The sequence below is a fragment of the Albimonas pacifica genome (assembly GCF_900113695.1).
GTDB classification, from domain to species: Bacteria; Pseudomonadota; Alphaproteobacteria; order Rhodobacterales; family Rhodobacteraceae; genus Albimonas; species Albimonas pacifica.
Genome location: NZ_FOQH01000001.1, coordinates 172,051 through 228,085 on the forward strand (window position 1 = coordinate 172,051; position 56,035 = coordinate 228,085).

General features: G+C 73.5%; 47 protein-coding genes (2 of these 47 running past the window's edge). 30 read left to right on the forward strand and 17 right to left on the reverse strand.

Going from position 1 to position 56,035, the window contains the following annotated elements; all coding sequences use genetic code 11:
- The 3 genes from BM064_RS00660 to BM064_RS26710 all read right to left on the reverse strand — a co-directional run.
- A protein-coding gene (locus BM064_RS00660; RefSeq protein ID WP_092856789.1) for an autotransporter outer membrane beta-barrel domain-containing protein crosses the window boundary here: on the reverse strand, positions 1–2,229 show its 5' end (the start). 7,641 nt of this gene lie to the left of the window's left edge; the window shows 2,229 of its 9,870 coding nt (coding positions 1–2,229); the start codon lies at positions 2,227–2,229; the stop codon falls past the left edge of the window.
- Between the two features lie 208 nt (positions 2,230–2,437).
- Positions 2,438–3,379 carry a DUF1989 domain-containing protein gene (locus tag BM064_RS00665; RefSeq protein WP_092856792.1) on the reverse strand — a complete coding sequence of 314 codons (942 nt, stop codon included), beginning with the start codon at positions 3,377–3,379 and terminating at the stop codon, positions 2,438–2,440.
- A complete protein-coding gene (locus BM064_RS26710) occupies positions 3,376–3,531 on the reverse strand; it encodes a ribbon-helix-helix protein, CopG family (protein ID WP_143103229.1) in 156 nt (51 codons plus the stop codon). Before BM064_RS26710 ends, BM064_RS00665 begins: the two co-directional genes overlap by 4 nt.
- A gap of 292 nt (positions 3,532–3,823) precedes the next feature.
- On the opposite strand from BM064_RS26710, the gene BM064_RS00670 reads away from it, so the two are divergent.
- From BM064_RS00670 to BM064_RS00680, 3 genes are all read left to right on the forward strand, one after another.
- Positions 3,824–4,546 carry a GntR family transcriptional regulator gene (locus BM064_RS00670; protein WP_092856795.1) on the forward strand — a complete coding sequence of 241 codons (723 nt, stop codon included), beginning with the start codon at positions 3,824–3,826 and terminating at the stop codon, positions 4,544–4,546.
- A gap of 103 nt (positions 4,547–4,649) precedes the next feature.
- Complete coding sequence (locus BM064_RS00675; RefSeq protein WP_092856798.1) at positions 4,650–5,756, forward strand: BMP family ABC transporter substrate-binding protein; 1,107 nt, start codon at positions 4,650–4,652, stop codon at positions 5,754–5,756.
- Between the two features lie 152 nt (positions 5,757–5,908).
- Positions 5,909–7,465, forward strand: a complete 1,557-nt coding sequence (locus BM064_RS00680) for an amidohydrolase family protein (RefSeq protein WP_092856801.1) — start codon at positions 5,909–5,911, stop codon at positions 7,463–7,465.
- A 147-nt stretch (positions 7,466–7,612) separates the two neighbouring features.
- On the opposite strand, the gene BM064_RS00685 is transcribed toward BM064_RS00680, so the two are convergent.
- A complete protein-coding gene (locus BM064_RS00685; RefSeq protein ID WP_177236099.1) occupies positions 7,613–8,098 on the reverse strand; it encodes a YHS domain-containing (seleno)protein in 486 nt (161 codons plus the stop codon).
- Positions 8,099–8,189: 91 nt separating this feature from the next.
- Positions 8,190–9,032, reverse strand: coding sequence for an isochorismatase family protein (locus BM064_RS00690; protein ID WP_245779011.1), 843 nt, complete (start codon positions 9,030–9,032; stop codon positions 8,190–8,192).
- A 194-nt stretch (positions 9,033–9,226) separates the two neighbouring features.
- Here BM064_RS00690 and BM064_RS00695 point away from each other — a divergent pair, with 194 nt between their 5' ends.
- Complete coding sequence (locus BM064_RS00695; protein WP_092856807.1) at positions 9,227–10,249, forward strand: AraC family transcriptional regulator; 1,023 nt, start codon at positions 9,227–9,229, stop codon at positions 10,247–10,249.
- 81 nt (positions 10,250–10,330) lie between these two features.
- Here the strand turns inward: BM064_RS00695 and BM064_RS00700 are convergent, their stop codons facing one another.
- Positions 10,331–10,795, reverse strand: coding sequence for a nuclear transport factor 2 family protein (locus BM064_RS00700; RefSeq protein ID WP_092856809.1), 465 nt, complete (start codon positions 10,793–10,795; stop codon positions 10,331–10,333).
- A 56-nt stretch (positions 10,796–10,851) separates the two neighbouring features.
- A complete protein-coding gene (locus BM064_RS00705) occupies positions 10,852–11,403 on the reverse strand; it encodes a carboxymuconolactone decarboxylase family protein (protein WP_092856812.1) in 552 nt (183 codons plus the stop codon).
- Positions 11,404–11,502: 99 nt separating this feature from the next.
- Here BM064_RS00705 and BM064_RS00710 point away from each other — a divergent pair, with 99 nt between their 5' ends.
- From BM064_RS00710 to BM064_RS00720, 3 genes are all read left to right on the forward strand, one after another.
- Positions 11,503–12,396 (forward strand): LysR family transcriptional regulator, encoded by an 894-nt coding sequence (locus BM064_RS00710; RefSeq protein WP_092856815.1) that lies wholly within the window; start codon positions 11,503–11,505, stop codon positions 12,394–12,396.
- A gap of 110 nt (positions 12,397–12,506) precedes the next feature.
- Positions 12,507–13,475: an ABC transporter substrate-binding protein gene (locus tag BM064_RS00715; RefSeq protein ID WP_092856818.1), complete on the forward strand. Its 969-nt coding sequence runs from the start codon at positions 12,507–12,509 to the stop codon at positions 13,473–13,475.
- On the forward strand, positions 13,475–15,181 hold the full coding sequence (locus BM064_RS00720) for an ABC transporter permease (protein ID WP_092856821.1): 1,707 nt from the start codon (positions 13,475–13,477) through the stop codon (positions 15,179–15,181). The genes BM064_RS00715 and BM064_RS00720 overlap by 1 nt, the downstream gene beginning before the upstream one ends.
- A 94-nt stretch (positions 15,182–15,275) precedes the next feature.
- Here the strand turns inward: BM064_RS00720 and BM064_RS00725 are convergent, their stop codons facing one another.
- The gene (locus BM064_RS00725) at positions 15,276–16,367 is read right to left on the reverse strand and encodes an ABC transporter ATP-binding protein (protein WP_092856824.1); all 1,092 of its coding nucleotides are present in this window, start codon (positions 16,365–16,367) and stop codon (positions 15,276–15,278) included.
- 241 nt (positions 16,368–16,608) lie between these two features.
- Here BM064_RS00725 and BM064_RS00730 point away from each other — a divergent pair, with 241 nt between their 5' ends.
- From BM064_RS00730 to BM064_RS00780, 11 genes are all read left to right on the forward strand, one after another.
- Positions 16,609–17,778, forward strand: a complete 1,170-nt coding sequence (locus BM064_RS00730) for an ABC transporter substrate-binding protein (RefSeq protein ID WP_177236100.1) — start codon at positions 16,609–16,611, stop codon at positions 17,776–17,778.
- A gap of 188 nt (positions 17,779–17,966) precedes the next feature.
- Entirely contained in the window at positions 17,967–19,571 is a 1,605-nt protein-coding gene (locus BM064_RS00735; protein WP_092856830.1) for an amidohydrolase, read from the forward strand.
- 19 nt (positions 19,572–19,590) lie between these two features.
- Positions 19,591–20,685, forward strand: coding sequence for an ABC transporter ATP-binding protein (locus BM064_RS00740; protein WP_092856833.1), 1,095 nt, complete (start codon positions 19,591–19,593; stop codon positions 20,683–20,685).
- On the forward strand, positions 20,682–21,551 hold the full coding sequence (locus BM064_RS00745) for an ABC transporter permease (protein WP_092856836.1): 870 nt from the start codon (positions 20,682–20,684) through the stop codon (positions 21,549–21,551). The genes BM064_RS00740 and BM064_RS00745 overlap by 4 nt, the downstream gene beginning before the upstream one ends.
- Entirely contained in the window at positions 21,548–22,375 is an 828-nt protein-coding gene (locus tag BM064_RS00750; protein WP_092856839.1) for an ABC transporter permease, read from the forward strand. Before BM064_RS00745 ends, BM064_RS00750 begins: the two co-directional genes overlap by 4 nt.
- A complete protein-coding gene (locus BM064_RS00755; RefSeq protein ID WP_092856843.1) occupies positions 22,372–23,814 on the forward strand; it encodes an amidohydrolase family protein in 1,443 nt (480 codons plus the stop codon). The genes BM064_RS00750 and BM064_RS00755 overlap by 4 nt, the downstream gene beginning before the upstream one ends.
- The gene (locus BM064_RS00760; protein ID WP_092856846.1) at positions 23,811–24,557 is read left to right on the forward strand and encodes a GntR family transcriptional regulator; all 747 of its coding nucleotides are present in this window, start codon (positions 23,811–23,813) and stop codon (positions 24,555–24,557) included. The genes BM064_RS00755 and BM064_RS00760 overlap by 4 nt, the downstream gene beginning before the upstream one ends.
- Before the next feature lie 26 nt (positions 24,558–24,583).
- Entirely contained in the window at positions 24,584–26,068 is a 1,485-nt protein-coding gene (locus BM064_RS00765) for an amidohydrolase family protein (protein WP_092856849.1), read from the forward strand.
- A gap of 19 nt (positions 26,069–26,087) precedes the next feature.
- Complete coding sequence (locus BM064_RS00770) at positions 26,088–28,160, forward strand: hydantoinase/oxoprolinase family protein (protein WP_092856852.1); 2,073 nt, start codon at positions 26,088–26,090, stop codon at positions 28,158–28,160.
- 5 nt (positions 28,161–28,165) lie between these two features.
- Positions 28,166–29,929, forward strand: coding sequence for a hydantoinase B/oxoprolinase family protein (locus BM064_RS00775; protein ID WP_218160906.1), 1,764 nt, complete (start codon positions 28,166–28,168; stop codon positions 29,927–29,929).
- Entirely contained in the window at positions 29,929–30,891 is a 963-nt protein-coding gene (locus BM064_RS00780; RefSeq protein ID WP_092856858.1) for an N-carbamoyl-D-amino-acid hydrolase, read from the forward strand. The genes BM064_RS00775 and BM064_RS00780 overlap by 1 nt, the downstream gene beginning before the upstream one ends.
- Positions 30,892–31,036: 145 nt before the next feature.
- Here BM064_RS00780 and BM064_RS00785 read toward each other — a convergent pair whose 3' ends face one another.
- On the reverse strand, positions 31,037–31,672 hold the full coding sequence (locus BM064_RS00785; RefSeq protein WP_245779012.1) for a GntR family transcriptional regulator: 636 nt from the start codon (positions 31,670–31,672) through the stop codon (positions 31,037–31,039).
- Between the two features lie 468 nt (positions 31,673–32,140).
- On the opposite strand from BM064_RS00785, the gene araD reads away from it, so the two are divergent.
- Together araD and BM064_RS00795 are read left to right on the forward strand one after the other, a co-directional pair.
- Positions 32,141–33,874 carry an L-arabinonate dehydratase gene (gene araD / locus BM064_RS00790; RefSeq protein WP_092856864.1) on the forward strand — a complete coding sequence of 578 codons (1,734 nt, stop codon included), beginning with the start codon at positions 32,141–32,143 and terminating at the stop codon, positions 33,872–33,874.
- Between the two features lie 11 nt (positions 33,875–33,885).
- Complete coding sequence (locus BM064_RS00795; RefSeq protein WP_092856867.1) at positions 33,886–34,611, forward strand: ribonuclease activity regulator RraA; 726 nt, start codon at positions 33,886–33,888, stop codon at positions 34,609–34,611.
- Positions 34,612–34,702: 91 nt separating this feature from the next.
- On the opposite strand, the gene BM064_RS00800 is transcribed toward BM064_RS00795, so the two are convergent.
- From BM064_RS00800 to BM064_RS27305, 3 genes are all read right to left on the reverse strand, one after another.
- The gene (locus BM064_RS00800; protein WP_092856870.1) at positions 34,703–37,534 is read right to left on the reverse strand and encodes a calcium-binding protein; all 2,832 of its coding nucleotides are present in this window, start codon (positions 37,532–37,534) and stop codon (positions 34,703–34,705) included.
- 192 nt (positions 37,535–37,726) lie between these two features.
- Complete coding sequence (locus BM064_RS00805) at positions 37,727–38,548, reverse strand: M15 family metallopeptidase (protein WP_092856873.1); 822 nt, start codon at positions 38,546–38,548, stop codon at positions 37,727–37,729.
- Positions 38,545–38,685 (reverse strand): hypothetical protein, encoded by a 141-nt coding sequence (locus BM064_RS27305; protein ID WP_177236101.1) that lies wholly within the window; start codon positions 38,683–38,685, stop codon positions 38,545–38,547. The genes BM064_RS00805 and BM064_RS27305 overlap by 4 nt, the downstream gene beginning before the upstream one ends.
- 719 nt (positions 38,686–39,404) lie before the next feature.
- On the opposite strand from BM064_RS27305, the gene BM064_RS00810 reads away from it, so the two are divergent.
- The 5 genes from BM064_RS00810 to BM064_RS00830 all read left to right on the forward strand — a co-directional run bounded on the left by BM064_RS00810 (position 39,405) and on the right by BM064_RS00830 (position 45,583).
- Positions 39,405–39,962, forward strand: a complete 558-nt coding sequence (locus BM064_RS00810) for an RNA polymerase sigma factor (RefSeq protein ID WP_177236102.1) — start codon at positions 39,405–39,407, stop codon at positions 39,960–39,962.
- Entirely contained in the window at positions 39,955–40,614 is a 660-nt protein-coding gene (locus BM064_RS00815) for a hypothetical protein (RefSeq protein WP_092856879.1), read from the forward strand. The genes BM064_RS00810 and BM064_RS00815 overlap by 8 nt, the downstream gene beginning before the upstream one ends.
- A complete protein-coding gene (locus tag BM064_RS00820) occupies positions 40,611–41,816 on the forward strand; it encodes a S8 family peptidase (RefSeq protein ID WP_092856882.1) in 1,206 nt (401 codons plus the stop codon). Before BM064_RS00815 ends, BM064_RS00820 begins: the two co-directional genes overlap by 4 nt.
- Positions 41,817–42,438: 622 nt before the next feature.
- Entirely contained in the window at positions 42,439–43,581 is a 1,143-nt protein-coding gene (locus tag BM064_RS00825; RefSeq protein WP_092856885.1) for a TAXI family TRAP transporter solute-binding subunit, read from the forward strand.
- Positions 43,582–43,645: 64 nt separating this feature from the next.
- Positions 43,646–45,583: a TRAP transporter permease gene (locus BM064_RS00830; RefSeq protein WP_092856888.1), complete on the forward strand. Its 1,938-nt coding sequence runs from the start codon at positions 43,646–43,648 to the stop codon at positions 45,581–45,583.
- A 333-nt stretch (positions 45,584–45,916) separates the two neighbouring features.
- On the opposite strand, the gene BM064_RS00835 is transcribed toward BM064_RS00830, so the two are convergent.
- Complete coding sequence (locus BM064_RS00835) at positions 45,917–46,300, reverse strand: VOC family protein (protein WP_092856891.1); 384 nt, start codon at positions 46,298–46,300, stop codon at positions 45,917–45,919.
- A 10-nt stretch (positions 46,301–46,310) separates the two neighbouring features.
- Positions 46,311–47,222 carry an AraC family transcriptional regulator gene (locus BM064_RS00840; protein WP_092857630.1) on the reverse strand — a complete coding sequence of 304 codons (912 nt, stop codon included), beginning with the start codon at positions 47,220–47,222 and terminating at the stop codon, positions 46,311–46,313.
- Positions 47,223–47,414: 192 nt separating this feature from the next.
- On the opposite strand from BM064_RS00840, the gene BM064_RS00845 reads away from it, so the two are divergent.
- The 4 genes from BM064_RS00845 to BM064_RS00860 are packed head-to-tail and all read left to right on the forward strand — an operon-like array spanning position 47,415 to position 50,020.
- Positions 47,415–48,158, forward strand: coding sequence for an SDR family NAD(P)-dependent oxidoreductase (locus BM064_RS00845; RefSeq protein ID WP_092856894.1), 744 nt, complete (start codon positions 47,415–47,417; stop codon positions 48,156–48,158).
- A 10-nt stretch (positions 48,159–48,168) separates the two neighbouring features.
- Entirely contained in the window at positions 48,169–48,558 is a 390-nt protein-coding gene (locus tag BM064_RS00850) for a VOC family protein (protein ID WP_092856897.1), read from the forward strand.
- The gene (locus BM064_RS00855; protein WP_092856900.1) at positions 48,555–49,571 is read left to right on the forward strand and encodes a saccharopine dehydrogenase family protein; all 1,017 of its coding nucleotides are present in this window, start codon (positions 48,555–48,557) and stop codon (positions 49,569–49,571) included. Before BM064_RS00850 ends, BM064_RS00855 begins: the two co-directional genes overlap by 4 nt.
- A complete protein-coding gene (locus BM064_RS00860; protein WP_092856902.1) occupies positions 49,568–50,020 on the forward strand; it encodes a nuclear transport factor 2 family protein in 453 nt (150 codons plus the stop codon). Before BM064_RS00855 ends, BM064_RS00860 begins: the two co-directional genes overlap by 4 nt.
- A 684-nt stretch (positions 50,021–50,704) precedes the next feature.
- Here the strand turns inward: BM064_RS00860 and BM064_RS00865 are convergent.
- The gene (locus BM064_RS00865; protein WP_092856904.1) at positions 50,705–51,649 is read right to left on the reverse strand and encodes a 2-hydroxyacid dehydrogenase; all 945 of its coding nucleotides are present in this window, start codon (positions 51,647–51,649) and stop codon (positions 50,705–50,707) included.
- A 558-nt stretch (positions 51,650–52,207) separates the two neighbouring features.
- Here BM064_RS00865 and BM064_RS00870 point away from each other — a divergent pair.
- Positions 52,208–53,188, forward strand: a complete 981-nt coding sequence (locus tag BM064_RS00870; protein ID WP_177236103.1) for an NAD(P)-dependent oxidoreductase — start codon at positions 52,208–52,210, stop codon at positions 53,186–53,188.
- A gap of 105 nt (positions 53,189–53,293) precedes the next feature.
- Here BM064_RS00870 and BM064_RS00875 read toward each other — a convergent pair whose 3' ends face one another.
- Together BM064_RS00875 and kynU are read right to left on the reverse strand one after the other, a co-directional pair.
- Positions 53,294–55,615 (reverse strand): molybdopterin-dependent oxidoreductase, encoded by a 2,322-nt coding sequence (locus BM064_RS00875; RefSeq protein WP_092856908.1) that lies wholly within the window; start codon positions 55,613–55,615, stop codon positions 53,294–53,296.
- A gap of 282 nt (positions 55,616–55,897) precedes the next feature.
- Positions 55,898–56,035, reverse strand: partial view of a kynureninase gene (kynU, locus tag BM064_RS00880; RefSeq protein ID WP_092856910.1) — the 3' portion only. Its footprint extends 1,062 nt past the window's final position; 138 of the gene's 1,200 nt are visible here — the last part of the coding sequence; its start codon lies beyond the right edge, outside the window; its stop codon occupies positions 55,898–55,900.

The following is a 56,035-nucleotide window of genomic DNA, read 5'->3' on the forward strand; positions in this document are numbered from 1 at the left end:
GGAGAAGTCGCCCTCGGTGATCGTCGAGGAGGCGCTGTCGTAGGTCAGCGTCACCTCGCCGCCGTCGCCGCCGGGGCCGCCCTGGCCGCCGACGGTGATCACGCTCAGCGCGCCGCCGTCGCCCATCACGTCGCCGCCGCCGCCGCCGATGGACTGCGCCACGACGCCGGCCGAGACGTCGCCCCTGGTGTGGATGCGGCTGCCGTAGTTGAAGAACTGCACCAGGCCGCCGACGCCGCCCTCGCCGCCGCCGCCGCCGGCCACCGCGATGAAGTCGCCGTCCGAGGTCAGCGCCCCGCCGCCGCCGGAGATCGACTGCATCAGCATGCCGTGCGATCCGCGCCCGTCGGTGGAGATCGCCGCGCCGCCGACCACGTCGACCGCGCCCGCCACGCCGCCCTTGCCGCCTTTGGTCTCGCCGATGTCGATGAAGGTGTATTCCGCCAGCCCCGGCCCGCCGCCGCCGGCCAGCGACTGCAGCACCACGCCCACGGCGCGGTCGCCCTCGGTCGTGATCGTCGGCGCCGGCCCGTCGCTGACGTTGGGCAGGTGCAGGGTCACCCCGGCGGTCGAGCCGCCCTCGCCCGCGTCGTCGTCGTTGAAGTCGGCCAGCCCGCCGGGAGAGCGCACGCCGCCCCCGTCGCCGCCCTTGGCGTGCAGGATCAGGCCGACCGCGTTCTCGCCCGAGGTCGAGATGCGCGCGCCCGTCTTCAGGGTCGCGCTGAGCGCCCCGACCGAGCCGCCGTCCCCGCCCTGCGAGTCGGTGGAGTTGCCCAGGCCCCCCGCGCCGCCCTGCGCGAAGAGGCCCACGCCGATCACGTTGTCGCCCGCCACGTCGACCGAGGCGTTCTTGCGCAGCGAGATCGACGAAGACGCGAGCCCGGTGCTGTTGAAATTGGCGCTCGCGTCGCCGCCCTTGCCGCCGTTCTGATCCGAGGTCCCGTCGTGGGAGGCGCCGGCGGCCGAGCCGTAGCTCGCCGCCAGGATGCCCGCCGACTGGTGGGCGAAGTCGGGCACGTCGACGCTGGTGCAGGCGGGGTCGTCGGTCTCGAGACAGGCGCGCTGGACGGTGGTCCCCTCGGGCGCGTCGAAGTCGCCCGCGCGCAGGCGGATCGCGCCGGCATGGGTTATGGTGATCGCCTTCGCGTCGCCGCCATGGCCGCCGGGCTCGCCGATGGACTTGGAATCGAGCCCCGCATAGCCCGAGCCGCTGACCGCGTGGATGCCCCAGGCGCCGCCGGAGCGCTCGACCAGCGCCTCGACGGTGATCCGCGCCAGGTTCTTGATGCTGATCGAGCCGCCGTTCCCCCCCGAGGAGGTCGGCTGCGCCCCGTAGCCCCCCAGGCTTTCCAGGTAGAGGCCGGCCGCGGTCACGCTCAGCGCCTCGTCGCCCATGCCGCAGCCGTCCACCGTGCTGCCGCAGACGTCGATGCGCCGGTAGTTGGACAGGCCCACGTTCTTGGCGTCGCCGCCCGAGCCGGACTTCGGCTCGCCGTCGGTGGTGTCGCGCAGGCCGCCCGAGCCGCCGGTGGAGCTGAGCAGGATCCCCACCGCGCCGGCCCGCTCGGCGCCGCCGCCGTTCCCGGCGCCCACCAGGATCCGGCCCTCGTTGAGCAGGGTGGCCACGCCCCCCGCGCCGCCATGGCCGCCGTTTCCGCCGCCGATGTCCTGGGCGCGCGCGTCGCGGCCCTCGCCCCCGACCGAGGGGGCGTAGATGCCGTAGATGATGTTGCTGCGGTCCCACAGCCCGACCGCGGAATCGTCCCCGCCATGGGCCGAGAACACCAGGTCGGTCACCGTCACGTTCCCGTAGTTCTCGACCCGCAGGTCGCCGCCGGCGCCGCTGTCGCCCGCGTCGCCCTTGTCGTCCGCGCCGCGTCCGCCCTGCAGCCGCAGCGCGATGCCCGCGTACTGGTCGGAGGCCGCCGGCCCGTCGAGCGTCGCATGGTTGTAGACGGTGTAGCCGGTGCCGTCGGGCGCGTCCTGCTGGCCGCCGCCGGCGGCGTCGGGGTCGGAATAGAGGATCCGGACGCCCGAGACGTCCGCGCCCGCCTCGACGGTGCAGCTCTTGCCGGTCCCCACCACCGGCGTGGCGCAGGCGGCCAGGGTCTGGGCGGAGGCCGCGCCCGCGGCGAGCGCGAGGGCGCCGGTGCAGCAGGAGCCGAGCAGGGCTGCGCGCAGCCGCGACCGCGCGCCGGGGGCGCGGTTTTCGAACAGGATGACGGACACGTCGTTTCCCCCAAGGATCAGCCTGCCGGACGACCCTTCGCCCGGCGCCCGACGCCCGCGTCCCCCCGGACCCTGCGTAGCGTCAGTCAGCTTTTGTTCACCATCAATATTCGATTCTGCAAGGGGGCGCAGTGGGATGGCGTCTCACTAAGGAAGACTTCCTATCCGGTGAGCCGAAAAGACCACGCCCCGGGGAGGGCGCCCGGGATCACCCTGCGGCGTCGGTCTCCATCGAGGGCGCCCCGTTGGCGGCGGTCAGGAACCGCGTTTCCCACCACGAGAACAGGACGTCGCGCAGGGCCGCGCCGTCGTCGTCGCCGTAGAGCTCGCGGCGCGCCAGGCGGTCGAGCATCGCGGCCTCCTCGCCGCTCAGCGCCACCTCCAGCGTCTCCTCGCGGATCGGGGCGTTGGTGAACTCGGGCCGGTAGGCGGGGTCGCGGGTCAACTCGCGCGTGGCCTTGATCGTGGGGTTGCGGAACTGCGCCGGCGTGCGCTGGGAGGCGAGGCGGGGCAGGGCGGGGACCTGCGCCAGGTCCTCGGCCGAGGCCTGGAACACCGAGACCCGGATCGGCTTGAGCGAGAAATTCGAGGTCCGCATCACGTCCGCCCCGCAGACGTTGGGCACCGCCAGCACGTCCATCAGCGCCAGCAGCTCGACATGGTCGCCGGGCTTCGAGGACTGGCGGTCGATCTTCACCGTGCCGCCGACCTCGACCTCGGTGAACATGAAGAAGTTGAAGCTGTCGTGCACGTCGTCCGGCGTCAGCCCGTATTCGCGCTGCGCCTCGGCCTGGATGTCGTGGCAGTTGGTGTGGTCGTGGAAGCCGTAGGCGCTTTCGTAGAGAAACGCCGAGCAGCGCGGGAACAGGACGTCGTTGCGCCCCACCGTGTCGGCGAGGAAATACATCATCGCGTTCTCGCGGGGCGGCGCCGACCAGAGGAAGGTCCCGGCCGAGGGGTTGAAGCCGTGCACGGTGCGGGTGCGGCCGCAGTGCATGAACTCCTTGTAGTCGTGCAGGTTGAAGGCGTTGAAGTCGACGCACTGGCCGCCCTCGACCTGCTCGATGCGCAGGACCTGGCCCTTCAGCAGCTCGATCGCCTTGCCCGTGCCGGGGGCGATGATTTCCTCGGAGATCAGGGTTCGGGTCATCGCGCGGCCTCCTGCTCGGCGGCCTCGCGCAGGGCCAGGCGCACCAGCTCGGCGCGGTCCGTGACGCCCGCGCGGGGCAGGGTGCGGTCGAGAAGCTCCAGCTGCTGCTGGTTCAGGCGCAGCGTGACGGTGCGCGGGGCGATCTCGGGCATGGGGCGGTATCCGGTGCGGGATTCAGGTGAGATCTTGTATACGTGATTTCCATGGCTGGGAAGCAGGATCGCCGGGCGGCGCCCTGGCGAAGCGCTTTCAGCTGCGGAGAGCTGCACAAGTGCGCGCCTCTCCGTCTCCTGGTGGCGAGGGTTGCGCATAATGGGGGCGGGATGGGGAGGCGCTGCCGCATATCTGGCTCATGCCGACGGCGCCTTGGGGACGGTGATTTCCCGCTTGCGTTCCAGTGCATCGCAATCAAGTATACAAAAACAACTCCGAAACGGATTCGCCATGCCGCCCCTCGCCTCCCGCTCCGAGACCGCCTACCGCGCCCTGCGCCAGGCCATCCTGGAGCAGGAGCTCAAGCCCGGCGCGCGCCTGCCGGAGGACGAGATCGGCGCGCCCTTCGGCATCTCCCGCACCCTCGTCCGCCAGGCCCTGCAGCGCCTGCAGGCCGACGGGCTGGTGGAGCTGGGCGGCAAGCGCACCGCCGCCGTCGCCCGTCCCACCGCCGAGGAGGCGCGCGACGTGTTCCGCGTCCGCCGGGCGCTGGAGCGCGAGGCGCTGCGCATCCTCGCCGAGGACTGGCGCCCCGAGACCGGCGCCGCCCTCGAAGGCCACCTGCGCGCCGAGCGGCAGGCGTTGGAGGCCCGCGACGCGCGCGCCGGCGTCCGCCTCGCCTGGGAGTTCCACGCCCTGATCGCCGAGCTGACCGGCAACGGCCTGCTGGAGACCTGGATCAACCAGCTGGTGGTGCGCTGCTCGCTGATCCTCGCGGTCCACGGCCGGCCCCACGCCGCCGACTGCTCGGTCGCCGAGCATGGCGCGGTCCTCGACGCCCTGCGCCGGAGCGAGCCGGAGGAGGCCGCCCGCCTGATGGATCACCACCTGCACCTGGTCGAGGGCCGGGCGCTGGCGCCGGAGGCGGAAGCCGCGCCCGACCTCGGCGCGCTCCTCTCCCGCTATGCCGAGGCGCTGCCCGCGCCTCCGGCCCCGCCCTTCAGCCGCCGCTGAGCCGCACCGCGGCGTCCCCCGCCCCGGGACGCCGCCGCATCGCATGGGGCGCACGACCAGGCCGAACGGCCGTTCTCGCAGCCCTTCCCAGCAGGATCCTGACATGACCCGACCCGCCTTCTCTCCCAGCCGCCGCGCCGTCCTGGCCGGCGCCGCCTCGCTCGCCGCGCTCGCCGCAGGCGGGCGCTCGGCGAAAGCCGCCGACACCGTGGTCGGCATGATCTACGTCGGCCCGCGCGACGACTTCGGCTGGAACCAGGCCCATGCGGTCGGCGCCCAGGCGGTGCGCGAACTGCCCGGCGTGACGGTGGTCGAGGAGGAGAACGTGCCCGAGAGCGTCGCGGTCTCGAAGACCATGGGCTCGATGATCGAGCTGGACGGCGCCTCGCTGATCTTCGCCACCTCCTTCGGCTATTTCGATCCCTTCATGATCGAGATGGCGAAGAAATACCCCGAGGTGCAGTTCCGCCACCCGACCTCGCTGTGGTCGGCCGACAAGCACCCGGCGAACCTGGGCGGCTACTTCTGCTATATCGAGCAGGCGCATTACGTGAACGGGGTGGCCGCCGGCCTCTCCACCACCACCAACCGGATCGGCTTCGTCGGCGCCAAGCCGATCTCGGTGGTGCTGCGCAACATCAACGCCTTCACCATGGGCGTGCGCTCGGTGAACCCCGGGGCCCGCGTGCAGCTGATCATGACCGGCGAGTGGTCGCTGCCGGTGCGCGAGGCGGAGTCGGTGAACGCGCTGGTCGACGCCGGCTGCGACGTGATCGCCTGCCATGTGGACAGCCCCAAGGTGGTGGTCGAGACCGCCGAGGCCCGCGGCGTCAAGAGCCTGGGCCACAACGCCGACCAGTCGCCGCTGGCGCCCAGGGGCTTCATCACCGGGGCCGAGCTGAAGTGGGGCACGGTCTACCGCCAGTACGCCGAGCTGATCGCCGCCGGAGAACCGCTGCCCAACGTCAACGAGGGCGGCTTCGACAAGGACATGGTGCAGAATTCGCCCTTCGGCGCCGGCGCCTCCGAGGCCGCCCGCAAGGCCGCGATGGAGGCGCAGGAGCGGATCCGCGGCGGCGCCCCGATCTTCACCGGCCCCCTGAAGACCAACGACGGCAAGGTGGTCTCGCAGACCACGATGGAGCTCTACGATCCCAAGCTCTGGGCGATGGACTACCTCGTCGAGGGCGTGGAAGGCTCGACCATCTGAGCCGCTGTCGCGGGAGGCCCCCGGCGCCGGCCGGGGGCGGCCCGCGCGCCCCTCGCCCCACGCGCGCCTCGGGCTCGACCCGGGGCCTCCGCCGTCGCCCCTTCGCGCCCGGCCCGCCCGCCGGGCGCGTCCGTCTGCAAGGAGACCTCGCCATGCCCTCTCCCGACGCCCCCGACCTGATCGTCGAGGCCGGCCACGTCCTGCGAGGCGTCGACGCCGCGGGCGCGATGATCGTCGACGACGGCGCCGCGATCCTGATCGAGGCCGGGAAGGTCGCCGAGATCGGCCCCGTGGCCGAGATCATGGCGGGGCGCGAGGGCCTGCCCCGCCTCGGCGGCCCCGACATGGTCGCCATGCCCGGCTTCGCCAACGGCCACCACCATTTCGGCCTGACGCCGCTGATGGCCGGCGTGCCCTTCGCGCCGCTGGAGCTGTGGCTGCCCCGCTTCCGCGCCATGCGCCAGCTGCCGCTGCGGCTCGACACCCTGTTCTCGGCCATCGAGATGCTGGAGAGCGGGACCACCTGCGTCCACCACATCTTCTCCAATCTCCCCCCGGATCGCGAGGCCTGGGACGAGACCGCCGACGCCGTGCTCGACGCCTATGACGAGATCGGGATGCGGGCCGCGTTCTCCTGGATGATCCGCGACCGCAACGTGCTGGCCTACGAGCCGGACGAGGAGGTTCTGTCCCGCGCCCCCGCCGATCTCGCCGAGTGGGCGAATGCGGGGCTGGCGGCCTCCCGCGTGCCGGTGGCCGAGCAGATGGCGTTCTTCCGCCGGCTGAAGGCGCGCAGGGAGACCGCGCGGCCCGAGCATGTGCGCGCCGCCCTGGCGCCGGCCAACCTGCACTGGCTGACCGACGGGGCGCTGGAGGAGATCTTCGGGACCGCCTCGGACCTCGGCGCGCCGGTGCACATGCATCTGCTCGAGACCCGCCGCCAGCGCGACTTCGCGCGCGAGCGGCTGGGCCGCGGCGCGGTCGAGCACCTGCATGCGCTGGGCCTGCTGGGGCCGAACGTGACGCTGGGCCATGGCAACTGGATGAGCGAGGCGGAGCTGGAGATCGTGGCGGGCTGCGGCTGCACGGTCTGCCACAACGCCTCGTCGGGGCTGCGGCTGGCCTCGGGGATCGCGCCGGTGAACGCGCTCAGGGCGCGCGGCGGGCGGGTGGCGCTGGGGATCGACCAGTCGAACCTGGTGGACGACCGCGACATGACGGTGGAGATGAAGCTGGTCTGGGCGCTGCACCGCGGCACGGGGATGTTCGCGGACCGGCCGGACGCGGCGGCGGTGCTGCAGATGGCCTCCGAGCATGGGGCCGCCTCGGCGGGGTTCGGCGGGCTCGCCGGGCGGCTGGAGCCGGGCTGGGCGGCGGACGTGGTGCTGATGGACCTCGCGCGGATCGGCCGGCCGCGGATCAGCCCGCGCACGCCGATCGCCGAGGCGGTGCTGCACCGCGGCTCGCGCGCCGCGGTCGAGACGGTGCTGGTGGGCGGGCGCGCGGTGGTCGAGGGCGGGCGCGTGACCGGCATCGACCGGGACGCGGTGATGGCGGAGATCGACGAGATCCTCGCCCGCCCCGAGACCGACGCCGAGGCGCACACCTGGAAGATGGCCGAGCGCCTGGTCGCCCACCTGGAGGCCGAGCACCGCACCCGCGGCTTCGCGGACGATCCCGTGCCGTATCGGTGGAACGACCTGCCCTGAGGGTCGGGCCGGGGGCGGAAGGCCCCTGGCCGTGCTCCGGCGGAGAGCAGGAGGCCCCGGGTCGAGCCCGGGGCGCCCTTGGGGCGGAGGGTCCGGACGGCTCCGGACCGGGGGCGCGGGCGGCCTGGGGGCCGCCGGCGCCAGGGCTCAGAGCGAGTCCGCGGCGGCGTGCTCGATGGACGCCCAGGTGGCCTCTGCCTTGGCCAGGATCTCCTGCGGGGTCTCCAGGTACTTGGCAAAGATCTCGGCGTTGACGAACAGGTAGAGCTTGCCGTCCACGATGTCCGCGTAGCGCGGGTCGCCGTCGAGCTTCTTGCCCAGCGCCACCGCGAAGGCGCAGAAGCCGCCGTATTGGGGCAGGTATTTCGCCGGCGCCGCCTCGAACGCCTCGGCGGTGAGGGCGGAGGCGAAGTAGTAGGCGACGCCCTCTTGCACCACGGTGCGCACCGCGTCGCCCGGGGCGACGGCGTCGAGGGTGGCGAGCGCCACGGGGTCGACGCCCCGGATCGCCAGCGGCGCGCCGGCGAGCGTCAGGCCGGGGCCGACGTTGACCTCGTCGGCCGCCAGCACGGGGGCGGCCCAGGCGCCGGCGGCGAAGGCGACGGCGGCGAGGGCGGTGATGCGCAGGATCATGGGTTCGGTCCTTTCAGGTTTCAGGATGCGGAGCCCCGGGACGGGTCTCCGGGGTCGGGCGCCGGGTCCGGGGTCTCGGACCCGGACAGGGTCAGAGGCCGTGGGCCGCGCGGATCGCCACGGTCACGTTGGCGGTCGCGTCCACGTCGGAGGCGATCATGCGGAAGTTGGTCAGCGCGGCGGCGTAGCCGTCGTAGTGCTCGGTGATCGCGCCGGCGGTGGCGTCGGAAACGACCATCACCTCGAAGCCGGCCTCGATCAGGGCGCGCATGTGGGACTCGGTGCACAGGTTGGAGGACATGCCCCCCAGGATCACCTTCGAGATCCCCGCCTTGCGCAGCTGCAGCGCCAGGTCGTTGCTGTCGGGGCCGTAGACCTTGTGGGGGCTGGTCACCACCGTGCGGCCGTTCTCGATGAAGGGCTTGTAGCGATCGAGCCAGTCGGCGCCCGAACCCTCGAACCCCTCCATCTTCAGCGGGCCGGGGCGGTCGAACATGCCGAGCCCGTGCATCACCGTCTCGAGCGCGCCCTCGAACGTCCAACGGTGGTCGTGTGGGTAGTAGTAGTGGGGCGAGATGAAGACCGGCATGCCCGTCTCCTCGGCGGCGGCGAACAGCGCCGCGAGGTTCTCGACCGTTCCGTTCCGGGTGATCGACCGCCCGACGACGCCCCAGGCGACGCCCTGCGGCGACAGGAAGTCGTTCTGCGGGTCGGTGACCACCAGGGCGGTGGCGCCGGGCGCGATCTCGAACCCGGGGCGGGGGAGGCCGTCGTTCGCCGCCGGCGCGGTCGCGGTCACCGCGCGGGAGGGGGCGGCGGCGGCCGTCTGGGCGCAGGCGCGCTCGAGCGTCGCGAGGCCGACGGCGCTGACCAGGCCGACGCCCAGCGCGGCGGCCAGGGCGAGGCGGCTGGCCTGATCTCTCATTCTCCACATGGTCCGGGTCCTTCCTTGCGAGGGGCTGCGGCCGGGGCGGCGCAGCGGGCGGGATCGGGATAGGACGCGGGCGCGGGGCGGGTCTTGACCCTGCGTGACGAAGTCTTGACCCGGCGCGCCAGGCCGATGAACGTTGCATCCGGGGACCGTCGGCGACCGCAGGGGCGCGGCCGGGCGGTCGAGGGGATGGGGCGATGGCGGCCATTTCGGCGCTGTTCGTGCGCAAGCACATCGCGGCCGCGGAGCGGATCGCCGACAAGCGCGCCCTGTGGGTCCTGGCCGGCCTGACGCCGCAGGCCGCGGAGGACCCCGAGGCCTGGGTGGCGCCGGATGCCTATTTCGCGCTGCTCGAAGCCATCGCCGAGAGCGAGGCGCCGGACGTGCGTTTCCTGACCACGGTCTGCGCGGCCATGCGCTGCGAGGAGTTCGGAGCGATCGGGCTGGCGCTGAAGTCCGCCCCCACCCTGCGCCACGCCTTCCAGCGCCAGGCGCGCTACGCGCTTCGGTTCAACAGCGCCTCGACCTTCGCCTTCGAGGACCTGGGCGAGGTCTACGGCTTCGTCCATCGCAGCCCGCAGGCGGCGCGCCCCGGGGCGTGGCTGTCGAGCGAGGGGGCGCTGGCGACCTTCGTGACCCTGTTCCGCGAGGCGACGGGCCCCGATCTGCGCCCGGTGCGCGTGCAGTTCCGCCATCCGCCGCTCGGCACGCGGGGGGCGCTGGAGGCGCTGTTCGGGGTCGCGCCGGAGTACGGGGCGGAGGCGGACGGGATGCAGTTCTCGACCGCCCATGTCGACCGGCCCTGCGCGGTGGGGGATCTCGCGATCTGGCGCTGGATCCACGGGCAGGTCGACCGGGAGCTGGCGGCGCGCGAGGCGCGCGCCGAGGCGGAGGGGCGCGACCTGGAAGTCCGGGTGATCGAGGCGGCGGCCGCCCGGCTGAGCGACGGGGCCCCCTCGCTCGCCGAGGTGGCGGCGGGGCTGGGGATGGGGGCGCGGACCTTGCAGCGGCGGCTCTCCGAGCGGGGGCTGACCTTCCAGGCGCTGGTCGACGAGGCGCGGCGGCGGCTGGCGCAGGAACTGGTCGCGGGCTCGCGCTACTCGCTGGCCGAGATCGCCTTCCTGACCGGCTTTTCGGAGCAGAGCGCCTTCACCCGGGCCTTCAAGCGCTGGTCGGGGCGCAGTCCGCGCGCCTGGCGGGAGGGGGCGCAGGCGTCGTGAGCGGGGTCGGCGGGCGGGCGTCTCGCGGGCGCAGCCCGCGACAGAGCCGCTCCGCCGGCCCCGCCGCCGGGGCGGAGCGCCTCACAGGCCCAGATCGCTCAGCGAGGGGTGGTCGTCGGGCCGCCGTCCCAGGGGCCAGCGAAACAGGCGCTCGGCCTCGGCGATGGGCTGGTCGTTGATCGAGGCGTGGCGCTCGGCCATCAGGCCCTCGGCGTCGAAGGACCACATTTCGTTGCCGTGGGAGCGGACCCAGCGCCCCTCGGCGTCCCGCCATTCGTAGGCGAAGCGCACGGCGATGCGGGCGCCCGAGAAGGCCCAGAGCTCCTTGATCAGGCGATACTCGCGCTCGCGCCGCCACTTGTCGGCGAGGAAGGCCACGATCGCCGGGCGGCCCCGCAGGAAGGTCCCGCGGTTCCGCCAGCGGCTGTCGGGGGTGTAGGCGAGCGAGACCTTTTCCGGGTCGCGGGCGTTCCAGGCGTCCTCGGCCATCCGCGCCTTGAGGGCGGCGGAGGCGTCGTCGAACGGGGGCAGGGGCGGGCGGGGCATGGGGCGCGGCTCCTTGGAAAGCCGGCGGCGGGGGGCGCCCGCCGCCGGAGGGGCGATCAGGCGGCCTGGTCGAGGGAGACCTGCGGAAAGTCGATCTCGGTGCGGGCGAGCTCGTTGAGGTAGTTGGTCCAGGTGTTGAAGGCGACGTGCTGGACGATCTCGACGATCTGGCCGTCGTCGTAGCCCGCCGCCCGCACCTCGGCGAGCGCGGCGTCGGAGACCCGGCCCCGCGCCTCGGCCACCGCCACGGCGAAGCGCACGGCCGCGTCGGCGCGCGGGTCGGTGGACCGCCCGCGGCGGTTGGCGGCGATCTCCTCGGCGCTCAGCTTCGCCAGGTTCGCCCCCAGATAGGCATGCGCCGACAGGCAGTAGCCGCAGCCGTTGAGCTGGGCGATCGCCAGCGCGATCCGCTCGCGCGTCGCCGCCGGCAGACGGCCCTTCGACAGCGCGCCGAACATGCCGAGATGGCCCTCCAGCGCGGCGGGGCTGTGGGCGACGAGGCGGAAGAGGTTGGGCGCGGCGCCGAGCTGCGCCTCGACCTGGCGCAGGGCGGGGCGGGCCGCCTCGGGGGCGTCGTCGATCGTGGCGGGGACGGGGATGCGGGACATGGGTGCCTCCATCGGGTTGCGATGTCAGGCGAGATGGCCCCTTCCATTCCGCCGCGGCAGAGGCCAGTTTCGGGAACCTTCCTCCCGGAAACCGAGAGCATGACCGATCGATACGAGGCGATGGCGACGCTGGTCGCCTGCGTGGACGCAGGCAGCCTTTCGGCCGGGGCGCGGGCCCTGCGCCAGCCGCTCGCGACCGTTTCGCGCCGGGTGGCGGAGCTGGAAGCGCGGCTGGGCGCGCAGATCCTGCGCCGCTCCGCCCGCGGGCTGACCCTGACCGACGCGGGCGTGGACTACGTGGCGGCCTGCCGGCGCATCCTCGAGGAACTGGCGGAGGCGGAGCGCGCGGCGGCGGGCGAGTTCGCCTCGCCGCGCGGCGTCCTCTCCCTCACCGCCCCGGTGGTCTTCGGCCGCCTGCACGTGATCCCGGTGGTGACCGAGTTCCTGGCCGCCTTCCCCGAGGTCGACGTGCGCCTCGCGCTCGGCGACCGGCCGGCGAACCTGGGCGAGGAGCCGCTCGACGCCGCCATCCGCGTGGGCGAGCCGCCGCTGGGCGAGCTGCGCGCCCGCCGCCTCGGCGCCGTGAGCCGGGTGGTGGTGGCGAGCCCCGCCTACCTCGCCGCCCGCGGCCGGCCGCAGGCGCCGGAGGACCTGGCGGGCCACGACTGCATCACCTTCACCGCCCTGATGGCCCCCGACCGCTGGCGCTTCGGGCCGCAGGACCGGGGCGTCGCGATCCGCTCGCGCCTTGCGGTCAACACCGCCGAGGCGGCGCTGGACGCGGCCTGCGCCGGGGCCGGGCTGACCCGGGTCCTGTCCTACCAGGCCGCCGCGGCGCTGGCCGAGGGGCGGCTCGAGCGGGTGCTCCAGCCCCATGAGCCGACGCCCTGGCCGGTGCACATCCTCTATGCGCCGGGGCGGCGGGCGCGGAAGCTGCGCGCCTTCCTCGACTTCGCAGGCCCCCGGCTGGAGGCGCGGCTGCGCTCGGCGTGAGGGCGCCTCGCGGAGGTTTCGCTTGCGGCCCCGGCGCCGAACCGACACAGGACTGCAACATGATCGCGATACGAAGCGGGTTCCTGACGAATCCGGACATCGGAGCCTCCATGAGACGCCACCTGATCGCCGCCGCCGTCCTGGCGGCCGCCCCCCTCGCCGCGCAGGCGGAAAGCCTGGTCGTCTACACCTCGCAGCCCAACGAGGACGCGCAGGCCACGATCGACGCCTTCATGGCCGCGAACCCCGAGGTCCAGGTCGACTGGGTGCGCGACGGCACCACCAAGATCATGGCCCGCCTGCGCGCCGAGATCGAAGCCGGGAACCCCCAGCCCGACGTGCTGTTCATCGCCGACTCGGCGACCATGGAGGGGCTGAAGGCCGAGGGCCGCCTGATGCCCTACCCCGAGGCCGACGTCTCGGGCCTCGCGCGCGGGCTCTACGACGACGAGAAGACCTGGTTCTCGACCAAGCTGATCACCTCGGGGATCGTCTACAACACCCGCTCCGAGGCGAAGCCGCAGACCTGGGCGGATCTGGTCGAGGGGCCCTGCGCGGGCAAGGTGGCGATGCCCTCGCCGCTGACCTCGGGCGCGGCCACGATCCACATGGCCGCGCTGACCGCGAACCCGGAGCTGGGCTGGGACTACTACCAGAAGCTCGCCGACACCGGCGCGGTGGCGCAGGGCGGCAACGGCGGGGTGATGAAGGCGGTGGCCGGCGGCGAGAAGCTGTGCGGGATCATCGTCGACTTCCTGCCGATCCGCGAGGCGCAGAAGGGCGCGCCGGTGGCCTTCGTGTTCCCGCCGCTGGGCGTCTCGGCCGTCACCGAGCCCGCCGCGATCCTCTCGACCGCGAAGAACCCCGACGCGGCGCGCGCCTTCATCGACTTCCTGCTGTCGACGCAGGGCCAGGAGCTGGCCGCGCAGATGGGCTACCTGCCCGCCGATGCCTCCGTCCCCGCGCCCGAGGGCTTCCCCGCGCGCGACACCATCACGCTGATGGACTTCGACCCGGCGAAGGCGCTGGCCGAGGACGAGGCCAACAAGGCGAAGTTCACCGAGATCTTCGGCGGCTGATGGCGCAGGCGCGTTCCTGGGACCTGAAGGGCGGCGGCCTGGGGGCCGCCGCCCTTTCGCTGCTGGTGCTCGCCCTCGTCGGCGGCCCGTTCCTGCGGCTGATGGCGGCCGGGCTCTCGGGCGAGCAGGGCGCCTCGCTTGGCCCCCTGGCCGAGGCGCTGGGCGACGAGACCGTCCTGCGCGCCCTGCGCCGCAGCCTCGAGACCTCGCTTCTCTCCGCCGGGCTGGCGCTGGTTCTGGGCACGCTCTACGCGCTGCTGCTGGGGCTGACGAACGTGCGGTTCAAGACCGGGTTCGTGTTCCTGATCCTGGTGCCGATGATGATCCCGCCGCATGTGACGGCGATCGCCTGGATCCAGTCGCTGGGGCCGTCGAGCGTGCTGCTGCGCACGCTGGGCGTCGCGCCGCCGCTGGGCTCGACCCATCCGCTCTATTCCTCCGGCGGCATCGTGCTGCTGCTGGCGATCCAGCACGCGCCGCTGGCGATGCTGCTGGTGCGCGCGGGCCTGCGCGCCCTCCCGCGCGAGGCGCTGGAGGCCGCGCGCATCGCCGGGGCCCGGCCGGGGCGGCTGTTCCGCCGGGTGCTGGCGCCGATGCTGGCGCCGCATCTCGCCGCCGCCTTCATGCTCGCCTTCGTCTCGGGGCTGGGCAATTTCGGGATTCCCGCCCTGCTGGGCATTCCGGCGGGCTACACCACGCTGCCGGTTCTGATCTACCAGCGCCTGTCGTCCTTCGGCCCCGGCGTGCTGGGCGAGGTCGCCGTGCTCTCCTGCGTCATGGCGCTGGTGGCGCTGCTCGCGGCCCTGCTGCAACGGCGGCTGGAGGGCCGCGCGCGGGCCGAGAGCATCGGCCCCCCCTCCCGACCGCTCGCCTTCGACCTGGGCGCGGGGCGGCCCGTCGCCGAGGCCGGGCTGGCGCTGGTGGTGCTGGCGACGCTGGCGCTGCCGCTGGCCTCGCTGGTCTCGACCGCGCTGGTGGGGGCCTATGGCGTGACCCTGACGGCCGATACCGTGACGCTGGAGAACTTCGAGGAGGTGCTGTTCCGCCAGGCCGCCACCGGGCGGGCCTTCGCCAATTCCTTCCTCGCGGCGGGGGGCGCGGCGCTGGTCCTCGGCCTCTTCGCGGTGGTGTTCGGGCATGTGGCGCGGGCGCGCGGGGCGGGGCCGCTGCCGGGGCTCGCCTCGGGGATGGCGGACGTGGCCTATGCGCTGCCGGGGCTGGTGCTGTCGATCGCGCTGATCCTGGTGTTCGTGGCCCCGCTGCCGGGGCTGGGGGTCAGCCTCTACGGCACGGTCACGGTGATCTTCTTCGCCTACCTGATCCGCTTCCTGACCGTGGCGCTGAAGCCGGTGGCGGCGGCCTATGCGCAGCTCGACCCCAGCCTCGACGACGCGGCGCGGGTGGCGGGCGCCTCGCTGGGGCTGCGGCTGAGGCGGATCTTCGCGCCGGCGGTGCTGCCCTCGGCGGCCTCGGGGGCGATCCTGGTGTTCATGACCGCCTACAACGAGGTCACCGTCTCGGCCCTGCTGTGGTCGCGGGGATCGGAGACCATCGGGACCGCGATCTTCAACTACGAGGACGGGGGCTACACCTCCCTCGCCGCGGCCATGGCGACGGTGACGGTGGCGGCGACGGCGGGGCTGATGATCGCGCTGACCCGGTTGGGCCGGCGCCTGCCGGCGGGGGCGATCCCCTGGCGGGACTGAGGGGCGGACGCTTGAGGACTGCGCCCGCGGCCGGCCGCGGGAGGCCGCGGGTCGAGCCCGGGGCGCCCGCGGAGCGGGCGGGGCGCCCAGGCCGTCAGGCCTCGGCCCGCTCCCGCGCGGCGGGGGCGAGGGCGGCGAGCTCCGGCGCCGGCAGCGGCCAGCCGGAGCGGATCGAGACGCCCACGCGCTCGCCCGGCGCGACGGGACCGGTCGCGAGCGCCTCCACCTCCAGCCCCTCGTCGGTGCGCAGCGTCAGCTCCCGCACGCCGCCCCGGTAGGTGGCGCGCAGGACGCGGGCGGGGGCGCCGCCGGCGCCGAGGGCGACCTCTTCGGGGCGCACGAACAGGCCGCAGGGGCCGTCGGGGACCGGGCGGACGTCGGGCGCGCCGTCGCGCAGGGGGATCTCGGGAAACCCCTCGACGGTCGCGAGCCCGCCCCGGCGCGTCGCCGGCAGCAGGGCGCCGCGGCCGACGAAGCGGGCGACGTCGACGGAGTTCGGGCGCCAGTAGAGCTCGTCCGGCGCCGCCACCTGGGCGAAACGGCCGTCCATCATCACCGCGATCCGGTCGGCGAGGCCCATCGCCTCGCGCTGGTCGTGGGTGATGTAGAGGGTGGTGGCCCCGCCCACCCGGTGCACGCGCAGGAACTCCTCCTCCATCGCCGCGCGCAGGTGGGGATCGAGGTTGGCCAGCGGCTCGTCCATCAGCACCACCCGCGCGTCCGAGGCGAGCGCGCGCGCCAGCGCCACGCGCTGCCGCTGCCCGCCCGAGAGCTCGGCGGGGCGGCGGGCGGCATGGGGCGTCAGGCCCACGGTCTCGAGGCAGCGGGCGGCCAGCGCCTCGCGCTCCGCCCGGGGACGGCCGGCGGCCTCGGCGGGGAAGGCGACGTTCTCGGCCACCGTCATGTGGGGCCAGAGGGCGTAGGACTGGAAGACGAAGCCCACCCGGCGATCCTCGGCCCGCAGGTGCACGCCCGGTCCGGACCAGGGGGTCCCGTCGCAGGCGATGGTTCCTTCGGTCGCCGTCTCCAGCCCCGCGATCAGGCGCAAGAGCGTGGACTTTCCGCAGCCCGAGGGGCCCAGGACCACGAAGAACTCGCCGTCGCGGATGGTCGCGTCCAGCCCCGCGATCGCCCGCGAGCCGTCGTCGAACCGCTTGCCCAAGCCCGTGATCGTCAGTTCGGCCATGCCGCCTCTCCCGCAGCCTCTCCCGCAGTCGCGGGCACGCCCTAGCACAGGCGGGGCGCGCCCCGGGCGCGGGGAAAGCGCGCAGCCGCCCGCGGGGGACCATGTCGCGGATCGCGAATGCAGGAAAACCGAGTTCATAGGCGATCTACAAAAGATCGTATATTTTGTTGCGGCGCATCTGAGAGGTCCGTACCTTTCGAGTCGCCAAGACCCGACACCGATTCTCCCGACAGGACCTCCCATGAGCCACGATCTCGACCGCCAGCGGGCCCTCGCGCGGCTGCGCGCCAGCGCCATCGCCCCGCCGACCTCGCGCCGCGACTTCCTCAAGCTGTTCGGCGGGGCCATCGGCGGGCTCGCCGCCGCCACGACCCTCCCGCGCCATCTGCTGGCGCAGGCGGAGTCCGACCTGCCCCAGTTCGGCGAGATCCCGCAGGCCTGGAAGGGCTCGGGCGAGGTGGTGGTGGTGACCTGGGGCGGCATCGGGACCGAGATGCAGCGCAAGGCCTGGTTCGAGCCGTTCGAGAAGCTCTGCGGCATCAAGGTGGTCGAGGCCGTGGGGCCGGATCCCGCGAAGGTCCGCGCCATGGTCGACACCAACACCGTGCAGTGGGACGTCTGCCAGATCGGCCGCGGCACGATGCTCGAGTTCCTCAAGCAGGGCGATTACCTGGAGGAGATCGACTACTCGCTGGTCGAGGACGGGGTGACCGACAACTACCGCTCCTCCCACGGCGTCGACATCGTGCCCTTCGCGCAGATGCTGGCCTATCGCACCGACGCCTGGGCGAGCGCGCCGACCGGCTGGGCCGACATGTGGGACCTGGAGAAATTCCCCGGCGGCCGCTCGATGCCCATCGCCACCAAGGGCAACATCCCCGAGCTGGTCGGCGCCCTGATCGCCGACGGCGCGAGCGCCGAGGGGATCTACCCGCTCGACATCGACCGGGCCGTCGCCAGCCTCGAGAAGGTGAAGCCGGGCGTGGTGAAGTGGTGGGAGTCGGGCGCCCAGCCGATGCAGATGCTGCTCGACAACGAGGCCCCCTTCGTCACCGCCTGGAACGGGCGCGTGCATGCCGCGAAGATGGAGGGGCAGCCGCTGGAGATCCTGTGGGACGGCGGCTCGCTGATCTCCAACGCCTGGCTGCTGCCCAGGGGCTGCCCGAACCTGTCGAATGCGCAGAAGTTCGTGGCTTTCTCGTCCTCGGCGGTGGCGCAGGCGCGGTATTCCAAGCTGCTGCCCTACGGGTTCACCAACGTCGACTCCGCCGACCTGCTGGACGAGGCGACGCTGGCGAACCTGCCGACCGCGCCGGCCAACATGTCCCGGATGGTCCAGTACGACTTCGAGTGGTGGGCGGCCAACCGGCCGGAAGTCATCGAGAAGTTCAACGCGATGATGCTGGGCTGACCCGACCGGGAGGGCGCCGCCCGGGCGCCCGCCGAACGCCCCCGCGCGCGTCCTCCCACGGGCGCGGGGGCGTCGCGGCGTCCCTCCCGCCTCGCGCCGCCGTCCCGCCCCCCCCATCGCCCGGCCGGGTCTCCCTGCGGCCGGGCGAACGGGGCGGCGGCGCGCTCCTCTCCTGAACGGACCGATCCATGGCCCTTCCCATCGACGCGCTGGTGCTCGACGCCGACATCCGAACCTTCCGCCGGCCCGGAGAGCGGGTCGAGGCGCTGGCCCTTTCAGGCGGGCGGATCGCGGCCATGGGCGCGGCCGCCGAGATGCGCGCGCTGGCGCCGGGCGCGCCGGTGATCGAGGGGGGCGGGCGGACCGCGATCCCCGGCATCGTCGACAGCCACTGCCACGCCGACATGCAGGCGGTGCGCATGGGCCGCTGGCTGGACCTGGCCGAGGCCGCCCCCGACGGGCGCGAGGCGCTGCTGGGCCTGATCGCGACCGAGGCCGCCTCGCGCCCCCAGTCGGCGCGGATCTGCGCCTTCCGCTTCGACGACCTCGCCATGGGCGGCTGGCCGACGCGCGCGCAGCTCGACGCCGCGGTGGGCGGGCGGCCGGCGCTGATCTACCGCCGCTGCTCGCTGGTGGCGCTGGCGAGCTCCGCCGCGCTGGCCGAGATGGGCTGGACCGAGGCCGCCGAGGATCCCCCCTTCGGCCGGCTGCAGCGCGACGGCCAGGGCCGCCCCACCGGGCTGGTCGAGGGCCGGGCGGCGCGGATGCTGGTGGAGCATGCCGGCGCCGCGCAGACCGACGACGACTTCCTCGCGGGGATGGAGCGGGTGCTGGCCCGTTATGCGGCGCTGGGCGTGACCTCGATCCAGAACTCGACGACGCAGGCCGCGGGCTTCGCCGCCTACCAGCGCCTGCATGCGGCGGGCGGGCTGAAGCTGCGCGTCGGCGTCATCGCCAACGGCCATGACGAGGGCTTCTGGCGCGGGCTGCTGGGGGCGCGGATGCGCTCGGGCCTCGGCGACGAGCGGCTGCGGCTGACGGGGGTCGAGTGGGTGGCCGACGGCGCCACCTCGGCCCGCACCGCCGCCTGGCATGCGCCCTACCAGGGCGAGCCCGGGAACCGCGGCCGCATCCTGATGGACCGCGACGACCTGGTGGAGAAGGTCGAGACCGCGCATCGCGCCGGCCTCCAGGTCTGCGTCGACGCCATGGGCGACCGCGGCGTCGATTTCGTGATCGAGGCCTTCGAGGCGGCGCTGGAGCGCTTCCCCGTGGCCGACCACCGCGCCCGGATCGAGCATTGCTGCGCCGTCACGCCCGAGGCCGTCGGCCGGCTGAAGCGCGCGGGCATCGTCGCCTCGACCGCCGCGGGTTTCGCCCATGACCTCGGCGCCGCCCATCTCGCCGCCCGCGGGCCGGCGGAGATGGCGCGGCTCTGGCCGATGCGCGCGCTTATCGACGCGGGCGTGCCGGCGCCGATCCACTCCGACGCGCCGGTCTGCGACGAGAACCCGTTCCTCGGCCTGTGGTCGCTGGTCAACCGCCGCGCGGCGGGGGGCGAGGACCTGGACGCCTCCCAGGCCTGCACGGTCGAGGAGGGGCTCGTCGCCTGCACCCGTCTCGGCGCCTGGGCGGGGCGGGAGGAGCATCTGAAGGGCCATCTGGCCCCGGGGATGCTCGCCGACCTGATCTTCCTTGACCGCGACCCGCTCGCGATCCCGCCCGAGACGCTGCGCGACACGCGCTGCGAGATGACCGTGATCGGCGGGGAGATCGTCCATGACCTCCGCTGACCCGACCGGAGAGAGCCCCATGACCGACCCCAGCCGCCTCGGCGCCCCCGTCCGTTTCGAGGGGGTCGGCAAGCGCTACGGCCGCTCCTGGGCGGTGCGCGGCTTCGACCTGGAAATCGCGGCGGGGGAGTTCGTCTCCCTGCTCGGCGCCTCGGGCTCGGGCAAGACCACCTCGCTGATGATGCTGGCGGGGTTCGAGACCCCGACCGAGGGCCGCATCGCCGTCGGCGGCCGGACCGTCGACGCCATGCCGCCGGCGAAGCGCGACATCGGCATGGTGTTCCAGAGCTACGCGCTGTTCCCCCACATGACCGCGGCCGAGAACGTCGACTTTCCGCTGCGGATGCGCGGCCGCCCGAAGGCGGAGCGCGAGGCGGCGGTGGCGAAGATGCTCGACATCGTGGGGCTGGCGCATCTCGCCGACCGCCTGCCGAGCCAGCTTTCCGGCGGCCAGCAGCAGCGCGTGGCGCTGGCCCGCGCCATCGTGTTCGAGCCGCCGGTGCTGCTGATGGACGAGCCGCTGGGCGCGCTCGACAAGCACCTGCGCGCCACGCTGCAGGCGGAGATCAAGCGCATCCAGGCGCGGCTGGGCCTGACGGTCCTGTTCGTGACCCACGACCAGGAGGAGGCGCTGACCATGTCCGACCGCATCTGCGTGATGCGCGACGGCGCGATCCTGCAGGTGGACGCGCCCGAGACCATCTACGACCGCCCCGCCGACACCTATGTCGCCGCCTTCTTCGGCGAGTCGAACGCCCTGACCGCCGTGCCCGAGGGCCCGGGCGCCGTGCGCCTCGGTCCCGTCGTCGCCCCCTGGCCGGGCGCGGGCCCCGCCGCCGGCGCGCTGGAGATCGCGATCCGCCCCGAGCGGATCGCCATCGCCGACGAGGACGCCCCCGTCCCCCCCGCCCATGTCGCCGTCTTCGCCACGGTGCGCGAGACGACCTTCGTGGGCGACCGCCGCGTCTACCTCGCCGCGCTCGACACCGGCGAGGCGGTGCAGGTGAACCAGCCGCTCGCCGACCTCTCGGGCGGCCACCGGCCGGGGGAGCGGGTGCGCCTGCACTGGGCGACCACGGCCATGCGCGGCTTCGTCGACGGGCGCGCGGCATGAGCCTCGCCGAGCCCCTCGCCCCCGCCCGCCTCGGCGCGCTGCGCGCGCGGGCCGCCACGCCCGCCTGGCTGGCGCTGCCGCTGATCGCGTTCCTCGGCGTCTTCTACCTCGCGCCCGTGGCGATGATGCTGGCCCGCGCGGCGGGGGAGGGGGACTGGGCGCCCCTCTTCGCGGCGATCGAGAACCAGGTGGCGCAGCGGGTGTTCCTCGGCACGCTCGAGATCGCCTTCGTCTGCACGCTGGCCACCCTGGTCATCGGCTATCCGCTGGCGCTCTTCGCGGCCCTCGCCCCGCCCTGGCTCGCGCGCCTCGCCATCGCGGCGGTGCTGGCGCCGTTCTGGAGCTCGATCCTGATCCGCTCCTACGCCTGGATGGTGCTGCTGGGGCGCGAGGGGCTGGTGAACGGGGCGCTGGGCGGCCTCGGCCTGATCGAGGCGCCGATCCGCATGCTCAACACCACCTTCGCGGTCTACGTGGGCATGATCCACATCATGCTGCCTTTCATGATCCTGCCGATCTACGCGGCGCTGAAGGGCATCGACGGGCGGCTGGTGCAGGCGGCCGAGAACCTGGGCGCCTCGACCGCCTCGGTCCTGCGCCACGTGATCCTGCCGCTGTCGCTGCCGGGGGTCGCCGCGGGGGCGCTGGTGGTCTTCGTGCTGTCGATCGGCTTCTACGTGACGCCGGCGCTGCTGGGCGGGCCGCGGGACATGATGGTCTCGATGCTGATCGCGCAGGAGGTGGACCTCTACAACTGGGACCTCGCCTCGGCCTACGCGGGCGGGCTGCTGGTTCTGACGCTCCTGATCGTCGCCGTCGCCTCGCGCTTCGTGGACCTCGGCAAAGCCATGGGGGGCCGCAAATGAGCGCCCGCGCCCTGCGTCTCTCCGCCGGCCTGCCGGCCCGCGTCGCCCTCGGCGCCGTCGCCCTGCTGGTGGCGCTGTTCCTGGTGTTCCCGGTGGTGATCGTGATCCCGCTGAGCTTCTCGGGCTCCGAGTTCCTGAGCTTCCCGCCCGAGAGCTGGTCGCTGCGCTGGTACGCCGACTTCTTCACCACCGCCCGCTGGCTGGAATCCGCGTGGCTGTCGATCTGGATCGCGGTGGTCGCCGCGATCCTGGCGACCGTGCTGGGGACCGCCGCCGCCCTCGGCCTCGCCCGCGCGAAATTCCCCGGCCGGGCGGTGGTCACGGCCTTCCTGCTGTCGCCGCTGGTGGTGCCGGCGATCATCGTCTCGATCGGGGTCTATTTCTTCTATGCGCCGCTGGGGCTGGTGGGCTCGCCCATCGGGATCGCCATCGCGCATGCGACGCTCGCCTCGCCCTTCGTGCTGGTGAACGTCACCGCGGCGCTGGCGGGGTTCGATCCGCGGCTGGAGCAGGCGGCGAAGAACCTCGGCGCCTCGGGCTGGTCGACCTTCCGGCTGGTGACCTTCCCGATCATCAAGCCCGGCGTGATGGCCGGCGCCGTCTTCGCCTTCATCGCCAGCTTCGACGAGATGATCGTGGCCCTGTTCATCACCTCGCCCGGCAACGTCACCCTGCCGATCCGGATGTGGGAGAGCATGCGCAACGAGATCTCGCCCGCCATCGCCGCCGTCTCGACGCTGGTGATCCTGCTGTCGGTGTCCCTGTTCTTCGTGGCGGCGCGCATCCAGGCGCGCGCCGTCGCCCGCTCCGGAGGCGACCGATGAGCCGCACGATCCTCGCCGCCGACCAGGTCATCGCCTTCCAGCACGGCGAGCATCGCCACCTGCGCGACGGGCTCGTGGTCGTCGAGGGCGCCCGCGTGACCCATGTCGGCCCGCGCGGGAGCCTGCCCGACGCCGCGCCGGAGGAGATCACCGAGCTGGGCGACGCATTGCTCGCCCCCGGCTTCATCGACGCCCATGCGCATCTGACCTCCGCCCCCCTCGACCGCACCGTGGTCGAGGACGTGGGCGAGCCGCAGTTCCAGTTCACCGCGCTGGCCGAGATCCTGCCCGCCATGGCGCTCGCCATGGACCGGGAGGCGGAGCGGGCGATGGCCGCCCTCTCGATCCTCGACCTGCTGCGCTCCGGAACCACCACGGTGATGGAGATCGGCTGGGGGGCGGGGGCGGAGGTCGCCGACCTCGCCGAGCAGGCCGGGATCAGGGCCTGGATCGCCAACGGCTACGGCTCGGCCCGCTGGGGCTCGAAGGACGGCAAGCGCGTCTCGATCGACTGGCGCGAGGACGAGGGGTTGCCGGCGTTCCGCGCCGCCTGCGGGTTCGTGGAGGACATCCGGGGCCGCGCCGACGGCCGCCTGAACGGCTACCTCTCGCCGCTGCAGGTCGCCATGGCGACGCCCCGCCTGCTGGAGGAGACGCGCGCGGCGGCCGAGCGGCTCGACTGCCCCGTGGCGCTGCATGTCTCCGAGGCGATCTTCGAGTGGCGCGAGATGGTGGCGCGCGAGGGCATGACGCCGCTGGAGTGGCTGGAGCGTCTCGGCTTCCTCTCCGAGCGCTGCATGCTGGGCCACGTGATCTTCACCGCCGGCCACTCGGCCCTGCTGCACCCGGGGCGGGACCTGGAGATCCTCGCGGCCTCGGGCGCCTCTGTCGCCCATTGCCCCTGGGTGTTCGGGCGGCGGGGCTACGCGATGGAGAGCTTCGCGCGATACCGCGACGCGGGCGTCACGATGTGCCTCGGCTCCGACACCGCGCCGCAGTCGATCCTGAGCCAGATGCGCCTCGGCGCCGCCTTCGCGCGCCTGCACGAGCGCTCGCCCCGCCGCGTCACCTCGCGCGAGATGTTCGAGGCAGCCACCCTCGCCCCGGCCCGCGTGCTGGGGCGCGACGACCTCGGGCGCATCGCGCCGGGGGCGAAGGCCGACCTCTGCGTCTGGCGGCTCGACGGGCTGACCACGGCGCCTTGCCGCGATCCGGTGCGCATGCTGGTGTGGTCGGCGGAGCCGGAGGACCTGTCCCATGTGATGATCGACGGCCGCTGGGTCGTGCGCGACCGCGCCGTGCTGGGCCTCGACCGGGCCCGGATCGTCGCCGAGGCGCGTGCGGCCGCGGCCCGCGTGTGGGACCGCGTCGGACCGGGAGACTGGGCGGGACGGCGGCTCGATACGCTCTCCCCCCCGAGCCTGGAGGCGTGGAGATGAGCGAGACCCCCTCGGAGCTGGACCCTTCGGAGCTGGACGCCGGCCCCGCCGAGGCCCCCGGCCCCCGCAAGCCCGCCGCCCCTCGCCCCCAGGACGCCGACGAAAGCCTCGCCGACCGCGCCTACCGCGCCATCGAGGACCTGATCGTGACCATGGAGCTGGAACCGGGCGCCCGCGTCTCGGAGCCCGCGCTGGTCCAGCGCCTGGGCATCGGCCGCACGCCGGTGCGCGAGGCGTTGCAGCGGCTCGCCTCGGACAAGATCCTGGTGAACCGCCCCCGCCGCGGCATGGTGGTCTGCGAGATCGACGTGCACACCCAGCTGCGCGCGCTGGAGGCGCGGCGGGCGCTCGAAGTCGCCATGGTCCGCGCCGCCGCGCGCCGCCGCACGCCCGAGCAGGCCGAGCGCCTGACGGCCATGGCCGCCGAGTTCCGCCGCATGCGCGGCCAGGCCGACCACGTGCCGGTGCTGCGCCACGACCGGGCCTTCATCGATCTGCTGCTGGAGAGCGCGGCGAACCCGTTCCTCGCGCCCATCGTGCCGCTTTACGCGATCTCGCGGAGGTTCTGGCTGGCCAACTACCAGCGCACCGACCGTTTCGACCCGACCGAGATCACCACCTTCCACATCCGCATCGGCGAGGCGGTGGCCGCGGGCGACGAACCCGCCGCCGGCCGCTTCGCCGAGGCCTTCCACGACCATATCGAGGCCTTCGCCCGCTACGTCGGCCTCGAGCTTTCCTGACGCCAAGACCCCAGACCGGAGCCTGCATGACCGACCCCACCGCCCCCGAGGCCCCGATCACCGTCATCCGCAACGCCGCCTGGGCGGTGGTCTGGAACGCCGAGGCCGGCCGGCACGAATACGCCCGCGGCGTCGATGTGGTCTTCCAGGGCGACCGGATCCTCTCGGCCGACGGGACCTGGACCGGCGCGGTCGACCAGGAGATCGACGGGCGAGAGCGCATGGTCATGCCCGGCTTCGTCGACGTCCACTCCCACCCCAGCTTCGAGACGATGCTCAAGGGCCTGACCGAAGAGGTCTACTCTCCAAAGTTCTACATGAGCTCGCTCTACGAGTTCCTGACCCTGTTCGAGATCGACGAGGAGGGCATGCGCGCCTCGACCGAGGTGGCGCTGGCCGAACTCCTCCAGTCCGGCGTGACCTCCCTTTGCGACATCTCCTTCGCCCATGAGGGCTGGCTCGACGGCCTCGCCGCCACCGGCATCCGCGCCTTCGCCGCGCCCATGTTCCGCAACGGCCCGTGGAAGACCTCCAACGGCCACTCGGTCTACTACGAGCTCGACGAGAAACGCGGCGAGGAGTCCATGCGCGCCGCCATGGCCTGCCTGGACGAAGCCGCGAAACACCCCTCCGGCCGCGTCTCCGGCGTGGTCTCGCCCAGCCAGATCGACACCTGCTTTGAGGGCCTGCTGCGCGAGGCGATGCAGGAGGCGGAGGCCCGCGACCTTCCCTTCACCATCCACGCTGCCCAGGGCGTCATCGAGTTCAACGAGATGATCCGCCGCCACGGCGTGACGCCCATCCGCTGGATGCAGGACATCGGCATCCTCAACGACCGCACGCTGATCGGCCACGGGATCTTCCTCGACAGCCATCCGCAGGTGGGCTGGACGACGTCCTCTGACGACCTGGGGCTGATCGCGGACGCGGGGGCCTCGGTGGCGCATTGCCCGACGGTGTTCGTGCGGCGCGGGATCTCGCTGCAGCACTTCTCGTCCTACGTGGAGCGGGGGGTGAACATGACCATCGGCACCGACACCCACCCCCAGAACATGGTCGAGGAGCTGAAGACCGCGATCTACGTGGCCCGCACGATCTCGGGCAACGCGGCGAAGCCCACGGCCGAGATGCTGTTCCACGCCGCCACCGTCGGCGGCGCCAAGGCCCTGCGGCGCGACGACATCGGCAAGATCGAGCCCGGGGCGAAGGCCGACCTGGTGCTGGTCGACATCACCCACGCCTCCCTGCGCCCCCTGCGCGACCCGGTGCGCGCCCTGATCTTCTCGGGCGGGGAGCGGCCGATCAAGGACGTCTACGTGGACGGCCGCAAGGTGGTCGAGGACGGCCGGGCGATCTTCATCGACTACGACAGCGCCATGGTGAGGGTCGAGGCCGCGCAGAAGCGTTCGATGGACCTCGTGCACACCCGCGACTGGGCCGGGCGCAGCGCCGACGCGGCGATGCCGCCGGTGTTCCCGATCCGCGGCCACAACCGCCCCGCCGGGCAGTGATTTTCAAAGGATATCAACGATGAAACTCATCGGCGTCGACGTGGGCGGCACCTTCACCGACCTCGTGCTCGTGGAGACCGAGAGCGGGGAGAGCACCGTCCACAAGGTCCCCACCACCCCCCACGACCCCTCCGAGGGCGTGCTGACCGGGGTGCGCGAGCTGTGCGAGCTGGCGGGCGTCCAGCCCTCCGCCGTCGACCACGTTCTGCACGGCACCACCACCGCCACGAACGCGGTGCTGGAGCATGACGGCGCGGTCACCGGCATGATCACCAACGAAGGGTTTCGCGACGTGATCCACATCGGCCGCCACCAGCGGCCGGAGCACTATTCCATTCGCCAGGAGGTGCCGTGGCAGGACCGCCCCCTGGTGAAGCGGCGGTATAGAAAAACCGTCGGCGGCCGCATCGCCCCTCCGGGCGTCGAGCTGGCCCCGCTGGACGAGGCCGCCGTCGCCCAGGCCGCCCGGGAACTCGCCGAGGCCGGCGTCGAGGCCATCGCCATCTGCTTCCTGTTCTCCTACCTCGACCCCTCCCACGAGGCCCGCGCCAAGGCCATCGTCGAGGCCGAGGCGCCGGGGATCTTCGTCACCACCTCCTCCACCGTCTCCCCCCAGTTCCGCGAGTTCGAGCGCTTCACCACCACCGCCATGAACGCCTTCATCGGCCCCAAGGTGCGCGACTACGTGAGCCGGCTGGAGACCCGCCTGTCGGAGGCCGGCTTCGAGGCCGACCTGCACATCATGGGCTCCAACGGCGGCGCCGCCACCGCGCGCATGGTTTCCGAATTGCCGGTCCTGACGCTGCTGTCGGGTCCCGCCGCCGGCATCATCGGCGGCGCCTGGGCGGGGGCGCTCTCGGGCCGGAACAACCTGATCACCTTCGACGTCGGCGGCACCTCCGCCGACATCGGCATCGTGCGCGAGGGCGCCTTCGCCGAGGCCTCGGCCCGCGACACCTCCATCGCCGGCTTCCCGGTGCTGGCGCCGATGATCGACATCCACACGATCGGCGCCGGCGGCGGCTCGATCGCCCATGTGGACGCGGCGGGCGGCTTCAAGGTCGGGCCCCGGTCGGCCGGCGCGGTCCCCGGGCCGGCGGCCTACGGGCGGGGCGGCACGCAGCCGACGGTGACCGACGCCAACGTGGCGCTGGGCCGGCTGGACCCGCGGGCGTTCCTGGGCGGGGCGATGAGCCTCGACGTGGAGGCGTCGCGCCGGGTGGTCGGGGAGCTGGCCGAAACTCTGGGCATGAGCCTCGAGGAAACCGCCGACGGCATCCTCGCCGTGGTCAACGCCAACATGGCCAACGCGGTTCGGTCCCGGACGGTGCAGAAGGGGCTGGATCCCCGCGCCTTCTCGCTGATGGCCTTCGGCGGCGGCGGGCCGCTGCAGGCGGTGGACGTGGCCGCGATCCTCGGCATCCCGGAGGTCATCGTGCCGCCCGCGCCGGGCATCACCTCGGCCGTCGGTCTGACGGCGACCGACATGAAATACGACCTGGTCCGCACCGCCTTCGTCACCTCCGCCGACACCGACGCCGCCGCGCTGGAGTCGCTGCTGGCCGAGATGCAGGCCGAGCTCGCCTCCCGCCTCGCCGCCGACGGGTTCTCGCCCGAGGAGATGCGGTTCGAGCGGGCCGGAGACCTGCGCTACGTCGGCCAGGGCTACGAGCTGCGCTGCGCCTTCCCGGGCTCGGCCCTCGACGCTCCGGCGATGGACGCCATCTACGCCGACTTCACCGAGCAGCACCGCCGCGAATACGGCCGCATCAACGACAACCCCATCGAGATCGTCAACGTCCGCGTCCGCGGCGTCGGCGCGATGCCGGTGCTCGAAAAACCCGCCGCGCCCTCCGGCGGCAGCCTGGAGACGGCAAAACTCCACGACGCCGAGATCGCCTTCCGCGTCGACGGCGCCATGACCCGGATGACCACGCCGGTCTACCGCCGGGACCGGCTGCCGCTGGATACGGTGATCGAGGGGCCGGCCCTGATCACCCAGAAGGACACCACCTCGATGCTGCGCCCCGGCGACAGCCTCGTCGCCGACGCCGGCGGCAACCTGCTGATCCGCGTCGCGCAGAAGGGATGACGGGAATGACTTCCAAGGCCTCGACCATCGACCCGATCTCCGCCTCGGTCATCCAGGGCGCGCTGCAGTCCATCGCCGTCGAGATGGGCTACAAGCTGATGCGCATGTCCTATTCCTCGATCATCCGGGAATCCGAGGATTTCGGCGCCGCCCTCACCGACGCCCAAGGGCGGCAGATCGCGGAATCCATGCAGTCCACCCCCCTCCAGTCCGGCCCCATCGCCGGCTACGTGCAGAACGTGCTGGAGACGCTGGCCGCTCGCGGCGACACGGTGAACCCCGGCGACGTGATCCTGCACAACGACCCCTACGGGGGCGCCTCGCACGGGCCGGACTTCGCCTTCCTGGTCCCGGTGTTCCGGCAGGAAAAACTGGTGGGCTTCGCCGCCACCACCGCCCACCACCTCGACGTGGGCGCGCAGACGCCGGGCTCCGCCGGCATCGTCGAGGCCATCGACGTCTACGCCGAGGGCCTGCAGTTCAAGGCCATCAAGGTCCGCGACCGCGGCGTCGACAACGCCGCCGTCTGGCAGATCCTCAAGGACAACGTCCGCGCGCCGAAACTGGTGGTCGGCGACATGGAGGCTCAGATCGCCGCCTGCGAGATCGGGGCCGAGCGCTTCGGCGCCCTGATCGACGAACACGGCCAGGACCGGGTCGAGGCAGCCGTCGACGCCCTGATGGACCACTCCGAGGCGATGATGCGCCAGGCCATCGCCGCCCTCCCGGACGGGGTCTACAAGGCCGAGACGAAACTGGACGGCTTCCTCGACGACCCCGAACGCCGCCACTACACGCTGGCGGTGACGCTGACGGTCAAGGGCGACGAGATCCACGTCGACCTCACCGGCACCTCGCCGCAATGCGACGACCGGCCGATCAACATGCCCTATGTCGGCACCACCGACATCGCGATCTGGCTGACGCTGAGATCCGTGCTGCTCGACAGCGCGGTGCATGGGATCATCCCGCAGAACTCCGGCCTGACCCGCCCGATCACCATCTTCGCGCCGAAGGGGACGCTGGCCAATCCGAACTTCCCCGCGCCGGTGATCGCGCGCTTCACCGGGGGCAACGGGCTCGCCGACACGGTGATGAAGGCGCTGGCGCAATGCGCGCCCGAGCAGGTCTCGGCCGGCATCGGCAACCTCAAGGTCATCGCCTTCTCCGGCCTGACCTCGGGCGAGCACTGGGTGCACATGGAGATCTTCGAGGGCGCCTATGGCGGCCGCTTCGGCATGGACGGGATGGACGCGGTCGACACGCTCTACGCCAACACCCGCAACAACCCCATCGAGGACATCGAGAGCCACCTGCCGCTGCGCGTCACCCGCTACGAGCTGAACGAGGGCGTGACGGGGCCGGGCAAGTGGCGCGGCGGCTTCGGCTCGATCCGCGGGTTCGAGTTCCTCGCCGACGGCGGCGGCTCGGTCGAGGGCGAGGGGCATGAGTTCCGCCCCTGGGGGTTCGCCGGGGGCGGGCAGGGGGGCACGGCGTCCCTGACCTCAATCTCGCCGGACGGCAAGGAAACCTCGCTCCCCTCCAAGGTCCCCTACCGGGCGGCGAAGAAGGGCGAGACCTTCGTGGCCACCGGGCCTGCGGGCGGCGGCTACGGGAACCCGTTCGAGCGGGACCCGGAGGCCGTGCTCGACGACGTGCTCGACGGGCTGCTCAGCGCCGACCAGGCCCGCGCCGACTACGGCGTGGTCATCGCCCGCGGCGCCGTCGACGCGCCCGCCACCGCCGCCGCAAGGAAAGGAGCCGCCTGATGCCCGCCTCCCTCAACCCCCGCGCCCGCCCCATCGTCGTGGCCGCCGCCCAGATGGGCCCGATCGCGCTGAGCGAGACCCGCGCCGACTGCGTGGCCCGCCTGCTGGAGATGATGCGCGAGGCCGCCTCCCGCGGCGCGAAGCTGGTGGTGTTCCCCGAACTCGCGCTCACCACCTTCTTCCCCCGCTGGTGGTTCGAGGCCGACCAGGAGGTCGACGTCTTCTTTGAACGCGAGATGCCGGGCCCCGAGACCCGCATCCTGTTCGAAACCGCCGCGGAACTGGGCATCGGCTTCTACCTCGGCTACGCCGAACTCGCCCATACCGACGCGGGCCTGAAGCGCTTCAACACCGCGGTGCTGGTCAACGACAAGGGCGCCATCGTCGGCAAGTATCGAAAAGTCCACCTGCCGGGTCATGCCGACCACCGGCCCGAGCGCGCCTTCCAGCACCTCGAAAAACGCTACTTCCAGCCCGGCGACCTCGGCTTTCCGGTCTGGGAGACCATGGGCGGCAATTTCGGCATGTGCATCTGCAACGACCGCCGCTGGCCGGAGACCTACCGGGTCATGGCGCTCCGCTCGGTCGAGATGGTCCTGCTGGGCTACAACACCCCCAACGACCACACCGGGCATCCGGAGATCGACGGGCTGTCGAACTTCCACAACCAGCTCGCCATGCAGGCCGGCGCCTACCAGAACGCGACCTGGGTGGTGGGGACCGCCAAGTGCGGGATCGAGGAAGGCTCGCCGATGATCGGCCAGTCGATGATCGTGGCGCCCTCGGGCGAGGTGGTCGCCATGGCCTCCACGCTGGGCGACGAGGTGGTGGTCGCCCGCTGCGACCTCGACCTCTGCCGCATCTACCGCGAGACCTTCTTCAACTTCGCCGTCCACCGCGAGCCCGCCCACTACGGGCCGATCACCGCCCAGAAGGGGCCGGTGCCGCCGACCAACGGCTGAGGCCGCCGGCGCCGCGGCCCGGGCGAGCGGGGGGAGGCCCCGGGTCAGGCCCGGGGCGCCCCCGCGGCGGGCGGTGCGTTGGAGACGGGGCGCGAGGCGCATGGCGCGTGGGGCGCTTCGGGGCGTCCCGGCGCCGGCGGCGCGCTCAGAAGCAGTCGGGGCGGCGGGCCTTGATGGCCTCGGCCGCCTGGAGGGTGCCCGAGAGGTGGCGGCGAACGGCCGCCTCGGCCGCCGCGCGGTCGCCGGCGGCGATGGCCTCCAGGATCTCCCGGTGGCGGGAGAGGATGTCGAGCGGCTTGCCCGGATCCGGCAGGTTCAGGGCGCGCAGGCGGTCGATATGGCCCGAACGCTCGGCGATCAGGTCCCACAGGGCGGGGTGGCCCGCGGCCTCGACCAGCGCCCGGTGGAAGCCGGCGTCGAGGGCCGAGAAGCTCTCGAGGTCGTCGTCGGCCAGCGCGGCGGCCTGCCGCTCGAGGATGCGGCGGGCGGGGGCGAGGGCGGCGGCGGGGTCGGGCAGGGCCGCCAGCACGCGCGCCACCTCCAGCTCCAGCCCGAGGCGCAGGAACTGGGTCTCGCGCGCGTGGGCGAGGTCGATGCGCGAGACCTGGGTGCGCGACTGGGGGAAGGTCTCGACCAGGCCCTCGGCCTCCAGCCGCTGCAGGGCGTCGCGCACCGGGGTCTGGCTGACGCCGTAGCTCTGCGCGATCTCGGCGCGCGAGAGGGCGGCGCCGGGCGCGAGCTCCAGCGACAGCACCCGCTCGCGCAGCGAGTCGTAGAGCATCTGCGCCGCCGTCGGCCGCCGCGGAAGGCGCCGGGCGCCGCCCCCGCGCCCGTCGCCGTCACGGACCGGCCCGCGGGCCTCAAGCCTTTGAAACTGCGTCATGACCTTTCCCGACCGCTCCCCGCGCCCGGCCGCGACCCTATTCGGTTCTTGCGGGAGATGCACTAATATATTAGTGCATCGGAAAGGGCCGACAGCGCCCGGTTCCAGGGAGGTTCCCCATGCCGCTCGACCGCACCGCCGGTCCGCCGGGGCCGAGCGCCCCTTCGTCGCCGGGCGTCGCCGCGGCGCGCCTCCCGCGGCGCCGCGCGTGAGCGGAAGCGGCCGGCAGGCCCCGCGCCGCCCGCCCCCGAGCGCGCACCCGAACGCGCCCCCGAGCCCGCGCGCGCCCGCGCCCGCCTGCCGTCCGTCGCGGACCGGCGGCGGACGCGCCCCCCTCCCGTCCTTCGCGTCCCGAGGCCGACCTGCATGACCCGCAAGACCTACGAGGAGCTCCGCTCCGCCCGCTGGATGGCCACGGACGACTTCCGCGGCTTCGGCCACCGCTCCCGCACGCTCCAGATGGGCTATGGCGAGGAGGATTGGGTGGGCAAGCCGGTGGTGGCGATCCTCAACACCTGGTCCGACATCAACCCCTGCCACCAGCACTTCAAGAGCCGGGTCGAGGACGTCAAGCGCGGCGTCTTCCAGGCCGGCGGCTGGCCGATCGAGCTGCCCGCGCTTTCGGTCTCCGAGAACTACGTGAAGCCGACCACCATGCTCTACCGCAACATGCTGGCGATGGAGGCGGAGGAGCTGATCCGCTCCCACCCCGTCGACGGCGCGGTGCTGATGGGGGGCTGCGACAAGTCCACGCCGGGGCTGGTGATGGGGGCGGTCTCGGCGGGGCTGCCCTTCATCTACCTGCCTGCGGGACCGATGCTGCGGGGGAACTGGCAGGGGAAGACCCTGGGCTCGGGCTCGGACGCCTTCAAGTACTGGGACGAGCGGCGGGCGGGCACGATCTCGGAGGAGGACTGGAAGGGCATGGAGCGGGGGATCGCCCGCTCCTACGGCCACTGCATGACCATGGGCACCGCCTCGACCATGACCGCCATCGCCGAGGCGCTGGGCCTGTGCCTGCCGGGCGCCTCCTCGATCCCCGCGGCGGACGCGAACCACATCCGGATGTCGGCCGAGTGCGGGCGGCGGATCGTGGAGATGATCTGGGAGGACCTGACGCCGGACCGGATCCTGACGGCCGAGGCCTTCGACAATGCGGTCGCCGTCGCCATGGCCACCGGCTGCTCGACCAACGCGGTGGTGCACATCGTGGCCATGGCCCGGCGCGCGGGCGTGGGCCTGAGCCTCGACGACCTCGACGCCAAGAGCCGCACGACCCCCGTCATCGCCAACGTCCGCCCGGCGGGGAAGGACTACCTGATGGAGGACTTCTTCTACGCCGGCGGCCTGCCGGCGCTGATGGAGCGGATGCGCGGCGCGCTGCACACCGACTGTCTGACCGTGACGGGCCGCACCCTGGGCGAGACCATCGCCGGGGCGCGGGTGTGGAACGACGACGTGATCCGCCCGCTGGAGAACCCGATCTACCCCGAGGGCTCGCTGGCGGTGCTGAAGGGCAACCTCGCCCCCTCGGGCGCGGTGATCAAGCCGGTGGCCTGCGACCCGAAGTTCCTGGTGCACGAGGGGCCGGCCTTCGTCTTCGACAGCTATCCCGCGCTGAAGGCGAAGCTCGACGACGAGAGCTGGGAGATCACGCCCGACGCCGTGCTGGTGCTGCGCAACGCGGGCCCCAAGGGCGGGCCGGGGATGCCCGAGTGGGGGATGATCCCGATGCCCAAGGCGCTGCTCAAGCAGGGGCATCGCGACATGGTGCGCCTGTCGGACGCGCGCATGTCGGGGACCAGCTTCGGCGCCTGCGTGCTGCACGTGGCGCCCGAAAGCTACGTCGGCGGGCCGCTGGCGCTGCTGCGCGACGGGGACGTCGTGCGCCTCGACGTGCCGGGGCGGCGGCTGGACATGCTGGTGAGCGAGGAGGAGATCGCCGCCCGCCGCGCCGCCTGGACCCCGCCTGCGCCGCGCTACGGGCGCGGCTGGGGCTGGATGTTCTCCGAACACATCCTGCAGGCCGACCAGGGCTGCGATTTCGACTACCTGCTGACCGACTTCGGCCCCCCCGTGCCCGAGCCGGACATCCACTGAGGGACGCCCCGATGACCGACTACGTGCTCTCCGAGGAGACCCGCGCCAAGTTCAAGCGCGTCTCCACCGCCTCGCTCGCCACCGCGCTGTTCAAGCGCGGGCTGCGGGGGCAGTTCGTGCAGGGGGTCCTGCCGGTGGCCCCGAAGGAGGAGGTGATGGTCGGCCAGGCCTTCACCCTGCGCTACATCCCCGCGCGCGAGGACCGCAACGACATCTCGGTGTTCAGGAACCCCGACCACCCCCAGCGCGTGGCGATGGAGACCTGCCCCCCCGGCCACGTGCTGGTGATGGACAGCCGCAAGGACGCGCGCGCGGCCTCGGGCGGCTCGATCCTGATCACGCGGCTGGCGATCCGGGGGGCGGCGGGGGTGGTCACCGACGGCGGCTTCCGGGACGCGGAGGGGATCGGCCGGCTGGAGATGCCCGCCTACCACGCCCGGCCCTCGGCCCCGACCAACCTGACCCTGCACGAGGCGATGGACCTCAACGTCCCGATCTCCTGCGGGGATGCGCCGGTGTTTCCGGGCGACGTGATCGTGGGGGACAAGGACGGGGTGATCGTGGTCCCCGCCCATCTCGCCGAGGAGCTGGCCGACGAGTGCCTGGGGATGGAGAGCTACGAGGACTTCGTTCTCGAGCAGGTGCTGGGCGGGGCGAAGATCATCGGCCTCTACCCGCCCACCTCCGACGCGCCGCTCGAGGCCTACGCCGCCTGGCGCGAGCGCACGGGACGCTGAACGCGGAGCGGCCCCGCCCGGGAGGGGGCGGGGCCGCGAAGGGCGGGGGGCGCGGAAAGGCGCCCCCCGCCGGGCCGGTCTCCCGGCGCGATCAGAACAGGAAGTCCTCGAAGCCGATGTCGCCCGCGTAGACGTTCTGAAGGGTCAGCGTCTCGCCGCCTCCGAAGTCGAGCACCGTGTCGGCCCCCTGCTGGACGATCGAGAGGCCCGCGTCGTCCGCGATCTCGATCTTGAGCCGGTCGTAGCCGTCCTGGAAGTCGGTCACGACGTCGGCCCCGCCCTGGTAGACGAAGACGTCCGCGCCGTAGCCGCCGGTCATCGCGTCGTCGCCCGCGCCGCCGATCAGCCGGTCGTCGCCGGCGCCGCCGACCAGCGCGTCGTCGCCCGCGCCGCCGTCGATCTGCAGCCGGACGCCTGGGTCGGTCACGCCCGAGGCGTCGACCGAGTCGTCGCCGCCGCCGCCGTTGATCTCCATCCGCTCGGCGTCGGTGACGTCGAGCGTGAACGGCCCCAGGTTGACCCGCTGGAAGGTCAGCGCTTCCGCGTCGCCGGCCACGGTGAAGACGTCGCCCGCGCCGTCGGCGCCGTTGACCTCGACCGTGTCGAGCCCCGCGCCGCCGCGCATCTCGTCCGAGCCGTCGCCGTTGTTCCACACCATCCGGTCGTCGCCGTCGCCGCCGACCATCAGGTCGTCGCCGCGCCCGCCGACCAGCAGGTCGTCGCCCTCCCCGCCGTTGAGGATGTCGTCGCCCTGCGAACCGATGGCCGTGTCGTCGCCGGCGCCGGCCTGGATGTCGACGGCGATCCCCCCGGCCGCGAGCCCGCTGGCGTCGATGAGATCGTCGCCGCCGTTGGTCTCGAGGTCGAGGGTCTCGGTCTCGGAGATGTCGACGGAGAACTGGCCGCGGTTGGTCCGCTCGACCCGCACGTCGTCGGGGCCGCCGGTGATCTCGAACACGTCGACGCCGTCGCCGGCCGCGAAGATCTCGGCCACGTCCTCGCCCGCGCCGCCGATCATCACGTCCGAGCCGTCGCCGTTGTTCCAGCGCATGGCGTCGTTTCCGTCGCCGCCGCGCATCAGGTCGGCGCCGCGGCCGCCCTGCAGGAAGTCGTCGCCCGCGTCGCCGTCGAGCACGTCGTCGCCCGCGCCGCCCAGCAGCTGGTCGTTCCCCTCGCCGCCCGAGGCCCGGACCGAGACGCCCGCGTCGGTCATCGCGGAGGCGTCGAAGACGTCGTTCCCGGCGCCGGCGTTCAGCTCCACGATCTCGGCGTTGCGGATGTCGAGCGCGAACGGCCCGATGTTGACCCGCTCGAAGCGCACGCCTTCGGCGGAGTCGACCAGGGAGAACGCCTCGTCCGCGCCGCCGCCGTTGGCGACCGCCGTGTCGAGGCCCGCGCCGCCGTCCATCAGGTCGGAGCCGTCGCCGTTGTTCCACACCATGCGGTCGTCGCCGTCGCCGCCGAACATGGCGTCGGCGCCGCGGAAGCCCACCAGCAGGTCGTCGCCGGCGCCGCCTTCGAGGAGGTCGTCGCCCTCGGAGCCGGTGATCCGGTCGTTCCCCTCGCCGCCGTCGATCTCGAGCGCGATGGCGCCGGCCGCGGTCAGGCCGCTCGCGTCCACCACGTCGTCGCCGCCGCCGCCGTTCACCTCCAGCGTCTCGGTGGCGACGATGTCGAGGCTGAACGGGCCGAAGTTGGTGCGCTCGAAGAACACGCCGCCGCCCTCGCGGTCGCGGATCGCGAAGACGTCGCCGGCGGCGTCGGAGCCGTTGGCGACCGCCGTGTCCGCGCCCGCGCCGCCGTCCATCAGGTCGGAGCCGTCGCCGTTGTTCCACACCATCCGGTCGTCGCCGTCGCCGCCGAACATGGCGTCGTTCCCGCGGAAGCCGACCAGCAGGTCGTCGCCGGCGCCGCCCTCGATCAGGTCGTCGCCCTGGCCGCCGGTGAGCTGGTCGTTCCCCTCGCCGCCGTCGATCTCGAGCGCGAGGGCCTCGGCGAGCAGGCCGCTCGCGTCCACCACGTCGTCGCCGCCGCCGCCGTTGACCTCCAGCGTCTCGGTGTTGCGGATGTCGAGGGCGAAGGGACCGAAGTTGGTGCGCTCGAACAGCACGCCGGTCTCGGAGGAGGCGATCGCGAAGACGTCGCCGGCCGTGTCGGAGCCGTTGGCGACCGCGCGGTCGCGGCCGCCGGCGCCGCCGTCCATCAGGTCCGAGCCGTCGCCGTTGTTCCACACCATCACGTCGGCGCCCCGGCCGCCCCGCATGGCGTCGTCGCCCTGGCCGCCGATCAGCAGGTCCGCCCCGGCGCCGCCGCGCAGCACATCCGCGCCGCCCTCGCCCTCGATGCGGTCGTCGCCCGAGCCGCCCGAGAGCCGGTCGCGCCCCTGCGAGCCGCGGATCGCGTCGTTCCCCGCGCCGCCGTCGACGCGCAGCCCGATCAGGCCGGCCTCGAGCGCGGAGGCGTCCACCACGTCGTCGCCGCCGCCGCCGTTCACCTGCAGGATCTCGGTGTTGCGGATGTCGAGCGTGAAGGGCCCGAAGTCGGTGCGCTCGAACAGCACGCCGCCGGGGACCTCGGGGTTCCCGGCGATCGCGAAGACGTCGCCCAGCTCGTCCGAGCCGCCGACGACCGCCATGTCGCGCCCGCGGCCGCCGTCCATCAGGTCGGAGCCGTCGCCGTTGTTCCACACCATCGCGTCGCGCCCGGCGCCGCCGAACATCGCGTCGTCGCCCGCGTCGCCCACGAGGATGTCGTCGCCCTTCTGGCCCTCGAGGACGTCGTCGCCCTCGCCGCCCTCGAGGCGGTCGTCTCCCTTGCCGCCGCGGATCTCGTCGACGCCGCCGAGGCCGAGGATGCGCTCGTCGCCCTCGCCGCCGTCGAGGATGTCGTCGGCGTCCGTGCCGGTGATCTTGTTCCTGGGCATGTGCTGTCTCCCGTCAGGGTTGCTTTAAGGACGCCGCGGCGGCGCCGTCCTGCATGGGTGCGGGGACCGGCGGGGAAGGTTCAGGCGTCTGGAAAAGAAAGCGTTTCCGCAAGCGCGGCGCGCCGCTTCCGGCCACGCGCAAGCCCCCCGGCGCGGGCGTCGCGCCGGGGGGCTGGGGCCGTGCCGGGGGGGTCAGATCAGGCCGAGCCGCCTCCACTGCTCGAGCTTCTCGCGGCTGACCTCGAAGTGCATCGAGTCCTCCCGCCCGAAGCCCGCGCCCCAGATCCAGCCTTCCTTGCGGAAGAAGTCCGCCAGCAGGATCAGGCCGAGCTGGGTGCGCCCGTCGGCGAGCTCGTCGAGCACGCCGTCGATGTTGAGGTCCACCGCCAGCCCGTAGGCATGGGCCGAGGCGCTGTCGTCCGAGCCCCGGATCCGTCGCACGCAGAGCGAGCCGGCGGAGGTGATGCGCCGGTAGAGCTCCGGCTCGAACACCTGCACGTTGGCGAAGACCTGGCGCAGCGAGACCAGCGCCGGGCGCAGCAGGCGGGCCCGGATCGGGCCCACGTCCGCCGTCTCCAGCAGGTCGGTCAGGCGCGGGTTGGTGGCGGCCTGGCAGTCGTCGTTCAGGTCCGGGCGGGGCAGGCCCGCGATCTCCTCGAGGAACGCCGGCGTCGCCGCCGTCAGCCCGGCGTTGGCCGAGCGGCGGTCGGCGATCAGCACCACCTGGGCGAAGGCGTCGATCAGCGCGTCCGAGGCGGGCGCGTCGCCCTCCGACAGCTCCCGCCGGGGCGGGAGCGCCGCGGACCGTCCGGCGTCGAGCCCGTCGACCCGCCCGCGCAGGTCCTCCAGCGCCCGGCGCAGCCCGGCGGCCTCGGTCTCCAGCGCCGCGAGCCGGCTCTCGGCCCCCGCCGGCAGGCCGGGCGCGGGGGCGGGCCAGCGGACCTGCGACAGGCTCCAGATCACCGGGGTCGAGGCGATGGAGAGCGCGATCAGCGCGCTGGGCAGCAGCCTCATCGCCGCTCTCCCGCGGGGCGGGCGCCGGCGGGCCGGGGCAGGAGCGTCGCCGCCAGCACCCGCGCCAGCGTCGCCGCCCCGCCGCAGCGCCACAGCGCGAACGTGGCGTCGATCATCGCGAAAGCCTGGTGGAACATGGCGGTCTCCCGTCGCTGAAAGGGGCGCCGGCGGCCGGCGCTGGTGGGGGGCGTCGCGGTCGCCCGGGTCGCCGGCTGGGCTTCTTCCGCCCGCGGCGCGCCGGGGACGCGTTGCATCGTCGGCCTTGTGTGCCGCCCGCCTCGGGGAAGGTTCGCCCCGGGCCGACGATTCCCCCCCCTCTCGGGCCTCCGGCCGGCGGCGCGGCGTCCTGTGGAGCTGCGCGCGCGCGTGAGGCGCGGGCGTCCCGGTGCGGTGCGAAAATCGTTCGTACGCATTGAAACCACCCTGCGCACAACGCTGGCGACAACGCTCGGCGCCACGGTGGGGGCGTAGCTCTGGCGTCGGGCCGGAGGTCGCCTCCGGCGCGGATGCGAGAGCGCCCGGCGGCCTGGCCGCGCAGGGACGACCCGGACGGCCAGGCGCCGCGCGACCCCCTCCCCAGGGGTGCGGCAGCCCAGCGTCCCCCCCGCGTCGCCTGCGCGCAGCCCGCCGCCGCGCGGCCGCACGACCGGCCCGCATCCGCCTCCGCCGACGCCGCTCCGCGCGCCGTCGCCGCCGCCCCGACAGCGAGGACCGACCCGTGACCCGATCGACCGAAGATTTTTCGCCCCCCCGCCGCGAACCTTTCGCCGCGCCCGCGGCACCTATCCCTGCACGAGACGGAGCGAGCGGTGGTATGCGTGGGTCGAGACCGAACCGGAACACACCTGGCGGCGGCATGCAGCAGACGGACGAGGCGTTGCTCGCCGCCATCGCCCAGGGCGACATGGGGGCTTTCGAGATCTTCCACCGGCGCTATTTCCCGCGGGTGATGCGCTTCGCCGCCCGGGTGGCCGAAAGCCAGGACGCGGCGGAGGAGATCGCCAACGACGCGCTGATGACCGTGTGGCGCACCGCCGACCGGTTCGAGGGCCGCTCCAAGGTCTCGACCTGGATCTTCGGCATCGCCTACCGGATGTCGCTGAAGGCCCGCCAGAAGGCGGGGCGGCGGCGCAACGACGTGGAGCTCGACGAGGAGCTGATCGGCGGCGGCGTCGACGAGGCCGAGGCGGTGATCCTGAAGACCGACCTCGCCGGCGCGATGGAGCAGCTCAGGCCCGAGCTTCGCGCCGTGGTGGAGCTGACCTATTTCAACGGCTGCCTCTACACCGAGATCGCGGAGATCCTCGAGTGTCCGGTCGGCACCGTGAAGACGCGGATGATGACGGCCCGGCGACGGCTGCGGGCGATGCTCGCGGACGACGACGGCGATGCGATGGAGATGGCCCTTGGCTGACACGGCTGAAAATGGACGGGAGGCGCGCGAGGACGACCTCTGGGCGCTGATCCCCTGGTACGTGAACGGAACCCTCGACGCGGCCGAGTCCGCGGCGGTCCAGCGCGCGATCGCCGCCGACGACGACTTCGCCGCCGAGGTCGACCGCCAGCTCGGCGTCGCGGCCCGGGTCTGCATGCTCGAGGAGCCGCAGATGGAGCAGGCCCAGGCGCGGAGCTGGGAGACCCTGCGCGCGCGCATCGAGGCCGAGGAGCGCGCCCGCATGCCCGCGCCCGCTCAGGAAAGCGCGTTCGCGCGCCTGCTGGCGAAGCTGACGTCGCGCGCCGGGCTCGCCGTGGCCGGCGGGGTCTGCGCCGCGGCGCTGGCGATCGCGGTGCTGCCGATCGGCGTGGGCGAGGACGACGCCTACCGCACCCTGACCTCCCAGACCGCCGAGGCGGGGGCCGCGATCCGCTTCCAGGCCGCGCCCGACGTCCCGCGCGCGGCGCTGGAGCGGCTGCTCGCCGCCCAGGGCCTGACCCTGCTGGGCGAGCCCTCCGAGGGCGGCGTGTTCCGCGCGGCCGGGCCCGAGGGCGCCGACCTCGACGCCGCCGCGCAGGCGCTGATGGCCGCGCCCGAGATCCTCTTCGCCGCCCCCGAGGCGCAGCCGTGATCCCCAGGGGGTCGCGGCGCGCGCTGGGTCTGGTCGGCGCGCTGCTGCTGGGCGCGGCCTGCGCGCCCCAGGCGCAGGAGGCCCTGCCGGCGGCCGAGGCGCCGCCCTGGCGGCTGGCCGACGCCGACAGCCTCGACCGGCCCGACCACCTGATCCTGACCGTGCCGCTGGACGACCCCGAGGCGCTGGCCGCCGTCGCCGCCGAGATCGAGCGGCGCTACGGCGTGCGCCTCGCCGCCGAATGGCCGCTGAACGCCATCGCCGTCCACTGCCTGGTGATCGACGCGAGCGGCATCCCCGACGTCGACGCGCTGATCGAGGCGATGCGCGCCGACGCCCGGATCCGCACCGTCCAGCGCATGCAGTCCTTCCAGGTGCTGGCGCTCCACTACGGCGACCCGCTGTTCCCCGCCCAGACCGCGCTGGCGCTGCTGAACGCGCCGCGCGCGCACCAGGGCTCGACCGGGGCCGGGGTGCGCGTGGGGGTGGTGGACTCGGCCATCGACGCCCGCCACTCCGACCTCGCGCCCCGTCTCGCCGACGCGCGCGACTTCGTGGCCCGCGAACCCGGCGAGGCCGCCGAGGCCCACGGCACCGCCGTCGCCTCGCTGATCGCGGCCGAGGCCGACAACGCCCGCGGGATCGTGGGCGTGGCGCCGGGGGTCGACCTGGTGGGCCTGCGCGCCTGCTGGCAGCGCGAGGACGGGGGCGGGAGCTGCTCGAGCTTCTCGCTGGCGCGCGCGCTGAACTTCGCGATCCTCAACCGCATCCGGGTGCTGAACCTCAGCCTCGGCGGCCCGCCCGACCCGCTGCTGGCGGAGCTGGTGGAGAAGGCGCTCGCCGACGGCGCCGTGGTGATCGCGGCCTGGGGCGAGCAGGCCCGGCCGGCCTTCCCCGCCTCGATGCCCGGGGTGATCGCGGCGGGCGGGGCGCAGGGCGGCCGCGGCCTGCCGGCGCCCGAGGTCGACGTGATCAGCGCCGCGCCGGGGGAGGCCTACAACTACGTCTCCGGCTCCTCGGTCGCCACCGCCCATGTGGCGGGAGTGGCGGCGCTGCTGCTGGCGGCGCGGCCCGAGCTCACCTCCGCCGAGATCTCGCACGCGCTCTCGTCCTCGGTGGTGCTGCGCGACGGCCAGCCCACGCTCGACGCCTGCGAGGCGCTGCGCGCGGTGAACGCCCGCCACGAATCCTGCTCCGGCTGAGGCCCCGCGGCGCGCGGCCGGGCCCGGACCGGCGGGTGGAGGGAAACAGGCTGATCCCGCGCCGGCGCGGCGCGGGCGATCAGCCGGGCGACGCGCCCCATGCGAACGGCTTCGTCCGCCCTCCGCGACCGCCATTTGCAGGGGCCCCTGCATGACCCGTCCCGTCCGCCGGAGCCTCCGTCCCGGGGCGCGGGCGTCGTCGCGCCGCCCGGGCGCCCGCTGCGACGCCCGCGCCGGGACGCCGGACACAAGCCGTCCGCGCGCCCGGGAGCCGCACGACCGCGCCGTCGCCGGGCGGATCGCGCGGATCGCTCGGCTCCCCGGCGGGGGCGCCGCGCGATGAGGCCACGATGACGCGGCCCGCCATGCTTCCGACATGCGGCGCGCCTAGATAAGAGGCGCCACGCGCGCGCGGGACCCGGGCGAGTCGGGAACAAACCGCCTGAAGATTCCACATCATTTCAATGTGAATAACGATGTTCCGCACAGCGATTGACATGATGCATATGTGACAGATACGTTCCGCTGTACGAAAAGCCGGGAAGAGCTTGGCGCCCTCGCCTCGGGGGCCACGTTCCAGGGAGCCTCCGTGTGGCGGAGGCTCGGCTAGAGAGGATTCCGAATGACCCGCACCCGCCCCGCCAGGCTGGCCGCCGCATCCCTGATCGCCGGCGCCGCTTTCGCGATCTCCGCGCCCGCGCAGGCGCAGGAGCTGCCGGACACCATGACCTGGTCGTCCTACGACGTCGGCTCCGCCGGCTACGCCGAGGCCTCGGCCATCGCCGACGCCTTCGGCCGCAAGTACGGCACCCGCGTCCGCATCCAGCCCTCCGGCTCCTCGATCGGCCGCCTGCAGCCGGTGGTCTCGGGCCGCGCCGACTACGGCTTCCTCGCCACCGAGGCGTTCTTCTCGGCCGAGGGCATCTACGACTTCGCCGACCGCCGCTGGGGTCCGCAGAACCTGCGCACGCTGGCCGGGCGCCCGTCCTCCTTCGGCATGCCCACCGCGGCCGACGCCGGCATCGAGAAGATCGCCGACGCGCGCGGCAAGCGCGTGGCCTTCGTGGCCGGCAACCCCTCGGTCAACGTGAAGTGCGACGGCATCCTCGCCTTCGGCGGCCTGACCCGCGACGACGTCGAGGCGATCATGTTCCCGACCTACGGGGCGGCGATGAGCTCGCTCGCCGCCGGCCAGGCGGACGCCACCTGCACCACCACCACGCCCTCGCAGCTCTATGAGCTGGCGGAGTCGCCCCGCGGCATCCACTGGGCCGACATCCCCCGCGACGACGCCGAGGGCTGGGAGCGGGTGAGCGACCTCGCCCCGTTCTTCGCCCCCTACACCGAGACCGTCGGCGCCGGCATCTCCCAGGAGAACCCGGCCCAGCTGATGGCCTACCGTTACCCGGTGCTGGTGACGATGGCCGACAAGTCCGCGGACGACGTCTACGCCATGACCAAGGCGCTGGACGAGACCTACGACATGTTCAAGGACGGCACCGCGGTGATGCCGCGCTGGAAGCTCGATGAGGCGGGCCTGCCCCCCATCGACGTGCCGTTCCACGAGGGCGCGATCCGCTACCTCGAGGAGAAGGGCATCTGGACCGAGGAGGCCCAGGCCTGGAACGACCGCGCGGTGAAGCGCCTCGACGCCCTGCTCGCCGCCTGGGACGAGGCCGTGGCCGAGGGCGAGTCGCTCGGCGACGAGGAATTCGCCGCCCTGTGGGAAGAGAAGCGCCAGGCGGCCGTCGCCTCGCTGAACTGATCCGACCTTGATCCTTCGGAGCGGCCCGAGAGGCCGCTCCGGCCACGCGCGCTCGGGGCCCCTGATGACTTCCAATCCGCAGGCGGCGCCCGCCGCCGCTTCCGACCAGCCGTCCCGGGGGCGGCTTCACGGCGTGTCCTACTGGACCGTCCTGGCGCTGGCCGCGGCCGGCATGCTGATGACGATCAACCAGACCTTCCTGCTCGGCATCGCCGGCTTCCAGCCGCTGGGCAACGGGTTCCTGTACTACCTGATCGGCATCTTCCTCGCGGCCGCCTACCTGATCTTCCCAGCCCGGCGGGCGGATGCGGCGCGGGTGCCTTGGTACGACTGGCTCTGCGCGGTCCTCGCGATCGTGGCGACCGGCTACCTGGCGATCCACGCGCTCGACATCATCAACATGGGCTGGGAGTTCGAGGCCCCGACCGAGGCCGTGGCCGCCTCGGGCGTGCTGGTCGTCCTGGTGCTCGAGGGCGTGCGCCGCTGCGGGGGCTGGCCGCTGCTGGCGGTGGCGCTGCTATTCGGCTCCTATCCCCTTTACGCCGCCTACATGCCGGGTTTCCTGTGGGGGACCGACTACGACCTCGCCGGCACCATCCGCATCCACGCGATGGGCGTCGAGAGCATCATCGGCATTCCTATGCAGGTGGTCGCCAACCTGGTGATCGGCTTCGTGGTGTTCGGCTCGGCCCTGACCATCACCGGGGGCGGCGAGTTCTTCATGAAGCTCGCCACCGCCCTGATGGGCCGCTCGCGCGGGGGGCCGGCCAAGGTGGCGGTGGTCTCGTCGGCGCTGATGGGCTCGCTGTCGGGCTCGGTGATCTCCAACGTGCTGACCACCGGCGCGATCACCATCCCGGTGATGAAGCGCACCGGCTACCCGGCCCACTACGCCGCCGCGGTCGAGGCCTGCGCCTCCACCGGCGGCACGCTGATGCCCCCGGTGATGGGCGCGGTCGCCTTCATCATGGCGTCCTTCCTGGGCGTGCCCTACGCCGAGGTGATGATCGCGGCCTTCCTGCCGGCGCTGCTGTTCTACGTGGCGCTGCTGATGCAGGTCGACGGCTACGCCGCGCGCAAGGGTCTCAAGGGCCTGGCGCCGGAGGAGATCCCCTCGATCCGCCAGACCCTGAAGGAGGGCTGGTCCTATCTGCTCTGCCTCGGCGCGCTGATCTACATGCTGCTGTTCATGCGCATGGAGGCCTATGCGCCCTGGTACGCGACCGCGGTCCTGCTGGTGCTGTCGATGTTCCGCTCGAAGTACCGGATGAACTGGGCCCGCGTGCAGGAGTTGCTGATGGATCTCGGCCGCAACGTCGGCAACCTGGTCGCGGTGCTGGCGGGCATCGGCCTGGTGGTCGGCGGCCTGAGCTACACCGGCGTCGCCGGCGCCTTCTCGCGCGAGCTTCTGCTCTATGCCGGGGACAGCGTGGCGCTGATGCTGATCGCAGGCGCGGTGACCAGCTTCGTGCTGGGCATGGGGATGACGGTCTCGGCCTGCTACATCTTCCTGTCGGTGCTGCTGGCGCCGGCGCTGGTGCAGGCGGGGCTGAACCCGCTGGGGGCGCACCTGTTCATCCTCTACTGGGGGATGATGTCCTACATCACGCCGCCGGTGTCGCTGGCCGCGATCACGGCGGCGGGCGTGGCGGGGGCGGACAACACCCGCACCGGCCTCTTCGCCATGCGGCTGGGCTCGGTGCTGTTCATCCTGCCGTTCCTGTTCGTGCTGAACCCCTCGCTGATCCTGCAGGGCTCGGTCGGGTGGATCCTGCTGTCCGCCACCTCGGCGCTGCTGGCGATCTGGCTGTTCGCCTCGGCGCTCGAGGGCTGGCTCTACCGGGTCGGCATCCTCGGCTGGCCGTCGCGCGCGGTGCTGCTGGCAGCGGGGGCGACGCTGATCTACCCCGACCCGATCACGGACGTGATCGGCCTGGCCGCCATCGGCGGGGTCTACGCCGTCCACCTGCTGTTCCGCAGCAAACGCCCCGGCGCCGCCTGAGGCGCCGCCGGACCCCGACCCGAGAAACGCCCGCCCTTCGGGGCGACGCATTCCGGGTTGTGGGACAGGAAATGGCCGGCGCCTGCGCCGGCCATTTCCGTGGGCGCTTCCGCAACGCGGTTTGGTCCGCTTCGAGCCCAAACGACCCGTCGCCAGCTCGATCCCACATGCCTGCAATGCTTGGAGACGCGACCCTTGCTGCGGAGCGAGGCGCTTCCGCATCGCCTGGTTCAGGGCGACCTTCATCAAGGCTGGATGAGGACGCCGCACGACGGCGCGCCCAACGAGAACGCCGAGATTGCACGAGGCGGATCGGGCGAAGGGCTTACAGCCTCAGGTTGCGCTCTCCCTCCCGTAGACGGCCAGCTTGTTGCCGTCCGGGTCGCGCGTGTAGGCCGCCAGGGCGCCGGGCGCCCAGGGGCGCGGGCCCGGCGCGCCCTCGTCCGGCATGCCCAGGGCCAGCGCCGCCGCGTGGAACGCCCGGACCGCGGCATGGTCGGGCGCTGCGAAGCTGATGGTCGTGCCGTTTCCGACGGTGGCGGCTTCGCCGTTCCTGGGACGGGTCGCCATGAAGCAGGGGGCGTCCGGGCCCCAGAAGGAGCCGGAGTCGCCCTGGTCCCTGATCCTCCTCCAGCCGAGGGCGCCCAGCACGGTGTCGTAGAACCGGCGCGAGGCTTCGATGTCGTTGGTTCCGACGGTCACATGGGTGAAGGTCATGGCGGTTTCCTCAGGACTGATGCGGGGCGTTGCGGATCCTGGCCAGCGCCTGCGCGGCGTCGCGCCCGGGCGGCAGGCCGAACAGCCGGGCGTATTCCCGGCTGAACTGCGTCGCGCTCTCGTAGCCGACGTCGAAGGCGACCGAGGTCGCCGTGCCCGCGCCCGTCAGCAGCAGCGTGCGCGCCTGCAGCAGGCGCAGCTGCTTCTGGAACTGCAGCGGGCTGAGCGAGGTCACGGATTTGAAGTGCCGGTGGAAAGCCGAGACGGACATGGCCGCCCGCCCGGCAAGAGCCTCGATGGACACCGGCTCCGCGTAATGCGCCCGCAGCCACTGGATCGCCTGGTGGATGCGGTGCAGCATCGTGTCGGGCGTGGCGATGTCGCGCATCATGGCCCCCATCGGACCTGAAAGCACGCGATAGAGGATCTCGCGCTCGTAGGCAGGCGCCAAGGCGGGAATGTCCTCGGGGCGCTGCATCAGCCGCAGCAGGCGCGCCCAGGCATCCAGCAGTTCGGGCGTGACGGCGGCGACGGAGAACCCTTCCTGACGCGGGGGCGTCGGCATCGGCGGGATATCCGCCAGCAGCGCGGCGATGCGCGCGGGCTCCAGCGTCAGGGCGACGGCGAGGTAGGGCGCGCCGTCCTCGGCGGCATGGATCGTGCCGATGGCGGGCAGGTCGACCGACATCACGAAATAGGTGGCGGGATCGTAGCGAAGGGTGCGGTCGCCGACCGACATGGTCTTCGATCCCTGCAGGATCAGGTTGATCATCGGCTTGTAGACGGCGGCCAGCTCATGCTCGGGCACGCGGCCCCGGACCATGGCGAGGCGGGGAATGCCGGTCTCGGTCCGGCGGTCGTCGCCACGGCCCAGGAGGCGGCGCAGCTCTTCGAGGGTCTGCGGGGAGGGGCCTGCGGTCATGAGGATGCTTTCGCGAGGGCGGCCGGCGACGGCCGTCGTGACGTCCGGCCCGGACATGGGTGACCGGTTTCGCCCCCCGCGCCAATGACGAAGAGCCCGGAAAGCAGGATCAGGCAAGTTTGCGCCACGATCGGATCGGCGCGGCGCCGGCCCGGCCCCTAGCTTGGGGTCGGACAGCGCAAGGAGCTTCAGATGAAGATCGTCATCATCACCGGCGGCAGCCGCGGCATCGGCGCCGCGACCGCTCTCGAATGCGCCCGCGACGGCATGGGCGTCATCCTCACCTGGAACGCCAACCGCGGCAAGGCCGAGGAGGTCGTCGCGCGCATCGCCTCGGAAGGCGGCGCCGCCGTCGCCCTGCCGCTGGATGTGGGCGTCAGCGCCTCCTTCCCCGCCTTCCGGGCGCAGGTGGCCGAGGCGCTGGCCGCGACCTGGTCGCGCGACCGTTTCGACGCGCTGGTGAACAACGCGGGCCACGGGGTCTTCACCCCGCTGGAAACGGTCGGCGAGGACGCGTTCGACGGGCTCTACCGCGTGCATCTGAAGGGCCCGTTCTTCCTGGCGCAGGCGTTGCTGCCGCTGATGGCCGATGGCGGGCATATCGTGAACATGGTCAGCGCGACCTCCCGCGTCGCGACGGCGGGGGTGGCGCCCTATGCCAGCTTCAAGGCGGGGCTCGAGGTGCTGACCCGCTACCAGGCCAAGGAGCTGGGGCCGCGCGGCATCCGCGCCAATTCCATCGCCCCGGGCCCGATCCGCACCGAGCTGGGCGGCGGGCTGAGCGCGGACTTCGAGACGCTGCTCGCCGGCCAGACCGCCCTTGGCCGCGTCGGCGAGGCCGCCGAGGTCGGCGGCGTCGTCGCGGGCCTGCTCTCGGACCGCAGCCGCTGGATCAACGCGCAGTCGATCGAGGTCGGCGGCGGCTACATGATCTGAGGAGATCCCCATGCTCGACCATATCTTCCTGACGGTCCGGGACCTTCCCCGCGCCATCGCCTTCTACGAGGCGGTGCTGCCGACCCTCGGCATCGCCGTGCGGCACGACTACGACGGGACGCACGGCCACCCGGACCTCAAGGGCTTCGGCGCCAATGGCCGCATCTTCTTCTGGCTGCGGCAGGGCGATCCCGCCCCCGGCGCGGTTCATGTCGGCTTCGTCGCCCACAGCGAGGCCGAGGTGCAGGCGGCCCATGCCGCGGCCCTGGCCGCGGGAGCGCAGGCGCTGCACGAGCCCGGGCCGCAGCTTCACTACGATCCGAGATACTACGCGGCGCAGGTCCGCGACCCGGACGGCTACAGCCTCGAATTCGTCTACAAGGATTGGCAGCACCAATGACCCGTCTGATGATCTACGGCGCGGCCGGCTACACCGGGCGCATGGCGGCGGAGCAGGCCGCGGCGCTGGGTCTTCGCCCGATCCTCGCCGGGCGGGACGAGGCGCGGCTGCGCGAGGTGGCCGAGGCGCTTGACCTTGATCGCCGTGTTTTCGCGCTGGACGATCCGGGGGCGGTGGACGCCGGCCTCGCCGGGGTCTCGGTCCTGCTCAACTGCGCGGGTCCCTTCCCGCGCACGGCCGGGCCGCTGATGCGCGGGGCCCTGCGCAGCCGGGTCCATTACCTCGACATCGCGGCGGAGCTGGACAGCTACGAGCTGGCCGAGGCGCTGGACGCCGAGGCCCGCGCCGCCGGCGTGATGCTGCTGCCCGGCAGCGGCGGCAGCGTGGCGATGCTGGGCTCGCTCGCCGGGGTCGCCGCCCGTCACGTCGCCGCGCCGCGCAAGGTCGGCGTCGCGCTGCATGTCGCCGGCGCCATGTCGCGGGGATCGGCGGTCAGCGCCTCGCAGAACCTGACGGCCCGGACCCTGGCGAGGGTGGACGGCGTGCTGGTCGAGCGCGATCCGTCGCAGGGGGCCGCGTTCGACTTCGGAAGCGGGCCGGCGCCCTGCTTCCCGGCGACGCTGCCCGATCTCGTCACGATCTGGCGCAGCACCGGGGCGGCGGATGTGGAAACCTTCGTCCATGTCTCCGGCGCCGCCTTCCCCAGGGGCGGGCTGGCCGACATGCCCGCCGGCCCCACCGAGGCGGAGCGCGGGGCCAACCGTTATCAGGCCTCGGTCATCGTGACCGGCGCCGACGGCCGCAGCGTCCGCGCGGTCCTGGACACGGTCAACGGCTACAGCTTCACGCCCCTCGCGGCGGCCGAGGCCGCCCGGCGCGTCCTGGCCGGAGAGGTCCGCCCCGGTTTCCAGACCCCGGCCGGCCTCTTCGGGGCGGGCTTCGCCGAAACCATCGCGGACACGCGCATCACCCTGCTGGACACGCCGGCGCAGACCGAGGCTCGACGCCCATGACCCCCCAGGCATCCGACATCCTTGCCGTCGCCGGAACGCTCTACCGCTTCGCGGCGGGCATCGACCGGCGCGACGCGGCGCTTCTGGCCTCGGCCTTCGCCGAGGACGCCGTGTCCGATTTCCGGCCCGCGGGCCGGAAGGCCGGGTTCGATTACCCCGTGCTGGAGGGCCGCGAGACCATCGTCGCCGCGCTGCTCGGCTCTCTGGCGGCGCTCGACACCAGCCATACCGTCGGCAATCCGCGCGTCGCCGTGGACGGCGACCTGGCCCGCCTCGACGCGCTCGTGGAGGCGCAGCATGTCTCGCGCGCGGATCCCACGCGCCAATACCTGATGAAGAACCGCTATGACGTCGAGTTGCTGCGGGAGGGGGATGACTGGGTCATCCGTCGCGTGACCATCGACAGTATCTGGCGAAGCGGCGACCCATCCGTCCTGGCTGGAATCTGACGCCAGGCTGCCAGCTGCCCTTGCGGCTGCAACGGGCTCTCTTCCGCACGAACGCTCCGGCGGCGCGCTGAGCATATCGCCTTTGATCTGGACAGTCGATTTCGTCCTGAAATGGCTGCTGTCCACAAGAGCGGGGCCGGCTGCGAATTCCGCGTCGCCGGCCTCGGCAAGGCGCGCTGCGCAGCGGCCTGCCGACCCGGAGAACCCGAGGGACGCCTTGCATGGCGCCACGACCTTGCCCTGTCGGAACGGTGCAGCGAGACCGTCGTGCGCCGACTGGCTGAGACCGTCGACGCAATCGTCGCCAAAGGCCGAGTCGCCGCAAGCCCTTCGCGCAGCCGGCCTATGCCGTCTGCGGCATCCCCAACTCCAACTCAGCCGCGACGATCTCGGGAGGCCGGGCGGTCGGTCTCGAGGGCCGCCCGGGCTTCGCGCCCATCCTGGCGCCGGCAGGGAGCCAGGGGCGCTGGATCAGGCGGTCGGGGTTGGGCGCCGCGGCTTGCCCGTCTCGCCGCCGGACCGCGTGGGCGGGCGCGCCCAGACCTGCGGGAAGGCGGCGCCGTGGAACTGGAGAGCGGGGAGGGCCGTGCGCCGCCGTCCCGCGTCTCGACGGTCGCCTTCGCGGCGATGCAGGCCCGGGCGGCGCCTCCGCCGTGGCCGAGGCCGCCCGCAGATCCCGGGGCGTCAGTAGCCCCGGCCGCGGTCCACGACCTGCGGGATCTCCCCCGTCTCCAGGAACCGCCGCACGTTGGCCGTGGCGATCGCCGAGGCGCTGCCCTTGTGCGTCGGCGCCGAGATATGCGGCAGGATCGTCACGCCGGGGTGGGTCCACAGCGGGTCACCGGCCGGCAGCGGCTCGACCTCGAAGACGTCGAGCACGGCGTGACCGAGGCGGCCGTCCGAGAGCCGCTCGCACAGCGCCGCGACGTCCACCACCGGCCCGCGGCCGAAGTTGATCAGGCCGGCGCCCTTCGGCAGCCGGTCCAGCGCCTCGGCCCCCAGCAGCCCGCGGGTCTGGGGCGTTAGGGGCAGGAGGCTGACCGCGATCTCGGCCTTCGAGAGGATCGCGGCCAGGCCCTCGGGGCCGTGGAAGGTTTCGACCCCCTCCATCTCGCTCGGCGTGCGGGTCCAGCCCATGACGGGGAAGTCCTGCGCCAGCAGGCGGCGCGCGGCGGCTTTTCCCAGATGCCCCAGCCCCAGGATCGCCACCGGCCGCTCCTGCGCCAGGCGCATCGGGGCGGGCGCCCATTCGCCCCGCGCCTGGGCGGCGGCGTAGTGGGGCATGTCGCGATGCAGATACAGCGTCCAGGCCAGCACCGCCTCGGCCATCGAGGCGGCGAGCTGCGGGTCCACCAGCCGCACCACCTTCAGGCTCTGCGGCAGTTCGGCCACGATCCGCTCGACCCCGGCCCAGAGGCTCTGCACCCATTCCAGCGCCGGCAGGGCGGCGAGCTCGGCGGGGTCGGGATCCGCCGCCAGCGCCACGCGGGCCGCGGCGCGGTCCTCGGGCGTGGTCTCGGCGAAGGGGAGGATGCGGGCCTCGGGCAGGGCGGCGCGCAGGGCGTCGAGCCAGGCGGGCGCGACCTCGCGGGCGACGTAGGGGACGACGGGGCGGGGATCGGCGCTCATGCCGCGCGGCTCCCGGCGAGGGCGCCGAGGGCGGGGGCGGAGGGGAGGCGGGACGCCATCGGGCGGCTCCTTGGTCGACGGCGCGCGCGGCCCCGGGGCGGGGGCGGCGGCGCCTGCGGCGCGTGCGGGCGCGCGGCGGCGGGGAGGGCCTCCGCGCCGGGGGCGGGGGCGGCGGGCTTGCGGGCGGCGCCGGGGGCGCCAGGCTTGCGGGCGGCGCCGGGGGCGCCGGGAGCCCCGGCCTGAGCGGCCGGGGCGGCGGAACTGAACCATGTCCCCGGCGCGCTGGAAACCCGGTCGGCGCGACGCCGCGCCCCACGCCCCTGCGGCGCAGCGCGCCCCGATGCCGCGGGCGCTGGACGCGGGCCCGGGTGCGGAAGATGATCCCCGCCGGTTGCTGGAGCGGACAGGACGGAGCGCGGCGCGGATGGCATATCTCGGGATCGGCAGGGCGGGCGCGCCGCGGGCGGCGGCCGCGGCGGAGCGGCGGCGGGCGGCGGCCTCGGACCGTCCGGGCCGGGCGTCCGCCCGCGGCGCGGCGCGCGCGGAGACCTGGGCGCGGTGAGCGGTCTCTGCCTGATCCGCCAGCCGATCCACCCCGCCGGCCTCGCCCTCCTGCGCGCGGCCGGCATGCGCATCGCCGAGGAATGGCGCCTGACGCCCGAGGCGCTCGCCGCGGCGATGGCCGAGGCGGAGGCCGCGATCCTGCGCGACCGCGGCCTGCCCGCGGCGATGCTCGCTTCCATGCCCCGTTTGCGGGTCGCGGTGGTGCACGGCGCCGGCGTCGACCGCATCGCGTTGCCGCTGGCGCGGGAGCTGGGCGTGGCGATCGCCGCGACCCCGGGGGAGAACGCGATCTCGGTCGCCGAGCAGGCCTTCGCGCTGCTGCTGGCGCTCGCCCGCCGGGTGCCCGAGGGCGACCGGGCGGTGCGCGAGGGCCGCTGGGACTGGCGCGACGGCCCGGCGGGGCGCGAACTGCGGGGCCTGCGCCTGGGCCTGGTCGGCTGGGGCGAGGTCGCCCGCCAGGTCGCCCGCATCGCCGGCGCGGGCTTCGGGATGCAGGTGGCGGCCTTCACCCGCCACGGGGATCCTGCCGAGCTCGCCGCCGCCGGGGTGGCGCAGGCGCCCGACCTCGACGCCCTGCTCGCCGCCTCGGACGTGGTCAGCCTGCACGCGCGCCCCGCCGGCGCGCCGCTGATCGACGCGCGCGCCCTGGCGCTTCTGCCGCCGGGGGCGCTGCTGATCAACACCGCCCGCGGGGCGCTGGTCGACGAGGCGGCGCTGCTGGCGGCGCTCGACGAGGGGCGGCTGGCGGGGGCGGGGCTCGACGTCTGCGACCCCGAGCCGGCGGAGCCCGACGGCCCGCTCGTCGCCCATCCGGGCGTGCTGCTCTCGCCCCATGTCGGCGGCATGACCGAGGCCGCCCGGATCCGCACCGCCGAGGCCGCAGCCCGCCGGGCGCTGGCGATCCTCGCCGGGCGCCCCGACGGGCTGATCGCCGGCTCCGCCTGGCCCCCGCGGCAGGTCGAGGCGGCGGGCTGAGGGAGGCGCCCCCGCGGGTGGCGACGGGCGCCGCCCGGCCGTGACGCGCCGAAGCGGCGGCCCCCGGGCCGCCGCCGCCCGCCGCGCCCGGAGGGGCCCGGCAGGCTAGCGGGCGAGCACCAGCTCGGCGATCTCGGCGTCGTAGCGGGCCATGGCGTCCTGGTTCGGGGCGCTGGCCCGCTCGACGCTCACCAGGCAGGTGTAGGCCGCGCAGCCGCCCGAGAAGGCCGAGGCCGGCACGTCGTTGGTCAGCACGTTGGGATTGCCGGCGAGGTCGAGCCCCCCCTCCGCCTCCGGCGTCCACCAGGCGCCGGTGGGCAGCACCGCCACGCCGGGACGCACCGCCTCCGACAGGCGCGCGGTCGCGAGGCAGGCGCCGCGGGCGTTCGACAGGCGCACCGGGTCGCCCTCGGCCACGCCCAGCCGGGCGGCGTCGCCGGGGTTGAGGGTCGCCACCTCCCGGCCGTGGGCCTTGTTCGCGTCGCGGCTGGCGGCGCCGGTCTCGAGCTGGCTGTGCAGACGCCCCTCCGGCTGCTGGGTGACCAGGTGGAAGCGCTCCGCGGCCCCGGGCGCGCCCAGCCACTCCTCGGGCGCGAGCCAGGCGGCATGCGCCGGGCAGTCGTCATGGGCGAGCGCGGCGAGCGTGCGGCTGCCCAGCACGATGCGCCCGCTCTCGGTCCTCAGCGGCTCGGCCTCGGGGTCGGCGCGGAAGCCGGCGAGGTAGGCGTGGTCCTCGCGGGCGGGGTTCTCGCACCAGCCCTGCTCCCAGAAGGCGTCGAAGGAGGGGCCGTCCACGCCCAGCGTCTCGCGGTTCGCGGCCCAGGACTCGTCGTAGAGCCGGCGCAGCCAGCCCATCTCGTCGAGCCCCTCGTCGAAGCCCTCGCGCACGCCGGATCGCTCGGCCAGCTCCTGGAAGATCTCGAAGTCGGAGCGCGCCTGCCAGCGCGGCGTCACCGCCCGGTGCATGGCGATCATCGAATCCGAGCGGGAGGTGGCGGCGATGTCGTTGCGCTCGAGCGAGGTCGAGGCCGGCAGCACGATGTCGGCCCGCCGCGCGGTGGCGGTGAACATCGGGTCCTGCACCACGATGGTCTCGGGCCGGGTCCAGGCGCGGGCGAAGCGGTTGAGGTCCTGGTGGTGGTGGAACGGGTTGCCCCCCGCCCAGCAGATCATGCGCACGTCGGGATAGGGGCGCGTCTCGCCCTCGTAGGTGAAGGGCGCGCCGGGATTCTCCAGCATGTCGCAGATCCGGGCCACGGGAATGCGGCTGTCGATGGCGTTGCGCCCGGCGGTCATCGAGGGCGCCTTGCCGGTGCCGAACGGCCCGCCGTTGCCCGCCGTCGAGCCGAGCCCGAAGCCCACGCCCCCGCCCGGCAGCCCGATCTGCCCCGCCACCGAGGCCAGCGCGATCCCCGCCCAGTAGGGCTGTTCGCCGAAGCGGGCGCGCTGCAGGCTCCAGCTCAGGGTCACGAAGCTGCGGGTCTCGACGAAGCGCCGCGCGAGGGCGCGGATCGCCCCGGCGTCGAGCCCGGTGATCTCGGCCGCCCACTCGGCGGTCTTGGGCCGCCCGTCGTCCTCGCCGCGCAGGTGGGCGAGCAGCAGCTCCGACCCGCTGGTGCAGCGGGAGAGGAAGTCGGCGTCCTCGCGCCCCGCGGCCACGATCTCTCCCGCGAGGCCGAGCAGCAGGGCCGCGTCCGTGCCGGGCCGGATCGGCCACCACTCGGCCCCCAGGTCGGCGGGCACGTCGTCGCGCAGGGGCGAGACATGCACGATGCGCGCCCCGCTTTTCCGCAGGGCCTCGATATTGCGGGGAAGGGTGCGCCTCGCGAGCCCGCCCGCCTCGATCTGGGCGGTGCGCCCGCTGAGCGCGCCGACGATCACCACGGTCCCCGCATGGCGCGCCACCGCGTCCAGCGTCGTGCCCCGCCCGGTCAGCGCGTCGGTTCCGCCCAGCACGTGGCGCAGGATCACCGGGCCCGCGCCGTAGCTGTAGGTGTCCACATGCCCGGTGAAGCCGCCCGCCAGGTTCAGCCAGCGCTTGACCAGCGTCTGGGCGTGGTGGAAGCGCCCGCAGCTCGTCCAGCCGTAGGAGCCCGAGAAGATCGCGGCCGGCCCGTGCGCCTCGCGCACGCGGGCCTGCTCCTCGTTGACCAGGGCCAGCGCCTGGTCCCAGCTCACCTCGACGAAGCGCTCCCGCCCCCGGCCCTCGCCGGCGCCGCCGCGGCCGCGGGCCTTGAGCCAGCCCTCGCGCACCAGCGGCGTCTTGATCCGCCGCGCGGGGTCGAGCCAGGCCGTGACCGAGCGCAGGATCGGCGACGGCGCGGGATCGAGGGGCGAGGGCTCGACCCCCACGATCTCGTCGTTCTCCACCAGCAGGTCGTAGGCGCCCCAGTGGCTGCAATGGGGGACGCGCCGGGGCTGGGACATGATCTCGGTTTCCTTCTCGTCGCCGGCCGCCGGGGCCGGTCGGACGGCGGCCGGCCCGGGGGAGCGGGGCGGCGGCGCTGCGGGGCGAGGCCGCCCGCGCGATGCGCGGCCGCGGCCGGAAGACGGGTCCCGATCCCGGCGCCGCGGAGGGGCCGAAGCCCGCGCCCGCCGGCCGGATCGGCGAGAGCGTAGTTCAGACCAGCCCGCCGCGCATGTCCATGCCCGCGTGGGCCCTTGGGGATTTCAGCCGGCGGAAGCCGCGCCCGGACGGCGCGGAGGGGCTCAGGTCACCTTGGCGCGGCGGCGGAACTCGGGGCGGTCCCAGGCGGCGGCGTCCAGCACCTCGGCGAGTATCGCGGCGGCGCGGGCGACCTCCTGGGGCGTGTTGTAGAGGGGCGCGAAGCCGAAGCGGATCAGGTC

Excerpts from the sequence above, each read along its gene's own strand:
- BM064_RS00665 (WP_092856792.1), bottom strand. The coding sequence starts at position 3,379 with ATGACCCGAACCCTGATCTCCGAGGAAATCATCGCCCCCGGCACGGGC.
- BM064_RS26710 (WP_143103229.1), bottom strand. The coding sequence starts at position 3,531 with ATGCCCGAGATCGCCCCGCGCACCGTCACGCTGCGCCTGAACCAGCAG.
- BM064_RS00670 (WP_092856795.1), top strand. The coding sequence starts at position 3,824 with ATGCCGCCCCTCGCCTCCCGCTCCGAGACCGCCTACCGCGCCCTGCGC.
- BM064_RS00675 (WP_092856798.1), top strand. The coding sequence starts at position 4,650 with ATGACCCGACCCGCCTTCTCTCCCAGCCGCCGCGCCGTCCTGGCCGGC.
- BM064_RS00680 (WP_092856801.1), top strand. The coding sequence starts at position 5,909 with ATGCCCTCTCCCGACGCCCCCGACCTGATCGTCGAGGCCGGCCACGTC.
- BM064_RS00685 (WP_177236099.1), bottom strand. The coding sequence starts at position 8,098 with ATGATCCTGCGCATCACCGCCCTCGCCGCCGTCGCCTTCGCCGCCGGC.
- BM064_RS00690 (WP_245779011.1), bottom strand. The coding sequence starts at position 9,032 with ATGTGGAGAATGAGAGATCAGGCCAGCCGCCTCGCCCTGGCCGCCGCG.
- BM064_RS00695 (WP_092856807.1), top strand. The coding sequence starts at position 9,227 with ATGGCGGCCATTTCGGCGCTGTTCGTGCGCAAGCACATCGCGGCCGCG.
- BM064_RS00700 (WP_092856809.1), bottom strand. The coding sequence starts at position 10,795 with ATGCCCCGCCCGCCCCTGCCCCCGTTCGACGACGCCTCCGCCGCCCTC.
- BM064_RS00705 (WP_092856812.1), bottom strand. The coding sequence starts at position 11,403 with ATGTCCCGCATCCCCGTCCCCGCCACGATCGACGACGCCCCCGAGGCG.
- BM064_RS00710 (WP_092856815.1), top strand. The coding sequence starts at position 11,503 with ATGACCGATCGATACGAGGCGATGGCGACGCTGGTCGCCTGCGTGGAC.
- BM064_RS00715 (WP_092856818.1), top strand. The coding sequence starts at position 12,507 with ATGAGACGCCACCTGATCGCCGCCGCCGTCCTGGCGGCCGCCCCCCTC.
- BM064_RS00720 (WP_092856821.1), top strand. The coding sequence starts at position 13,475 with ATGGCGCAGGCGCGTTCCTGGGACCTGAAGGGCGGCGGCCTGGGGGCC.
- BM064_RS00725 (WP_092856824.1), bottom strand. The coding sequence starts at position 16,367 with ATGGCCGAACTGACGATCACGGGCTTGGGCAAGCGGTTCGACGACGGC.
- BM064_RS00730 (WP_177236100.1), top strand. The coding sequence starts at position 16,609 with ATGAGCCACGATCTCGACCGCCAGCGGGCCCTCGCGCGGCTGCGCGCC.
- BM064_RS00735 (WP_092856830.1), top strand. The coding sequence starts at position 17,967 with ATGGCCCTTCCCATCGACGCGCTGGTGCTCGACGCCGACATCCGAACC.
- BM064_RS00740 (WP_092856833.1), top strand. The coding sequence starts at position 19,591 with ATGACCGACCCCAGCCGCCTCGGCGCCCCCGTCCGTTTCGAGGGGGTC.
- BM064_RS00745 (WP_092856836.1), top strand. The coding sequence starts at position 20,682 with ATGAGCCTCGCCGAGCCCCTCGCCCCCGCCCGCCTCGGCGCGCTGCGC.
- BM064_RS00750 (WP_092856839.1), top strand. The coding sequence starts at position 21,548 with ATGAGCGCCCGCGCCCTGCGTCTCTCCGCCGGCCTGCCGGCCCGCGTC.
- BM064_RS00755 (WP_092856843.1), top strand. The coding sequence starts at position 22,372 with ATGAGCCGCACGATCCTCGCCGCCGACCAGGTCATCGCCTTCCAGCAC.
- BM064_RS00760 (WP_092856846.1), top strand. The coding sequence starts at position 23,811 with ATGAGCGAGACCCCCTCGGAGCTGGACCCTTCGGAGCTGGACGCCGGC.
- BM064_RS00765 (WP_092856849.1), top strand. The coding sequence starts at position 24,584 with ATGACCGACCCCACCGCCCCCGAGGCCCCGATCACCGTCATCCGCAAC.
- BM064_RS00770 (WP_092856852.1), top strand. The coding sequence starts at position 26,088 with ATGAAACTCATCGGCGTCGACGTGGGCGGCACCTTCACCGACCTCGTG.
- BM064_RS00775 (WP_218160906.1), top strand. The coding sequence starts at position 28,166 with ATGACTTCCAAGGCCTCGACCATCGACCCGATCTCCGCCTCGGTCATC.
- BM064_RS00780 (WP_092856858.1), top strand. The coding sequence starts at position 29,929 with ATGCCCGCCTCCCTCAACCCCCGCGCCCGCCCCATCGTCGTGGCCGCC.
- BM064_RS00785 (WP_245779012.1), bottom strand. The coding sequence starts at position 31,672 with ATGCTCTACGACTCGCTGCGCGAGCGGGTGCTGTCGCTGGAGCTCGCG.
- araD (WP_092856864.1), top strand. The coding sequence starts at position 32,141 with ATGACCCGCAAGACCTACGAGGAGCTCCGCTCCGCCCGCTGGATGGCC.
- BM064_RS00795 (WP_092856867.1), top strand. The coding sequence starts at position 33,886 with ATGACCGACTACGTGCTCTCCGAGGAGACCCGCGCCAAGTTCAAGCGC.
- BM064_RS00800 (WP_092856870.1), bottom strand. The coding sequence starts at position 37,534 with ATGCCCAGGAACAAGATCACCGGCACGGACGCCGACGACATCCTCGAC.
- BM064_RS00805 (WP_092856873.1), bottom strand. The coding sequence starts at position 38,548 with ATGAGGCTGCTGCCCAGCGCGCTGATCGCGCTCTCCATCGCCTCGACC.
- BM064_RS27305 (WP_177236101.1), bottom strand. The coding sequence starts at position 38,685 with ATGTTCCACCAGGCTTTCGCGATGATCGACGCCACGTTCGCGCTGTGG.
- BM064_RS00810 (WP_177236102.1), top strand. The coding sequence starts at position 39,405 with ATGCAGCAGACGGACGAGGCGTTGCTCGCCGCCATCGCCCAGGGCGAC.
- BM064_RS00825 (WP_092856885.1), top strand. The coding sequence starts at position 42,439 with ATGACCCGCACCCGCCCCGCCAGGCTGGCCGCCGCATCCCTGATCGCC.
- BM064_RS00830 (WP_092856888.1), top strand. The coding sequence starts at position 43,646 with ATGACTTCCAATCCGCAGGCGGCGCCCGCCGCCGCTTCCGACCAGCCG.
- BM064_RS00835 (WP_092856891.1), bottom strand. The coding sequence starts at position 46,300 with ATGACCTTCACCCATGTGACCGTCGGAACCAACGACATCGAAGCCTCG.
- BM064_RS00840 (WP_092857630.1), bottom strand. The coding sequence starts at position 47,222 with ATGACCGCAGGCCCCTCCCCGCAGACCCTCGAAGAGCTGCGCCGCCTC.
- BM064_RS00845 (WP_092856894.1), top strand. The coding sequence starts at position 47,415 with ATGAAGATCGTCATCATCACCGGCGGCAGCCGCGGCATCGGCGCCGCG.
- BM064_RS00850 (WP_092856897.1), top strand. The coding sequence starts at position 48,169 with ATGCTCGACCATATCTTCCTGACGGTCCGGGACCTTCCCCGCGCCATC.
- BM064_RS00855 (WP_092856900.1), top strand. The coding sequence starts at position 48,555 with ATGACCCGTCTGATGATCTACGGCGCGGCCGGCTACACCGGGCGCATG.
- BM064_RS00860 (WP_092856902.1), top strand. The coding sequence starts at position 49,568 with ATGACCCCCCAGGCATCCGACATCCTTGCCGTCGCCGGAACGCTCTAC.
- BM064_RS00865 (WP_092856904.1), bottom strand. The coding sequence starts at position 51,649 with ATGAGCGCCGATCCCCGCCCCGTCGTCCCCTACGTCGCCCGCGAGGTC.
- BM064_RS00875 (WP_092856908.1), bottom strand. The coding sequence starts at position 55,615 with ATGTCCCAGCCCCGGCGCGTCCCCCATTGCAGCCACTGGGGCGCCTAC.